Here is a 56,188-nt window from a genome sequence, read left to right on the forward strand (position 1 = left end):
ACCTCGACTCGGCCGGCCTCGGCGGCTACACGGTGGCCCAGTTCAAGGCGGACCTCGCGGCGAAGAAGGCGCCCGGTGGGACCAGTGGTGCGAACGGGGCCGCCGGGACCGGCGGTACGGGCGTGCCCGTGCCCGAGGGGGCCTCGGACGCCGGTCCCGCGCGGGCGTCGGCGAGGTCGCGGCGGTTCCCCGCCGTCACCCAGGACACGGCCCGCCCCGAGGGCGCCGGCCGGGCCATCCCCGGCGCCGTGTCCACGCCCGCCCGCCAGTGGCCGATGCTCAGCGTCCTCGCCGCCACCGCCGCCGGGCTGCTGACCACGGCGGTGGGGCACCCGCGCATCGGCTGCCTCGTCATCGGCATCGCCCTGATCGGGGCCGCCGTGCTGCGGCGCGCGCTGCCCTCGGTGGGCATGCTCGCCGTGCGCTCCCGCTTCACGGACATGGTCACGTACGGGGTGCTGGGCGTGGCGATCACGCTGCTGGCGCTGGTGATGGAGCCGAAGCCGTGGCTGCACGTCCCGTTCCTGGAGACCGCCGTCCGCTTCACCGTCCGCTGACCGGGCGACGGACGCCGGACGCCGCGCCGCCGGGACACCCCGCGGCGCGGCGCGCCCGTCCCCTCGAAGGGCCCTGGAAAGTACGGATTTCCACGCTGGAGCGCAGGTCGCGCGCGCGTTCGGACCTTCGAACCCGGGGGTCGTGTGCCGTGGACCACAGGCACCGGGGGGTTCGGGACCCCGCGGGTCGGATAGCCTGACGGGCGGATGTCTCTTCACGTCAAGATTCGCAGGACAGGGAAGCGGCGTCCTCCCCAGTACTTGGGACCCAGCACACGGGGCGGGGACGCCCCACCGCCAGCTGTCTAACGGAGAAGGCCATGACCCGCACTCCCGTGAATGTCACCGTCACCGGCGCTGCCGGCCAGATCGGTTACGCCCTGCTCTTCCGCATCGCCTCCGGCCACCTGCTCGGCGCGGACGTGCCGGTCAAGCTCCGCCTCCTGGAGATCCCGCAGGGCATGAAGGCCGCCGAGGGCACCGCCATGGAGCTCGACGACTGCGCCTTCCCGCTCCTCAAGGGCATCGACATCTTCGACGACCCGAACCAGGGCTTCGACGGCGCCAACGTCGCCCTCCTCGTGGGCGCCCGCCCGCGCACCAAGGGCATGGAGCGCGGTGACCTGCTCTCCGCCAACGGCGGCATCTTCAAGCCGCAGGGCGCCGCGATCAACGCGCACGCCGCGGACGACATCAAGGTCCTGGTCGTGGGCAACCCGGCCAACACCAACGCGCTCATCGCGCAGGCCGCCGCTCCGGACGTCCCGGCCGAGCGCTTCACCGCGATGACCCGCCTGGACCACAACCGCGCCATCTCGCAGCTCGCGAAGAAGACCGGTGCCGACCTCACCGAGATCAAGCGCCTCACCATCTGGGGCAACCACTCGGCGACCCAGTACCCGGACATCTTCCACGCGGAGATCGCCGGCAAGAACGCCGCCGAGGTCGTGGGCGACGAGCAGTGGCTCGCCGACACCTTCATCCCGACCGTCGCCAAGCGCGGCGCCGCCATCATCGAGGCCCGTGGCGCGTCCTCGGCCGCCTCCGCCGCCAACGCCGCCATCGACCACGTCCACACGTGGGTCAACGGCACCGCCGCCGGCGACTGGACCTCCATGGGCATCCCCTCGGACGGCTCCTACGGTGTCCCGGAGGGCCTGATCTCCTCCTTCCCCGTCACCTGCAAGGACGGCAAGTACGAGATCGTCCAGGGCCTGGACATCAACGAGTTCTCCCGCAAGCGCATCGACGCGTCCGTGGCGGAGCTCGTCGAGGAGCGCGACGCGGTCCGCGAGCTCGGCCTGATCTGATCCACCCGTACTGATCGGGGGGTTCACCCCTTCGCCTGATCAGTACGAACACCCTTACGCCCCGGCCAAACCAGGCCGGGGCGTTTTGGCGTGAATCGGCCTGTCGGTTCATGTAGGGGGTACATAAGGTCGCCCGGTGACCGACCCCCTGATTCCCCCTCAGTCCGGCGGCGACACCCCGGCGGACCCGCGCGACGGCCGCCCACCGGTCCATCCCTCCCTCAGCGAGGCGGGCCGCCTCCTGTGCGCGGGCACCTACCTCGACGGCACCTACCGCGACCGGGTCATCGACGAGCTGTACGTCCACGAGGAGCGGATCGCCGCCCCCTCGTACGGATTCGACGCCACCCGGGTCCTGGCCCACGCCCTGCGCGCCCGGCGCGTCGAGCTCGCCTGGGCCGGCGGGATCATCGCCGCCTGGCTGGTCGGCATCCCGCTGACCAGCGGGCTGATCACCCTGCTGCTCGTCCCGTTCCTGCTGCTGGGCTTCGCCAACTGGCTCCGCGACCGGCCGGACCCCTGGATGCGCTTCCTGTCGATGCTGCCCCGGGTGCTGGGCTGGGTGGGGCTGGCCGTCACCCTGTTCCTGTTCTGGGAGGCCTGGACCGACGGCGGCGAGCTGGGCCAGCTCCTGCGGTACGCCTTCGGCGGCTGGGTGGGGTCCGACGGTTCCGGCCGGTCCGGCGGGCCGGGCGGGTTCGGCGGCTCCGGCGGCTTCGACGACTTCGGCGGCGCGGGCGGGTTCGGCCCCGGCGGCGGCTCCGGGGCCCCCGGCGACTCCTCGCCCCTCTTCCTGTGGCTGACCCTCCTCGTGTTCGCGGGGATCGTCGTCCTGCTCGTACTCCGCCGCGTGCACATCGCCCGGATCATCTCCAGGGAGCTCGACCCGCGCGCCTACGCCGACCGCGCGGCCGACCCCGCCACGCAGAACCCCCGCTTCGCCCGGGTCCGCGAGCGCATCCTCGCCGAGCAGCACGACCCGCTGATCCTGTACGACGTCAACGGGCCCTTCACCGGGGCGGGCGGCGGGTACCGGGCCTGGCAGCTGTCCGTCGAGCTGCGCCCCCGCGAGGACCTCGGGGCCGGCCGCGAGCCGCACCCCGTCACCAACGCCGACATCGTGCGCCGCATCGTGCCGCTGCTCCAGGCCCTGCGCGTGCCCTCCCCGCACGGCTCGGCGCGTGCCCAGGCCGACGTACGGGACCGGCTGCGCGAGCTGGTCCTCGACGAGTGCGTGTTCCTCCCGCCCACCGGCCTCCCGCACCGGGACATGACCCGGCTGGCCCGCGAGCAGTTCACCGGGCACCGCCTCGGAGCCGTCGAGGAGGGCGGGGAGCGGCGCAGGCACTTCCTGCGCATCCGGGTCGGCGGCTGGGACGAGAACCTCGTCGTGACCGTGTTCGTACGGGTCCACACGCAGGGCGGGATGATGATGCTGGAGGTGGCCCCGCACGTGCTGCTGCCCGTCCGCACCCTCTTCCAGAACGCCGACGCCGACGCGCGGCGCCACCTGAACAGCGCCTGGTACGGCAAGGCGGTCGAGGGCCTCGCCGCCGCCCCGGCCTCCTTCTGGAACGCCTCGGCCGTCCTGCTGCGGGCGTTCACCACCTGGTGGCGGACGGTCACCGGGCACCACGACGGCCTCCTCCCGGAAGGGCCGCGGCTGTCGGTCCGGGAGATCGGGGCGGCGGAGGACGGTTCGCTGTTCCAGCTGATGGACCTCGACCGGTATCTGAAAACCATTCAGGACCGGGTGGTGGGCGGGGTTACCGTCGCCCTGCACGAAGCGGGCTGGCACACGGAGGAGTTCGCGCAGCGCGCGGTCCATGTGGCCGAGGGTGCCGTCTTCATCCAGTCGGTGAGCGACAGCGCGTTCAGCGTCGGCGGCACCGGCCATCAGAACACCGCCGGGGGCGGTACGAGCGACAAGGGGAGCAGCGGTGGCAAGTGACGGCGAGGAGCGCTCGGTCCGCATCGGCGACGTCAGCGGCAGCGCCTTCAGCATCGGCGGCAGCAACAACACCAACACCGTCCGGCAGGGCGGCGACGGTGCGCGGGAGCGCGTGCCGGACGCCGGGGAACTGCTGGAGGCGGTACGCGAACTGCGCGCCGCACTCGTCCGGCTGCCGCGCAGCACCGAGCGCGGTGAGCTCGACGCGGAGCTCGACGGGGCGGTGGCGGAGCTGGAGGAGACCGGGGAGATCGGGCCCGGCCTGCCCGCCCGGCTGCGCGCGGCCCTGGTCCGGTGGGCTCCGCTGGTGGAGACGGTGAGCGCGGCGACGGCACTGGGCGGCCTGCTCGCCTCGCTGGGGGGCTGAACGGTGCCCTCGTCCGACGACACCTGGTGGAACCCGGGGACGCAGCGCTGGGAATGGGGCCCGAGACCACCCCGGCCAACGGCCGACCCGGCAAGCCCGGAGGCCGACCCGGAACCGGCCGCCGAGCCGGAACGCCCGGCTGGGGCGCAGGGCCCGGCCGAGCCGGAACGCCCTGCCGAGCCGGAACGCCCGGCCGCCGAGCCGGAACGCCCGGCCGCCGAGCCGGAGGGTCCGGCCGAGCCGGAGGGTCCGGAGTACCCCGTCCGGGGGGTGGTCCCGCCCGTCCCCGCGCGGCCGCCCGCGCCCCCGGAGTGGCCGCCCGCGCCCGCAGGCCCCGGGCAGCCCGCGCCTGCGCCGGAGCACCCCGTGGAGCCGGTCGGCCCCGTGGCCCTCGGCCCGGACGCCGCCCAGGCGCCCCCGGGTCCGGACGCCGCCGGGCCCGGATCAGGCGGCGGGCCCGCCTGGTACGAGCGCCCCGTCGGGGAGGGGTGGTCCGCGACGCCCGGCCCCGAGGCGGGGCTGCCGCCGCTCCCGCCGCAGAACTGGGGCCCGCCGCCGGTGCCGCCCCCGCAGCCGCCCCCGCCCCCGCCCGGGCGGGGCCAGTGGCGTATCCCGCTGCTGGTCGGGGTGGTCGCGGCGGTCGTCGGCGGGGGCGCCGTCGCGGCGTGGGTGCTGCTCGGGGCCAAGGACGGCCCCGCCGTCGACGCCCGCCCGCCGGCCACCCGTACGGCTCCGGCCCCCACGACCCCATGGCCGTCCGCACCCGTCACGGGCACCCCGTCCGGCGCTCCCGCGCCCAGCGGCTCCCCGAGCCCCTCGGCGGACCCCGGCCACACGGTGGTGCACAACGAGGCCGGGTTCTCGGTGGCCGTCCCCGACGGCTGGGGGGCCAGCCGCGACGAACAGGGCAACGGGGCCTTCTACCGTCCGCCCGGCGGGGACCGCAGCGCCCTGCTCCAGATCTTCCGGATCACCGAGCCCGCCTCCACCGGCTCCTGCGAGCTGCTGCGGATGTCCTCCGACCGGCTGAGCGGCGGGACCCCCGCCTACCGGCAGGTGTCCATCGACCCCGTAGCGGGCTCCTCCTGCGAGCTGGTGTACGAGTACGACAGCGCGGAGTCCCACGGCCGCCGCCGGGGCATGGAGCGGATCGTCACCACCCCGGACGGCAACCGGTGGGCCCTGCTGGCCGCCGGGCCGGCCGCCGACGCCGCGACGACCCGGGCCAACCTGACGGCGGCCCTGGAGTCCTTCCGGCCGGAGTGAGGGATCAGCGCTTGAGCGACCCCGGGGTGTAGTGCCCCGGGGACAGCCGGGTGGTGACGGCGAACCGGTTCCACATGTTGATCATGGCGATGGCCGTGATCAGCTGGGCCAGCTCGGCCTCCTCGAAGTGCTCGGCCGCCTTCTCGTACACCTCGTCCGGGACGAACCCGTCCGTCAGGACGGTGATGGCCTCGGTCAGCTCGATCGCCGCCAGCTCCTTCTCCGTGTAGAAGTGCCGCGACTCCTCCCAGGCGCTGAGCTGGACGATCCGCTCGACGCTCTCGCCCGCCGCGAGGGCGTCCTTGGTGTGCATGTCCAGGCAGAACGCGCAGTGGTTGATCTGCGAGGCACGGATCTTGACCAGCTCGGCGATGACCGGGTCCAGGCCCTTCTGCGTGGCGATGTCCAGCGCGACGGCGGCCTTGTAGGCCTCCGGGGCCAGCTTGAACAGCTGCATGCGGGGCGTGTGCTCGGCGGCGAGTTCCGTGGTCTTCGTGTCGTTGCTCATGGGTCCACCGTACGGAGCGGACGGACCGCGGATATGGTCCATATCCATGACGGACTCGTGGGCCACTTACGGCGCCGACCTGCACCTGGACCTCTCGGCGGTCGCGGCCGGGGAGCGCGGTCTGCGGGCCGCCCTGACGGAGTCGCTGCGGGAGGCCGCGCGCAACGGCCGGCTGGCCCCCGGCACCCGGCTGCCGTCCTCCCGGACCTTCGCCGCCGACCTGGGGATCGCCCGCAACACCGTCGCGGAGGCGTACGCCGAACTCGTCGCCGAGGGCTGGCTGACGGCCCGCCAGGGCTCCGGCACCCGCGTCGCCGAACGGGCCCGGCCGCGCCGCGCCCCCGGCCCGGCGGCGCGGGTCCGCCGCCCGGTGCGGCGAGCCCCCGCGTACAGCCTGGTGCCCGGCTCCCCGGACGTCGGCGCCTTCCCGCGCGCCGGCTGGCTGGCGGCGGCCCGGCGGGCCCTGACCGACGCCCCGAACGAGGCCTTCGGCTACTCCGACGCACGCGGCCGGATCGAACTGCGCGAGGCGCTCGCCGGATACCTGGCGCGGGCCCGCGGGGTGTACGCGGACCCGGACCGGATCGTGCTGTGCGCCGGCTTCGTGCACGCCGTGCGGCTGCTCGCGAGGGTGCTGCGGGCGCGCCGGGTACGGGAGATGGCCGTGGAGGGCCTCAGCCTCGACCTGCACCGCGACCTGCTCACCGGGGCCGGGCTGCGGACCCGTCCGCTGTGGGTGGACGAGGCCGGGGCCCGCACCCCCGACCTGGCCGGCCTCGGGCCCCGGGCGGGCGCGGTGCTGCTGACCCCGGCGCACCAGTTCCCCACCGGAGCGGCCCTCACCCCCGAACGGCGGGCGGCGGCGGTGGACTGGGCGCGGACCACCGGCGGCCTGATCCTGGAGGACGACTACGACGGGGAGTTCCGCTACGACCGCCAGCCGGTCGGCGCGCTCCAGGGCCTGGACCCGGACCGGGTCGTCTACCTCGGCACCGCGAGCAAGTCCCTGGCCCCGGCGCTGCGGATGGGCTGGATGGTGGTCCCGCCGGACCTGCTGGAGGAGGTGCTGGCGGCGAAGGGCCCGGCCGAGTGGACGTCGAGCGGCCTGGACCAGCTGACGCTGGCGGAGTTCATCAGGTCGGGGGCGTACGACCGGCACGTACGGGCGATGCGGCTGCGGTACCGGCGGCGGCGGGACGAGCTGGTGGCCGCGCTGGGCGGCGGGTTCCCCGTCTCCGGCATCGCGGCGGGGCTGCACGTCGTGCTGGACCTGCCGGAGGGGTCGGAGCGGTCGATCGTCCAGGCCGCGGCCTGGCAGGGGCTGGCGGTGGAGGGCCTGGCGCGGTACCGGCATCCGGAGACGGAGATGCCGGTGCGGGAGGCGCTGGTGCTCGGGTACGGCACCCCGACGGACAGCGCGTGGGCGCCCACACTGGCGGCCCTGACGGCCACGCTTCCTTCTTGACGCGTCGCTCGCACGGCTCGGCGCCCGCGCCCGGTGCGCGCAAACGCCGTGCGGGCTGGATTTCGCGCAGCGAAATTCCAGCCCCGCCGGCGTTTGAGGCGCGGGGTCTGGGGCGGAGCCCCGGAGAACGGGTGAAGGGCGGGGCGGGGAGACGGCCCCGCGCAGCGGCACCGGGTCAGGCCGGCGGAGCCTTCGGTTCGCCGAAGCGGGACAGGGCGAGGGCGCCGGCCACGGCCACCGCGAAGCCGAGGACCGCCAGCCAGGTCAGCCCCTCCCGCGTACGGTCCCCGAGCCACGCCACCCCCACCGCCGCCGGGCCGACCGTCTCGCCCAGGACCAGCCCGGCCGTCGCCGCCGTCACCGAGCCCCGCTGCAACGCGGAGGTCAGCAGCAGGAACGCCGCCGCCCCGCCCAGCAGCAGCGCGTACAGCGCCGGGTTGCGCAACTCCCGCAGGGAGAAGGTGTCGATGAGGCGCACGGCCACCTCCACCACCCCGAAGCCGGTGCCGGCCGCCAGGCCGAGCACCAGCGCGCGCGAGCCGTCCGGCAGCCTCCCCGCCACCGCCCCCACCAGCAGCACCAGCCCCGCCACCGCCAGCAGCCCCAGCTTCAGCGCGAGGGTTCCGGCCTGGTCGCCCTCCTCACCGGAGGCCAGCCCCAGCATCAGCAGCCCCGCGCACACCACCGCCACCGCACCCCACTCCAGCCGCGACAGCCGCACCCCCAGCAGCCGCGCCGCGACCACCGCCGTCACCGCCAGGCTCGCGGCCAGCGCGGCCCCCACCGCGTAGATGGGGACGTGCCGCAGGGCGATGATCTGGAGCACGAAGCCGACCGCGTCCAGCCCCAGCCCCGCCACGTACCGCCACTGCCGCACCGCCCGCAGGAACAGCGCGGCGTCCACCCCCGAGCCCGCCGCCCCCGGCCGCGCCGCCGCCCGGGCGGCCACCGCCTGGAGGACCGAGGCCGTACCGAAACACACCGCCGCGCCCAGCGCGCAAACCATTCCGATCAGCACGAAACCGACTCTAGGCCCCTCACCGTGACATGGGTGTGACGGTGGCCGGATTCCCTCCCCGGAAGCCCCCGCTCTACTCTGTCGGGAACCCACGCCACCCAGGGGGAGCGGAACACCATGGACACCAGCGACACCACCCGACGACGCATGCGCTCCGGCGCGGTCGCCCTCGGCGGCATGGGCCTGCTCGCCGCCACCCTCGTGGCCTGCGGCAGCAGCGACGAGCCCGACAAGCGCTGTGCGTCCCGCTCCACGCTGGACCACCTCAACTCCAAGGAGTGCAAGAGCGGCGGCCGCGGCGCGTACTACTACGGCGGCACCGTCAGCAACGGCAAGGTGTCCGGCGGCAGCTTCGACAAGTCGGCCGTCACCCGCGGCGGCATCGGCGGCGGCAGCCACTCCGGCTCCTCCGGAGGCTGACCCGCATGGAGCGCCACACCATCGAACCCCGCCCCGACTGGCAGAAGACCGTCGAGGAGCAGGGCCTGATCTACCCCCTCACCCGCTTCCCGGACGACAGCCTGCGCCCCTACTGGGACGAGAGCGCGTACTACTCCTTCTCCCTCCCCGAGGTCGAGGCGCTGGAGAACGTCGTCGAGGAACTGCACGCCATGTGCCTGGCCGCGGCCGCCCACATCGTCGAGCACGACCGCTTCGCCGACCTCGGCATCACCGACCCGAAGGTCGCCGCGCTCATCGCCGAGTCCTGGCGGCGGCGCGCCGAACAGCCCTCCCTCTACGGCCGCTTCGACCTGCGCTACGACGGTTCCGGCAGCCCCGCCAAGCTGCTGGAGTACAACGCCGACACCCCCACCTCCCTGGTGGAGGCGGCGAGCCCGCAGTGGTTCTGGATGGAGGAGCGCTTCCCGGGCGCCGACCAGTGGAACTCCCTGCACGAGCGGCTCGTCGAGGCCTGGCGCCGGCAGGCCGAGCTGCTGCCGCCCGGGCCGCTGCACTTCGCGCACTCCGAGACGGACGAGCTGGGCGAGGACCTGATGACGGTCGCCTACCTCCAGGAGACCGCCGAGCAGGCCGGCCTGGAGACCCACGCCCTGTCCGTGGAGACCATCGGCTGGGACGGCCTCTCGGGCCGGTTCGTGGACGAGAAGCTCCGCTTCATCCGCGGCTGCTTCAAGCTCTACCCGTGGGAGTGGCTGGTCGACGACGAGTTCGGACCGCACGTCCTCGCCACCTACGACCACGGCGGCGGGACCGGCACCACCGCCTGGATCGAGCCGCTGTGGAAGATGCTGCTGGCCAACAAGGCCCTGCTGGCGATCCTGTGGGAGCTCTTCCCCGAACACCCGAACCTGCTGCCCGCCTACCTCGACGGCCCCCGCGAGCTGGCCGGCGACGGCGGGTACGCCGCCAAGCCCCTGCTGGGCCGCGAGGGCGCCGGGGTCACCCTCCACGAGCCGGGCGGCGAGCCCTTCGTACCGGCCGAGGGGGAGACGTACGTCTTCCAGGCGCTGGCCCCGCTGCCCGACTTCGACGGCAACCGCGTGGTCCTGGGCGCCTGGGTGGTCGAGGAGGAGGCGGCCGGACTCGGCATCCGCGAATCGGCGGGCCCGGTCACCGACGAGTACGCCCGCTTCCTGCCCCACGTCATCCTCTGACTCCCGGGGGTGCCCGGCCGGGCACCCCCGCCCCCGTCAGCCGGCGAGGACCGCCCGCAGCTGCTCCAGGCCCCAGTCCAGGTCCTCCTTGGAGATCACCAGCGGCGGTGCGATCCGGATCGTCGACCCGTGCGTGTCCTTCACCAGCACCCCGCGCGCCATCAGCCTCTCCGAGACCTCCCGGCCGGTGCCGCGCGCCGGGTCGACGTCGACGCCCGCCCACAGCCCGCGCCCGCGCACCGCGGTCACCGCACCGCCGCCGACGAGCAGGTTCAGCTCGCGGTGCAGGTGGTCGCCGAGTTCGGTGGCGCGCTGCTGGTACTCGCCGGTGCGCAGCATCGCGATCACCTCCAGCGCGACGGCGCAGGCGAGCGGGTTCCCGCCGAAGGTGGAGCCGTGCTCGCCGGGCCGGAACACCCCGAGCACGTCGCGGTCGGCGACCACGGCCGACACCGGCACCACACCGCCGCCGAGCGCCTTCCCCAGCACGTACACGTCCGGGACGACGCCCTCGTGCTCGCAGGCGAAGGTCTTCCCGGTGCGGCCCAGGCCCGACTGGATCTCGTCCGCCATGAACAGCACGTTCCGCTCGCGCGTCAGCTCCCGCACGCCGGCCAGGTACCCGGGCGGCGGGACCAGCACGCCCGCCTCGCCCTGGATCGGCTCCAGCAGGACGGCGACGGTGTTGGCGGTGACGGCGTGGGAGAGCGCGGTGAGGTCCCCGTACGGGACGATCTCGAAGCCCGGCGTGTAGGGGCCGAAGTGGTCGCGGGCGTCGTGGTCGGTGGAGAAGCTGACGATGGTCGTCGTCCGGCCGTGGAAGTTGTCGGCCGCGACCACGATCTTGGCCTGCCCGTCCGGGACGCCCTTGACCTCGTACCCCCACTTGCGGGCCGTCTTCACCGCCGTCTCCACGGCCTCCGCGCCCGTGTTCATGGGCAGCACCGTCTCCTTGCCGCAGAGCGCGGCGAGTTCGGTGCAGAACGCGGCGAAGCGGTCGTGGTGGAAGGCGCGGGAGGTCAGGGTGACCCGTTCCAGCTGGGCCTTGGCCGCGTCGATCAGACGCCGGTTTCCGTGGCCGAAGTTGAGGGCCGAGTAACCGGCGAGCATGTCGAGGTAGCGCCGCCCCTCCACGTCGGTCATCCACGCGCCCTCCGCCGAGGCCACGACGACCGGGAGGGGGTGGTAGTTGTGCGCGCTGTGCTCGTCGGCGGAGCGAATGGCATCAGCTGTTCTCGACACGGGGTCTCCGATCGTCCGTCTGCCGGTGACGCGGGTGACATGGGTGGCGTCCTTTGTATCGTCGCTCGGATCGCGGACGCGGAAACCTCCCGGTCGCCGCGCCCGCTAAGGTGTTCGGTACGCACGGCGACTGGCGTACGGGGAACCAACTCCGGGGGAGTCGTGCGCGGAGTACCGCACACAGGGCCGCTCGCCTGGGCCTCGCGGGGACGAGACCTGACATCGACCCCGGAGGAGCCGCGATGACCGCGCACCGCCAGCCCGCCCTGCTCGCCACCGACCCCGACCTCGCCGCGCTCGTCTCCGCCGAGGAGACCCTCCAGGCCGAGACCCTGCGCCTGATCCCCAGCGAGAACTACGTCTCCGCCGCCGTCCTGGAGGCCTCCGGGACGGTGCTCCAGAACAAGTACAGCGAGGGCTACCCGGGCCGCCGCTACTACGAGGGCCAGCAGAACATCGACCGCGTCGAGGCCCTCGCCGTCGAGCGGGCCAAGGGCCTGTTCGGGGTGGAGCACGCGAACGTCCAGCCGTACTCCGGCTCCCCGGCCAACCTGGCCGTCTACCTGGCCTTCGCCAAGCCCGGCGACACCGTGATGGGCATGGCCCTGCCGATGGGCGGGCACCTGACGCACGGCTGGGGCGTCTCGGCGACGGGCTCCTGGTTCCGCGGCGTCCAGTACGGCGTGCGCGCCGAGGACGGCCTGATCGACTACGACGCGGTGCGCGACCTCGCGCTGGCGGAGCGGCCGAAGATCCTGTTCTGCGGCGGCACGGCGCTGCCCCGCACGATCGACTTCGAGGCGTTCGCGTCGATCGCGGAGGAGGCGGGCTCGGTCCTCGTCGCGGACGTCGCGCACATCGCGGGCCTGATCGCGGGCGGGGCCCACCCCTCGCCGGTCCCGTACGCGGACGTGGTCTCCACGACCACCCACAAGACCCTGCGCGGCCCGCGCGGCGCGATGCTGATGTGCAAGGAGGAGCACGCGAAGGCCATCGACAAGGCGGTCTTCCCCGGCCTGCAGGGCGGTCCCCACAACCAGACGACGGCCGGTATCGCCGTCGCCCTGCACGAGGCGGCCCAGCCGGCCTTCACGGCGTACGCGCACGCGGTCGTCGCCAACGCGAAGGCACTGGCGGCGGCGCTGCTGGAGCGGGGCTTCGACCTCGTCTCGGGAGGCACGGACAACCACCTGATCCTGATGGACCTGACCTCGCGGGGGGTGCCGGGGAAGGTCGCGGCGAAGGCGCTGGACCGGGCGGGGATCGTCGTCAACTACAACACGGTGCCGTTCGACCCGCGCAAGCCGTTCGACCCGTCGGGGATCCGGATCGGTACGCCGTCGCTGACGTCCCGCGGCCTGTCGGCCGAGCACATGCCGGTGGTCGCCGACTGGATCTCCCGCGCGGTGGACGCCGCCGCGAAGGGTGACGAGCCGGCCCTGGCCGTCATCCGCGCGGAGGTCTCCGACCTCCTGTCCGCCTACCCGGCCCCGGGCCTCCCGGTCGCGTAGTCCCTCCCTCGAACGCCGGCGGGGCGATTCCAGCCCCGCCGGCGTTCGAGGCGCGGGGGTCCGGGGGCGGACCCTCCGGAGAACGGGTGAAGGGCGGGGCGGGGAGCCGGCCGGTACCTGAGAGAATGGCGGCATGGCTTCTGATCGTCCTCGCGCGCTCTCCGGCATCCAGCCCACCTCCGGCTCGTTCCACCTCGGGAACTACCTCGGAGCGATCCGCCAGTACGTCGCCCTCCAGGAGACGCACGACGCGTTCTACATGGTCGTCGACCTGCACGCGATCACCATGCCGCAGGATCCGAAGGACCTCCGCGCGAACACCCGCCTCTCCGCCGCGCAGCTCCTCGCCGCCGGTCTGGACCCCGAGCGCTGCACGCTCTTCATCCAGAGCCACGTCCCGGAGCACGCGCAGCTGGCCTGGGTCATGAACTGCATCACCGGCTTCGGCGAGGCCAGCCGGATGACCCAGTTCAAGGACAAGTCCGCCAAGGGCGGGGTCAACAGCGCCAGCGTCGGCCTGTTCACCTACCCGATCCTCCAGGTCGCCGACATCCTGCTCTACCAGGCGAACGCCGTCCCCGTCGGTGAGGACCAGCGCCAGCACGTGGAGCTGACCCGCGACCTCGCCGAGCGGTTCAACCACCGCTACGGCCAGACCTTCACCCTCCCCGCCGCGCACATCGTCAAGGAGGTCGCGAAGATCTACGACCTCCAGGACCCCTCGATCAAGATGTCGAAGTCCGCGTCCTCCCCGAAGGGCCTGATCAGCCTCCTCGACGAGCCGAAGGCCACCGAGAAGAAGATCAAGAGCGCGGTCACCGACACCGAGGCGGAGATCCGCTTCGACGCCGAGAACAAGCCCGGCGTCAGCAACCTGCTCACGATCTACTCCACCCTCACGGGCGAGTCGATCCCCGCGCTGGAGGCGGCGTACGAGGGCAAGGGCTACGGCGCGCTCAAGACCGACCTGGCCGGCGTGATGGTCGACTTCGTCACACCCTTCAAGCAGCGCACGCAGGAGTTCCTGGACGACCCGGAGACCCTGGACGCCGTGCTGGCCAAGGGCGCGGAGAAGGCCCGGGCGGTCGCCGCCGAGACCCTGGCGCAGGCCTACGAGCGCATCGGGTTCGTGCCCGCCAAGCACTGACCGGCCGAGGCCCCTGGCGGCCGAGGGGGTGCTGCCGCCACACTGAGGCGGCAGCACCCGATGCGAGCACACCGACCCGACCAGCCGGTGTGACCACACACCACACGCGCGGAGGAGATCACGTGGGGACCGTAACGCTCGGCGTTTCGATCGCGGTCCCGGAGCCGTACGGCAGCCAGCTCCAGCAGCTGCGCGCCGGCTTCGGGGACGCCGCCGCGCACGGCATCCCCACGCACGTCACCCTCGTACCGCCCACCGAGGTGGAAGAGGGGCGGCTGGCGGCGATCCGCGCGCACCTCACCGAGGTCGCGCGGTCCTTCCCCTCCTTCGCGATGCGGCTGGAGGGGACGGGAACCTTCCGGCCCCTCTCCCCGGTCGTCTTCGTCCGGCTCGCCGAGGGTGTCGAGGGCTGCACCAGCCTCCAGGGCCGCATCCGCGACCCCGAGGGCCCGATCAGCCGCGAGCTGGCCTTCCCGTACCACCCGCACGTCACGGTCGCCCACGGGATCTCCGAGGAGGCCATGGACCGGGCCTTCGCCGAGCTCGCCGACTACTCCGCCGGCTGGCAGTGCACGGGCTTCGCCCTCTACGAGCAGGGCTCGGACGGGGTCTGGCGCAAGCTGCGCGAGTACCCCTTCGGCACCGCCGCCACGGCCGTCCCCGCGCAGTCGGGTCCGGCCGGGGCCGACACCGCCATACGGCGCTCCTGACACACAGGCCGCAGGCCCCGGCAGGCACGGAAGGCGTGGAACCGGAGCCTCCGAAGGACCAGGGCGTGGAACGGTCGGGGCGCGGGACGAGGCGCGGGGCGAAAAGTCACAATCGACGACCGTAGTGCCCGAAAGCGGCAATCCCGACTATTTCCGGCAGCTCATTTACGGTGGCCCCCATGGACTGGCTGAAGAAACTCCCGGTGATCGGACCGCTCGTGTCGGCCGCCATGCGCACGCACGCGTGGCGTTCGTACGAGCGCCTGGACCGGGTCCACTGGTCCCGGCTGGCCGCCGCGATCACCTTCATCAGCTTCCTCGCGCTCTTCCCGCTGATCACCGTCGCCGCCGCCGTCGGCGCGGCCCTGCTCAGCCAGGACCAGCTGGACCGGCTCCAGAAGAGCCTCGGCGAGCAGGTCCCCGGCATCTCCGACCAGCTCGACCTGCCCGGCCTCGTCGCCAACGCCGGCACGGTCGGCCTCGTCGCCGGCGCGCTCCTCCTCTTCACCGGAATCGGCTGGATCGGCTCGATGCGCGACTGCCTGCGCGCCGTCTGGGAGAAGGACGACGAGGACCAGGGCAACCCCGTGGTCCGCAAGGGCAAGGACGCCCTCGTGCTGCTCGGCCTCGGGGGCGCCGCCCTCGCCTCGGCCGCCGCGTCGATCATCGGCTCCACCGCCGTCGGCAAGCTGGCCGAGCTCATCGGCATCCCCAGGGACGGCGCGGGCGGCGCCCTGCTGCGGGCCGGCGCCTTCCTCGTCGGAGTCCTGGCGGCCTTCCTGCTCCTGCTCTACCTGCTGACCCTGCTGCCCGGGGTCGAGCCGCCGCGCGCCCGCCTGCTCCAGGCCGCGCTGATCGGCGCCGCCGGCTTCGAACTCCTGAAGCTGCTGCTCAGCGGCTATATGCGCGGGGTCGCCGCCAAGAGCATGTACGGGGCCTTCGGCGTGCCGATCGCCCTGCTGCTGTGGATCAGCTTCACGGCGAAGCTGCTCCTGTTCTGCGCCGCCTGGACCGCGACCCGGGACGACGAGGAGGGGGAGGAGACGCCCGGGACGCCCCCTACGAACCCTGCCCCCGGCGGCCGCGCGGCCAGCGGCGGTTGACCGCGTAGGCCCCGCCCGCCACCACGGCCAGCGCCCCGCCCGCGACGCCGAGCGCGGTGCCGAGACCGCCGCCCGCGGCGGGCGGGCCGTCCGCCACCGGGGTGTTCTCGTGGGACTTCGCCGGGGAGCCGAAGGGCCTGGTGTCCGCGCTCTTCGGGGGCACCAGCTCACCGACCGGCTTGACCTTCCCGGCCGCCGCGAAGCCCCAGTCGAAGAGGTCGGCGGTCTCCTGGTAGACCGCGTTGAGCCCGCCGTGCTCCGGGTTCATCACCGTGACCAGCAGCTTCTTGTCCCCGCGCTGGGCCGCGCCGGTGAAGGTGGAGCCGGCCATGGTGGTGTTGCCGTTCTTCACCCCGGCGATGCCCTTGTACGGGGTGATGCCGCCGGCGCCCGTCATCAGCCGGTTGGTGTTCTGGATCTCGAAGAACTCGCGCGGCTTGCCCGCCTCCTGAAGGCCCGGGAACTTCGCCTGGGCGGTGCCGCAGTACTCGCGGAAGTCCTGCTTCTGGAGTCCGGAGCGGGCGATGAGGGTGAGGTCGTAGGCGCTCGACACCTGCTCGGGGGCGTCGTACCCGTCGGGCGAGACCACGTGCGTGTCCAGGGCCTGGAGTTCCTCGGCGTGCGCCTGCATGTCCTTGACGGTCTTCTCGACGCCGCCGTTCATGGCCGAAAGCACGTGCACCGCGTCGTTCCCGGAGCGCAGGAACACCCCGAGCCACAGGTCGTGGACGGAGTAGTCGTGGTCCTCCTTGACCCCGACCAGGCTGCTGCCGGGGCCGACGCCGTCCATGTCCTGGCCGGTGACGTGGTGCACCTGGTCCTTGGGGAGGGCGGGCAGCACGGTGTCGGCGAAGAGCATCTTCAGGGTGGACGCCGGGGGCAGCCGCCAGTGGGCGTTGTGCGCCGCGAGGACCTCGCCGGTCTCGGCGTCCGCCACGATCCAGGACCGGCCGGTGAGGTTCGCGGGCAGCGCGGGCGCCCCGGGCAGGAGGTTCACCTGGGTGCCGGGCTGGCCGAGCCGGGCACCGCCGACCGTGGACATCGACGGGGGCGGCGCGGGTGCCGCCGGGGCCTGCCGCGGCTGTCCCTTCCCGTCCGCCGGAGGGGGCGGTGCCGTCGCCGCGCGCGCGGGCGCGGTGGAGGCCTGGACGAGGATCGCCGGAACCAGCAGCGCGGCGGAAAGGACCGTCAGGGCGGTCTTCTTGGCAGACACGCAGGTGAACGTACATCCCGATGTCCTGCCCGGCGTCGCGGACCGGCCAACCGGGGCGAACCACCCCCGGTACGGCCCACCCCGCCGCGTCCGTCCTGGGGACGAATCCGATACTGGGGACATGAAACTCAGCCGCACCGCGTCCTGGTTCCTCGCAGCGTTCGGAGCTTGGTCCTGGGTGATCTGGTCCACGTTCGTAAAGAACCTCTTCAATGACGCCAGCGGTCTGGCTTTCGACGACGGTCGGCCCACGGCCTACTTCTGGGTCCACCTCCTCCTCGCGGTGACGTCCTTCCTCCTGGGGACGGCCGTCGGAGTGCTCGGGTTGCGCAGCCTGCGCGTACTGCGGCGCGCATCACGATGACCGTGTTTGTGGTGATTGTGGCGGTGGTCGCGGTCCTGGCGCTGCTGGGGCTGGTCCATCGGTGGCTGTGGGTGCGGCTGGTCCGTGACACCACCCGGGCGGGCGGGGCCGCGCGGCGGGCCGGGACGGTCCTCGCCTTCGCGCTGCCGCTGCTCTCCCTGGCGGCCCTGACGGCCGGCCGCGCGGGCGCCCCGTTCTGGTTCCAGCGGCTGGTGGCCTGGCCGGGCTTCATGTGGCTGGCGGTCCTGCTGTACCTGACGCTGGCGATGCTGGTGGGCGAACCCGTCCGCCGCCTGTGGCTCCGCCGCTCGGCGCGGCCCGCCGCCGGGCCCGAGCCGGCCCCCACCCCCGCCACCGCCCCCGCGGCGGTGCCCGGCGCGGGCGCCCCCGCGGTTCCGGCCGCGTCGACCACCACGGAGCCAGCCGGGCCGATCACGACGGAGCCAGCCGGGCCGATCACGACGGAGCCAGCCGGGCCGATCACGACGGAGCCGACCGGGCCGACGGAGGGTACGCCGGCCCGCCGTGAGGTCAGCCGCCGGGTGTTCGTCGCCCGGACCGTCGGCGGGGCCGCCGTCGCCGCCGCCGCGCTGACCGTCGGGAACGGGACGTACGGGGTGCTGCGCGGCCCGCGCGTCAAGCGGGTGCAGGTGCCCCTCGCCCGGCTGCCCCGCGCCGCGCACGGGTTCCGGATCGCCGTCGTCAGCGACGTCCACCTCGGCCCGATCCTGGGCCGCGCGCACACCCGGCGCATCGTCGACACCGTCAACCGCACCCAGCCGGACCTCATCGCCGTGGTCGGCGACCTCGTCGACGGCGACGTCCACGACCTCGGCCCCGCCGCCGAACCCCTGCGCGGCCTGCGCTCCCGCCACGGCGCCTTCTTCGTCACCGGCAACCACGAGTACTTCTCCGGCGCCCGGCAGTGGGTCGACCACGTCCGTGAACTCGGCCTGACCCCCCTGGAGAACGCCCGCCGCGAGCTGCCCCACTTCGACCTCGCCGGGGTCAACGACGTCCAGGGGGAGAAGGAGGGCGAGGGCCCCGACTTCCAGGCCGCGCTCGGTGACCGCGACCGCTCCCGCGCCTCCGTCCTCCTCGCCCACCAGCCCGTCGTGATCGACGAGGCCGTCCGCCACGGCGTCGACCTCCAGCTCTCCGGCCACACCCACGGCGGCCAGCTCTGGCCCGGCAACTACCTCGCCGAGCTCGCCAACCCGACCGTCGCGGGCCTGGAGCGGTACGGGGACACCCAGCTCTACGTCTCCAGGGGCGCCGGCGCCTGGGGGCCGCCGGTCCGGGTCGGCGCTCCGTCAGACATCACGGTCGTCGAACTCGCCTCATACCACACCTGACGTTCTACCACCGGGACAAATCGCCCCTTCCCGTGGCTGAATTTCCGTGATTGGCTGACCGGCGGTCGTCCGATAGCCGGATGGGCTGTTCGCATGACGGGGATTCGGGGGCTGGGGGATGGCGATGGGGTCTGTCCGCACGAAGGTCATCGCGGCAGGGCTGGTCCTCGCCGCGGCGGGCGGGGTGGCCGCGTGGCAGCTGCTGCCCCTGGGCGAGTCGGGCCACGGCGCGATCCGGGTCGGCACCACCGACCACGTCTCCGCCCTGGACCCGGCCGGGGCGTACGACGCCGGCTCCTGGGCCCTGTACAGCAACGTCTACCAGTCGCTGCTGACCATCAAGCCGGGCTCCGACACCCCCGTCCCGGACGCGGCCTCCTCCTGCGCGTTCGTCGGGCAGAAGCTGACCACCTACCGGTGCGAGCTGCGCTCCGACCTGACCTTCACCGGCGGCCGCCAGGTCACCGCCGAGGACGTGAAGTTCTCCTTCGACCGGATCAAGCAGATCAACTCCGACCAGGGTCCGGCCCCGCTCTTCAACACCCTGGCGTCGGTCAAGGCCGAGGGCCTCAGCGTCACCTTCAACCTCTCCGCCCCCGACGCCACCTTCCCGTTCAAGATCGCGACGGGCGCCGCCTCCATCGTGGACAAGGAGCGGTACCCGGCCAAGGCGCTGCGCGAGGACGGCAAGGCCGACGGCTCGGGCCCGTTCACCCTGACCGGCTACAAGCCCCGTACGAGCGCCGAACTCAAGCCCAACCCGGCGTACAAGGGGCAGGCCAAGCCCGCCCGGTCCGCGGTCACGGTCCGCTACTTCAAGGACTCGGCCCAGCTGGACCAGGCCTGGAAGGACCACCAGATTGAGGTGGCGCACCGCGACATGCCCCCGGCGGTGCTCGCGGCCCTGAACCCGGGGCTGAAGGACACCCGCTACCAGACCTCGGGCGGTACCGAGGCCCGGCACATCGTCTTCAACGTCCGCCCCGGCTCCGCCGTCCAGAAGCCGGCCGTCCGCCAGGCCATGGCCGCCTCACTGGACCGGTCGAAGATCGCCGCCGACGTCTACAAGGGCACGGTCACCCCGCTCTACTCCCTCGTCCCGGCCGGGATCGCCGGGCACAGCACGCCCTTCTTCGACACCTACCCCTCGCCCAGCGGCGCGACTGCCCGCAAGCTGCTCACGGACGCGGGCGTCGCCACTCCGGTGTCCCTCACCCTCGGGGTCAACGTCCGCGGGGCGAACCTGGCCGAGGCCGAGGAGATCAAGCGGCAGCTGGAGTCGACGGGCCTCTTCCAGCTCCAGATCAAGCCGGTCGACGCGTGGGAGGACTTCCAGAAGGCCTACGCGGCGGGTCAGTTCGACGCCTACACGCTCGGCTGGATCGCCGACTTCCCGGACGCGGACAACTTCCTCGCCCCGCTGGTCGGCAAGGACTCCAGCATGAACAACGGCTTCTCCGACAAGGCCGCCGAGGACCTCATCGCCCGCACCCAGTCCTTCCAGGACCGGGGCGAGGCCTCCAACGACTTCCGCGAGCTCCAGCGGGTGGTCTCCCAGCAGATCCCGCTGCTGCCGATCTGGCAGAAGAAGGACTACGTCCTCTCCCGCGAGTCCGTCACCGGCCTGCAGTACCTCTCCGACGGGACGGGCGTGTGGCGCCTGTGGGAGCTCAACTGGCTGTAGCCGGCCCGAGGGTGTCCCCGTGGGCCAGCAGCAGCGTGCGCAGGGCGCCGGCCAGCGTCTCGCACTGCGCGCGGTCCAGCGGGGCCAGCAGGCGCGCGTAGTGGTCCAGGTGGTCCTCCATGACCGAGTCGGCCAGCGCGTGGCCCTCCTCCGTCAGCCGGATGCGCACCGACCGGCGGTCGGCCTCGTCACGGACCCGCTCGACCAGGCCCTTGGCCTCCAGGCGGTCGATCCGGTTGGTGATGGCGCCCGAGGTCACCATCGCCCCGGGCAGCAGCGCCCCGGCGGTCAGCGCGTAGGGCGGCCCTGACCGGCGCAGGCTGAGCAGGACGTCGAACTCGCCGACCTCAAGGCCGTGTTCGGTGGTGAACGCCTTGAGGTACTTGTCGATGGTCCGGTTCATGCGCTGGATCCGGGCCAGGACCTCGACGGGCCACAGCGCCTCGGTGAGATCGGGGCGCTCCCTCTCCCACTGGCCGACGACGGTGGCCACCATGTCCTGGCCTTCGGCCTGATCTTCCCGGGGCTCTTCCATGCCCCGAGAATACCTCAACGTTAAGACACTTGACGTTGAGGGAGTCTGGCTGTTTTTATCTCAACGTTGAGATTGTCAAGGTTGAGATGTGAAGGGGAGTGGGTCATCCATGACGGTCGCCACCACCAGGAGCGGCAGCGACAGGGGCGTCACGGGCGCCGCCGCACCGGGCCCCGTCCCGGTGCTCTGGCTGGCCCTGCTGGCCACGCCCATCGCCGCCGGCGCCAACGCGCCGGTGCTGATCCTCCCCGACATGGCCCGCTCCCTCGGGGTCCCGAACGCCACCGCCGCCTGGCTGCTCACCGCCTTCGGCTGGGCCATGGCCGTCGGCACCCCGCTGATCGCCGCGATCCTGCGCCGCCGAGGCCTGGGCGCCGTCCTCCGGCTGGCCACCGGCCTCGTCCTGGCCGGAACCCTCCTCGTCGCCGCCTCCCCCTGGCTCCCGCTCACCCTCCTGGGCCGCTGCGCCCAGGCCGCCGGCGGCGCCGGACTGGTGGCCGCGGCCATGAGCCTGGCCGGGTCCGCCCGCCGGATGGGCGTCATCAGCGCGGGCTTCGGCATGCTCGGCGCGGCCGGACCCCTGCTCGGCCGGACCCTCGCCGACGCCGCCTCCTGGCGGGTCGCGCTCGCCGTCCAGGCGGTCTCCCTGCTGGCGGTGCCCGTCGTCCTGCGCCGCGCCGGAGCCGGGGTCCCCGCCCCCGCCGGCCGCTTCGACGCCCGGGGCGCCGCCCTGCTGACCGGGCTCGCCACCGCCCTCGTACTGCTGCCGACCCAGCCCCTGGCCGCCCTGGGCGCCGCCCTCGCCGCCGCCGTCCTGCTCGCCCTGCACGTCCGCCGCCGGCCCGACGGGTTCGTGCCCGTCGCACTGCTGCGCCGGCCCGTGTTCGTCGTCTCGGCGCTGCTCGCGCTGGCCGCGTCGGCCTCCTACTTCACCCTGCTCTTCTCGGTGCCCCGGCTGCTCGCCGACCGTGCCGGATGGGACGCCGGCACCGCCGGGGCCTGGCAGCTGCTCGCGCTGCTCACCGGCTCCGCCCTGTCCTGGCTGCTCGCCGCCGCCTCGGCGCGGATGGGCCGCGCGGCCGTCCGTACGGTGCTCGTCGCGGCCGGGACCGCCGCCGCGCTCACCGGCGTCCTCGCCTCCTCGGGTGCGCTGCTGGTGGCCGCGACCGGGGTGGGCGTGTTCACCGCCACCGCGGCCAACGGGGTCCTGTCGACCCACGCCGTGGCCGCCGCCCCCGACGAGGCCCACCGCCCCGGCGCCATCGGCCTGTTCACCCTCTGCTACCAGCTCGGCGGCGCGGTGGGCCCGGCGGTCGCCACCCTCCTCGTCCTCGGGTCCTGAGCTCAGCCCTCCTCGGGCCTCGGGTCGGACGCCCGCCTGCCGCCCCGTGACACCGCCGTCTGGGCCATGCCCGGCAGGAAGTCCGCGAACAGCTCGTGCACCTCGCGCACCAGCGGCCGCAGCACCCGGAACCGGGCCAGGACGATGCCCCGCGTGGTCAGCTGCGCGCCGCGCTCGGCGAGCCGTCGGGTCTTCTCGCTCTCCGGCGAACGGTCGAAGACCCAGTACAGGACCAGCCCCATCTGCGACAGCCACATCAACTCGGGCAGCACGTCGGCCAGTTCGTCCGGCACCTTGGTCTTCGCCCCGGCGAGCACCTCGCGGTGGATGCCGATGGCCGCCTGGCGCGCCGGCTCCGACTCGGGGGAGAAGGGGCTCAGCGGACTCTGTGGGTCCGCCGCGTTCTTGAAGAACTGGGAGGCGAACTCGTGGTACGGCGCCGCGATGTCGAGCCAGCTCGTCAGCACTCCGGCGAGCCGCTTCTGGAGATCGGCCTCCTGGTCCAGGATCGGCCGGACCGCCGCCTGGTGGGCGGCGCCGATCCGGTCGTAGAACCCCTGGACCAGGTGCTCCTTCGACTCGAAGTAGTAGTAGGCGTTGCCGACCGAGACCCCCGCCTCCTTGGCGATGGCCCGCATGGTCGTCTTGTCGAAGCCGCGTTCCTGGAACAGCCGGAGCGCGGTTTCGAGAATGAGCGTGCGGGTCTGCTCGCTCTTGGGAGCCTTCTGATCTGTCACGGTGTCCGACCTTATCGGGCACCCGGGCCGCGCTCGTCACAGGCCGGTTCCCCGGGCTCCGCTTCGGACTTGGTCCATACCGCACCCGGACGGCAGGGCCACGGTCAGCCCGGCCGGCGGAGCGTCAGCGGGTGGTCCGGGGCGAGCCGGTTGGCGAGGGCGACCAGGACGTCCGTGCTCGCGTTCTGGACCGTGCTGCCCCGGCCCTGGGTGGCCACCGTCGCGATCGCGAGCTTCTTCGCCGGCAGATAGGCCACGGTCGCGGCGTACCCGGCGAAGGAGGGGTTCTGCACGATCCAGTCGCCCTGCACCACCAGCCCCAGGGCGTACGAGGTACCCGGCTCCACCGTCGAGACCGGCGTGAGCTGCGCCTTGTGGGAACGCGGGCTCAGCAGCTTCCCCTCGCCGATCGCCGCGAAGGACTTCGCCATGTCCGCCATCGTGGACGTCATCACCGCACCCGGCGCGATCGTCCACGACGGGTCCCAGTAGGTGGAGTCCTCGAACACCTTGCGCTCGTTGTCGAAGGCGTGCAGCACCGGCGCGGGGATCTCGGCGGTGGTCGGGTTGGCGGTCCCGGTCAGCCCCAGCGGCCGGATGATCTCCTCGCGCATCACCTCGGCCAGCGGCCTGTCCCGTACCCGGGCGATGACGTCACCCAGGATCTGCCAGTTGGCGTGCGAGTACGCGAAGCCCGAGCCGGGCTCGCGCACCAGCGGCTTGTCCACGGACATCCGGACGAGCTCCTGCGGAGTCCACTGCCGGAACGGGTTCTGGTACAGGGCGGCGATGAACTTCGGGTCCCGGACGTAGTCGGCGTAGCCGGAGGTGGTGGAGGCCAGCATCCGCAGCGTGATCGCGTCCGCGTGCGGCAGGTCGGGGCGCCAGCGGGAGACGCTGTCGTCGAGCGACACCTTGCCCTCGTCGACCAGCTTGAGCAGCGAGGTCGTCAGGTACGGGATCGCGACGGCGCCGTTGCGGAACCGCATGTCGGGGGTGGCGGGGACCCCGGTCATCGACTCCCCGGCCGCGACGGAGGCGACCCGCTCGCCGCCGCTCCACACCTCGGCCATGGAGGCGGTGAGCCGGTACTTGGCCAGCGACTCCCGCACCTGCCGCCCGGCGAAGGCGGCGGCGTCCCCCGGCAGACAGGTACCGCCCCGGGACACCTGCCCGGCGGGACACCCCGCCTCCTCCCCCACGGCGGCGGGAGTCCCGCACCCGGCCAGCAACGAGGCGCCGAGGGCGATGGTGAGCAACAACGGAGCGGGCTTCACGGAACGACGTCGCACGGGACCTCCCTGCGGAACGGAACAGTCCGCCTCCCCCTCGGGACCCTAGCCCCACCCCCCACGGACGGCACGCCGAAGCGCCCGGGCGAGTGACGGCGGCGAGGCTCCGTTACTCCTCAGGGGGAGGCGTACGCACCAGGGTGTGGTCGAGGGCGTCGAGATCGGGTTCGTCGAGCGTGCCCACGCCCTTGGTCTCCTCGGCCAGGAACATGATCAGGACCGCTGCGGCGACCCCGAGGACCGAGACCGCGAGACCGAACCGCGAACGCCAGCCGGCCAGGTTGCCCCCCAGCCAGAAGTAGAGACCGGCCGACCCTACGCCCGGCAGGACGAACACGAGCCAACGGACCTTGTCCAGCGTGTAGGCGAAGGGATGGCCACCACGGGCCCGGCTGCCCTTGTAGACCTCCCACTGCCACACATGCATGGACACCAGCGAGGCGAGCTTGCGGCGCAGATGGTTGTTGATGTAGCCGGCCAGTCGCAGGATGCGGATGGTGCGGTCCGAGTACAGACCGGCGAGCATCGCGAACAGCGGAGGGAAGTACAGCAGTACCGAGCGGATGTTCTCCGCCTTCGGACCGGAGTCGTTGAACAGAGGCTGAGCCAGAGCGGCCATCGCCGCCGACACCATGAAGGCGAAGTTCATGATCTGCTTCTGGTGGTCCTGATAGCGACCTATCTCCTCGCGCAGCACCTCGTACTCGGCTATCAGCGCGGCGCCGATGAGCTCCAGCTCAGCGCCACTGCGGACGGTGGCACCCGGACGCGTCGGCGCGTTCGGCTGACGGCTCTGCGGGACTCCCTGGCTCAACCCTTCCCCCTGTGGTCGATGTGCCGCCTGCGGCGGCGATCGCGATATCCGGTTCGGCCATGACACTGTCGGCACCCGAGGCCAGCGCTTCCTCCCACCGCTTCTGTGTGGACGCTGAGAAGGTCATCGTCCGAATGCCCCGGGAGCGCAGTTCCGCGCACAATCCCGGCTCCAGGAAGCGGCTCTGCATGACCACCCAGCCGGATCCTGCCTCCGTGGCCATGGCCGCGACGTCCATCGGCAAACCGGCGAACAGGACCCCGCACGCGGCCATTCCCCACTGGGCCGAGACCAGCCGCACCACGCGGTGGTTGAAGCCGATGACCCGTGTGTTCCCAGGCCGAGGCACCTGCGCGAGGACGGCGGTCGCAGCGCGCGCTTCCTCGCCGGGCCCCGCCTTCAGGTCCAGGACGACGGGCAGGCCGAGCGCCCCGAACGCGGCCAGAGCCGCCTCGACGGGCGGGAACACGGCCGGATCCAGGGCCTTGGCCGGGGTGTCGGCGACGGTCCGCAAGGCTGTCTCCTTGGCGAGGTGCGCCGCGCACGGCAGGACCACGGCGACCCCGTCCCGGGTGCACGCGACGTCCACCTCGGCCGCGCAGCCCGTGCCGCCGAGCACCACTGCATCGTCGAGGCACACGTCGTGGACGACGATTTCCCGCACGAGACCCGTCACGGACGCACCGTGACGGCGCGCGCGCCGAATGCCGGGGACTTCCCGGCGGCCAGACCCAGGTGACCGGCCCCCACCAGCCCGGCGCGGTCACCGAGCCGGGCGGTCACCACATGCGGAACGGACAGCCCCGTCGTCTGTCCGCTGAGCACCTCGTGCAGCCGGGCCTTGACGCCCTCCCGGAACCACGCGTTGTGCAGCCACACGCCGCCACCGACCGCCACGGAGTGTGGATCACACAGGCCAGCGACGAAGCCGATCACCAGCGCAGCCGCTTCCACCGCGTCCTGACAGGCCGCGTCGCACTCCGGGCCTTCCACACGGTCCTCGCCGACGAAGGGAGCGAGGCTCTTGCCACCCGCCCGCTGGTTGACGGTACGGCCGTCGGGCGGCAGCGGAAGTGCCGAGATCAGTCCGAGGGATCCGTGCGCCCCGAGGTCCAGCCGTCGCCCTTGGACCAGGGCGACACCCACACCGGTACCGAAGTTGACGAACGCGACGCGGTCCTCCTCGCCGTGGCCGCCGTATACGGCTTCGCCGAGGCCCTGAGCACTCACGTCGTTGACCACGCTGACAGGCAGCCCCAGCCGGTCGGACAACTGCGCTGCCATGTCGTAGTCCCGTAGGTAGGGAAGACTGCCGCTGCTGAGGACCGTGCCCGTTGCCGGGTCCACCGATCCGGTCGAACCGACCCCGATCCCAATGATCGGGCTCGGCTCCTCAAACCCGGACCGCAGGTGTTCGACTCCCTTCACGACGGCCTCGGTGATGTCCGCGGACGAAGTGAAGTCTCTGGAGTCCACCTCCTGTACGTGGGAGGTCCTTCCCTGCCCGTCGGCCAAGGCCACACGCAGACGCGTCTTGCCGAAGTCCACGGCCACGGCGTACTCGCTCATGTTCATCCCTCCACTCGGGCCACGGGCGTGATTCCGTGGCTGACGCACCACTCGCCGAGCCAGCGGGTGAACTCCTCCCCGGCCGACAGCAGGAAGCCGGTCCGACCGCCGCTGATGTCGTGGAGCTCCGTCACTCGGCCGCCCGCCTCGCACGCGAACAGCATGGCGGCCGAACGGGTCCAGCCGCCACTGCTCTCCAGACTGACGACGGCGTCCAGTTGGCCCTGCGCCAGCATCACGGCCTCCAGTGCCTGACTGACGACGATCCGCACGCCCTGGGTGTGGTCCAGCAGGTGGTCGATCAGGCGCAGGGTGGCGGCGCGGGCTCCCTTGCTCATCTTCGGGGTCAGCATGACCGAGACCAGCGATGCGTCGACCGGCCGGGAAACGGTGTGGACCGGTTCGGCGAGGCCGGTATCCGCGGCGAAGCCGCCCGGTGTGACGGTGTGACGGACTGCGCCCCCGCCGGCGACCGCCGTCACCAGCCGACCGTGTTCGGCATCAAGGACGACGGCGAGTTCGGCGCGGTCCTCCTGTTCGAGGGTCACGCACACGGAGTACCAGGGAAGCCCCCTCGCGAAGTTGACGGTGCCGTCGACGGGGTCGAGCCGCCAGCGCCACCGCGGGCCGTCAGCGAGCATGGGTGACGAGGCGGCACGGTGGAGGGCGCCGACCGGCAGGTCTTCGGCGTACACGGGCGCGTCACCGCGCACGGTGGTGAGACGGTCGGCCAGGAAGCGGCCGATTGCCCGGTCGGTTTCGGTCACCAGGTCCCGGACGCCCTTGATCTCGGCGGTCCGGTCCGGGCTGCGCAGGTACCGGTCTGCGGCCTCCAGCAGTACACGGCGTACGTTCTCGGCTTCGCTCATGCGGGCCGCTCCTCTGCGGGGCCGTAGAACTTCATGATTCCCCGCGGTGGGAGCGCGGCACGCCCCCGGACCATCGCCGTCACGGTCAACTCCAGGGAGCGAGCGAGGTGGCGGGACTTTCGGCTGGCGAAGTCACGGGCCTCGCGGTCAGCCGCGTACTCCTGTTTAAGGAGCAGGATGCAGATCCGGTCGGTGAGCTCACCGACGGTCTCGGAGAGATGGAGGGAGGGAGAATCGCCCGACGGAGCCCGATCCGGCTGCAGTTGGTGGGCCAACTGATCGATCCGGTTGATCTGGGCCGTGCGGATCGCGTTCGACCGGTCGATCATCCGCTTGGTCCTGGCCAGCTGCGCCGTACCGGTTGCCGGGTCGTGGGAGACGTCTTCCAGTCTCCACTGCTCCCGGTTCTGCCGGAGCAGGGCCTCCGCGGCATTGAGCAGTTCGCCCAGGATGCGGCCTGCCTCGCCGGGCGCGTGGCGTCCTGCCTCTGCCAGCGCGCTGCTGAGCAGTGCTCGCAGGCGTAACGCGCCCGCCCCCGTCGTGCCGTGCTCGTGTAAGGAGTCAGTCACAAAGCGCAAGAATAGGGGCCGGCCAGTTCGGCGAACAGCCCAAGGAGACCGCCCGGGAACGGGCGAGGCCCCGTACCCGGACTGTCTCCGGGTACGGGGCCTCGCGGTGTCAGGAGGACGGGATCAGAAGCGGCGCGTGATCAGGGCGCGCTTGACTTCCTGGATCGCCTTCGTGACCTCGATGCCACGGGGGCACGCGTCGGTGCAGTTGAAGGTCGTGCGGCAGCGCCACACGCCGTCCTTGTCGTTGAGGATCTCCAGCCGCTGCTCGCCGGCCTCGTCACGCGAGTCGAAGATGAAGCGGTGGGCGTTGACGATCGCCGCCGGGCCGAAGTACTGGCCGTCGTTCCAGAACACCGGGCACGAGGACGTGCACGCGGCGCACAGGATGCACTTGGTGGTGTCGTCGAAGCGCTCGCGGTCCTCGGCGGACTGCAGGCGCTCGCGCGTCGGCTCGTTGCCCTTGGTGACCAGGAACGGCATGACGTCCCGGTACGCCTGGAAGAAGGGCTCCATGTCGACCACGAGGTCCTTCATCACCGTGAGGCCCTTGATGGCCTCGACCGTGATGGGCTTCTCCGGGTTGATGTCCTTGATCAGCGTCTTGCAGGCGAGCCTGTTCTTGCCGTTGATCCGCATCGCGTCGGAGCCGCAGATGCCGTGCGCGCACGAGCGGCGGAAGGTCAGCGTGCCGTCGAGGTCCCACTTGATCTTGTGGAGACCGTCGAGCACGCGCTCCTTCGGGTCGATCTCGATCTGGAAGTCCTGCCACTCCGCCTCGGCCGAGACCTCGGGGTTGTAGCGGCGGATCCGGAAGGTGACCGTGATGTACGGCGAGGCGGCGGCCGCCGCCTCCATCTTGTCCAGGGTCGGGGTGGCCATCAGTACTTACGCTCCATCGGCTGGTAGCGGGTGACGACGACGGGCTTGTAGTCCAGGCGGACGGAGTCCTTGCCGTCGGCGCCGACCTCGCGGTACGCCATGGTGTGGCGCATGAAGTTGACGTCGTCGCGGTTCGGGTAGTCCTCGCGGTAGTGACCGCCGCGGGACTCCTTGCGCGCGAGGGCGGACACGGCCATGACCTCGGCCAGGTCGAGCAGGTTGCCCAGCTCGATGGCCTCCAGCAGGTCCGTGTTGAAGCGCTTGCCCTTGTCCTGGACGGACACGTTCTTGTAGCGCTCGCGCAGCTCCGCGATCTTCTCGACCGCGGTCTTGATGGTCTGCTCCGTACGGAACACCATCACGCACGCGTCCATCGTCTCCTGGAGCTCCAGGCGCAGGTCGGCGACCCGCTCGGTGCCCGTGGAGTTGCGCAGGTGCTCGACCAGGTCGGCGACCTGCTGCGCCGGGTTCTCCGGCAGCTCGACGTAGTCGTTCTCGGCGGCGTACTCGGCCGCGGCGATGCCGGAGCGCTTGCCGAAGACGTTGATGTCGAGCAGCGAGTTGGTGCCCAGGCGGTTGGCGCCGTGCACCGACACGCACGCGACCTCGCCGGCCGCGTACAGGCCGGGGACGACGGTGGTGTTGTCCGCCAGGACCTCACCCTCGACGTTGGTCGGGATGCCGCCCATGGCGTAGTGCGCGGTGGGCTGGATCGGGATCGGGTCCGTGTACGGCTCGATACCGAGGTAGGTGCGCGCGAACTCCGTGATGTCCGGGAGCTTCGCGTCGAGCTGCTCCGGCGGGAGGTGCGTCAGGTCCAGGTACACGTGGTCACCGGCCGGACCGCAGCCGCGGCCCTCGCGGATCTCGGTGTAGATGGAGCGCGAGACGACGTCACGGGACGCGAGGTCCTTCATGACCGGCGCGTACTTCTCCATGAAGCGCTCGCCGTCCTTGTTGCGGAGGATGCCGCCCTCACCGCGGGCGCCCTCCGTCAGCAGGATGCCCATGCGCCAGATGCCCGTCGGGTGGAACTGGAAGAACTCCATGTCCTCCAGCGGCAGGCCGCGGCGGTAGCAGGCCGCCTGGCCGTCACCCGTCAGGGTGTGCGCGTTGGAGGTCACCTTGAAGAACTTGCCGGTGCCGCCGGAGGCGTAGATGACCGCCTTGGCCTGGAAGACGTGGATCTCGCCGGTGGCGAGCTCGTACGCGACCACACCCGCGGACTTCTTCACACCGTCGACCTCGACCAGGAGCTGGTCCAGGACGTAGAACTCGTTGAAGAACTCCACGCCCTCCTTGACGCAGTTCTGGTACAGCGTCTGGAGGATCATGTGGCCGGTGCGGTCCGCGGCGTAGCAGGACCGGCGGACCGGCGCCTCGCCGTGGTTGCGGGAGTGACCGCCGAAGCGGCGCTGGTCGATGGTGCCGTCCGGGGTGCGGTTGAACGGCAGGCCCATCTTCTCGAGGTCGAGGACCGCGTCGATGGCCTCCTTCGCCAGGATCTCGGCGGCGTCCTGGTCGACCAGGTAGTCACCGCCCTTGACCGTGTCGAAGGTGTGCCACTCCCAGTTGTCGTCCTCCACGTTGGCCAGCGCGGCGGCCATGCCGCCCTGCGCGGCGCCCGTGTGGGAGCGGGTGGGGTAGAGCTTCGTCAGCACGGCGGTGCGGCTGCGCTTCGTCGCCTCGATGGCGGCGCGCATGCCCGCGCCACCGGCGCCGACGATGACGGTGTCGTACTTGTGGATCTTCATTGGATTTCGCCTCAGCCCCGTTGCCTAGCGGATGTTCGGGTCGAAGGTGAAGATCACCAGCGTGCCCAGAAGGATGGTGAACACCGTGGCGGTGTAGAGCAGGCCCTTCAGCCACAGCCGCGTGTTGGCGCGCTCCGCGTAGTCGTTGATGACGGTACGCAGACCGTTCGCGCCGTGCAGCATGGCCAGCCACAGCATCAGCAGGTCCCAGACCTGCCAGAACGGGGAAGCCCAGCGGCCGGCCACGAAGGCGAAGCCGATCTTCGAGACGCCGCCGTCCAGCACGAGCTGGATCAGCAGGTGGCCGATGACCAGGACGACCAGCACGATGCCCGAGAGGCGCATGAAGAGCCACGCGGCCATCTCGAAGTTGCCGCGGGTCGAGCGCGGGGTCTTGCCGGTCCGCTTGCGCGGGGCCTCGATGTAGGGCGCCGGGTTGTCGGCGTCGTAGAGGGACACGCCCTCGACGTCGCCGATCGCCTGGGCGGAAGAAGTGTCAGAAGACATGCGTGTCACTCCCCGAACAGAACGCGGTAGGCGTGGCCGAGGACGGGGTAGAGGGCCCCGACCATCAGCACGATCCAGACACCCACGACGCTCCAGAGCATCTGCTTCTGGTAGCGGGGGCCCTTGGACCAGAAGTCCACGGCGATGACACGGAGACCGTTGAGCGCGTGGAACAGGATTGCGGCGACGAGGCCGTACTCCAGCAGCGCGACGATCGGAGTCTTGTAGGTAGCCACGACATCGTCGTACGCCTCAGGGGAGACGCGGACGAGTGCGGTGTCGAGGACGTGTACGAACAGGAAGAAGAAAATGAGGACGCCGGTGACTCGATGAGCCACCCAGGACCACATTCCTTCCCGGCCGCGGTACAACGTTCCAGCCGGCACGGAAAACCCTCCGGAAGCGGGGCGGGGGCCAGCCGGCTTCTTTGTCGGTCGGGCCCGGCCGGGTACGGTCCACCGGCCCCGGACATCGTAGCGACGCTTCGTCGGTTCCCTCGCGCGGGGTCCACTGGTGTGATCAAACAGGCACGGACGGCCTATCCCACAGGGGCAAATAGCCCGAAATCGGCCGATGGCCGACCGTCGCCGGGGTTCTCACGAGGAGAACCCGCCAGCCGGCCGAGCAGGCACAGCAGCCGGGAGCGGGCGACCAGCCGCAGCTCGTCGGCCGCGATCGAGCGCTCCTCGTCGATCTCGTGACCCATCCTCCGGCGGATCGCGGCCAGCAGCTGGCTTATCTGCTCCTCCGGCGGGTGCCCGTCCAGGCAGACCACGAAGGCGTGCCCGAAGGTGCGCTCGTACTCCGCCCGGGCCGCGTCCAGCGCGACCAGCGCGGCGTAGGGGGCCCCGTGGCCCAGCTCGGCCGAGGACTCCCGGGCGAGCGCCTCGGTGAGGTCGCCCTGGGACATGTCGTACGCGGCCTCGTCGGCCGCCGCCAGCAGGGAGGCGGTGTCCGGGTAGGGGCGGTGGTCGGCCACCCGCTGGGCCCAGCGGCCGCTGCCGCAGCAGTGCAGCAGGGCGGTCCGGGCGTGCTCGGGCGGCAGCGAGTTGAACCGCGCCAGCCCGGCGGCCGGGGTGGAGACCGGGCCGCGGACCTGTGCCGGAAGGGGGCTGGACAGCGGAGTTCTCCTCGGGGCGCGGCGGGGGTGTACCGCCACGCTAGCGATCCCGGAGAGGGGGTGTCGTACACATAAGGGGATTTCACCCGGAAGTGAGCCGAAAGGATGACACCCGGACCGGATTGAACCGGCCGAAGAGAGGGGAGGGCGACCGAGGCCGCCACCCCCCACAGGAGAGGCCCCGGTCGCCGTCCGTCACGGGCTCGTGCGACAAGCCCGTATCTGTGTCAGCGTCAGCAGTGCGTTTTCTGTCACACCTCGCTCCGCGCAGGCTTGGTCGCTGGTTGTACAACGCGTGGACGAGAGGTGCGTGAAAGCCGTAACGTGCGGATTTGCGCCACACGTACAGGACGTCGAACGGGTTGGGGACTTTGCTGGGGGACGACGCGGAGCTGACCGCCGCGGTGCTCGCGGCACAGGACGGCGACGAAAGCGCGTTCCGGACTGTGTACCGCGCCGTGCACCCGCGCCTGCTCGGATACGTACGCACGCTCGTCGGCGACGGCGACGCGGAGGACGTGACCTCCGAGGCATGGCTGCAGATAGCCCGCGACCTCGCCTCCTTCACCGGGGACGCCGACCGCTTCCGCGGCTGGGCGGCCCGGATCGCCCGCAACCGGGCCCTGGACCACATCCGCATGCGCGGCCGCCGGCCCGCCGTCGGCGGGGACGAGACCGAGCTGACCGGCCGGGCCGCGGACTCCGACACCTACGGCGAGGCCATGGAGGCCCTGTCCACGGGCCGCACCATGGCGCTCATAGCCCAGCTCCCGCAGGACCAGGCCGAGGCCGTCGTGCTGCGGGTGGTCGTCGGCCTCGACGCGAAGAGCGCGGCCGAGACCCTGGGCAAGCGGCCCGGCGCGGTCCGCACGGCGGCGCACCGGGGGCTGAAGAAGCTCGCCGAGCTGCTCGGCGCCGAGTCCGGCCCGGCGGGGGAGCCGGAGGCGCGCGGGCGGGTCGGCCATAATGCCGGAGACCCGGCGCGGGACCGGGACCTCGACGCCGTACCGGCGCAGCGGGCACGGGCCAAGGACCTCGTCGAACAAACCGGTGTGACGCATTCACGTTGGCGGACGCAGAAGGACATGTGATGGCCGACGAGCACAAGGCGTGGCTGGACGGAGCCACGGCGGAAGAGCTGCTGCGCGGACGGGCCGCCGGCCCGGTCGGACCCGACGAGGACCCGCGCGCCCGGGCCGAGGCAGCCCGGCTGCGCGCCGCCCTCGACGCCCTGGTCCCGCAGACCGCGGACCGGGGGGAGCTGCCCGGCGAGGCCGCGGCGCTGGCCGCGTTCCGCGCCGCGCACGCGCACCGGGCCCCGGCCGCGGCGCCCCCGGCGACGGCGTCCGCCGCCCCGGCGCACGGCGCGGGCGGCTCCGGCGCGCCCGAGGAGCCCCTCGTCGACCTGGCCCCGATACCCGTCGTACGGATCCCCGCGCAGCGCCGCTACGGCGCCCCCGCCCGCTTCGGCCTGGCGGCCGCACTGGCCGGGGTCGCGGTCGGCGGGATCGCCGCCGTCGCCGGCACCGGCCTGCTGGACCGGGCCGTGCACCTCACCGCGGGTCCCGCGCCGGCCGTCTCGGTCAGCGCCGACTCCGACCCGTCCCCGGCCGGGGAGACGTCCGGCCCCACCCCCGGACCGCAGCTGCGGCCCACCCCGGAGGGCGGCGGCTTCGCCTCGCCCGGCCCGGGCTTCACGCTGCCGCCGGACGGGCGGGCCCGTACGCCCATGGACGCGGCCCCCAGCCTGCCGCAGCCGCCCGGCGGGCTGACGACGCCGGGCACGGGAGGCGGCGGCGCGGGGGGCACGGACGGCACCCGCAACACCTTCACCGACAAGAACGGCCACGGCGCGAGCGGCGGCGGGGACGGCAAGGACCGCGACGTACAGGGCAAGGACCGCCCCGAGGACCTGTGCCGCGACCACGCCGCGAACAAGCTGGGCGCCGACCGCAAGCAGGACCTCGTCCGGATCGCCGGCGGCCTCGCGAAGATCTCGCGCTTCTGCGCGACCCTGCTGGACGCGCCCCGCTCGGGCGTCCCGCAGAGCGGTACCACCGACCAGGGCGGCGCCGTCGTCCCCTCGCCGACGCTGAACCCGAGCGGCCCGCTCGGCTTCCGCATGCACTGACGGGCGCCGAAGGCCAGCGCCGGAGCGCCTGAAAGCAGCGCCTGAAACACCCTGCCGAAACGGTTCAGCAGAGGCCCGTACGCACGGCAGTAACACTTTTCGAACCGGTGACGCAGTACAGAACGAGCCGACTGGTCATCGGCGGCGCGAGAGCCGGGGTTCCCCCCGTACCCCTGGGCTCTGCGCACCCGGCGCGGGCGGGGCACGTTCCCCCGGCCCTGCCCGCGCCCTCACTCCTCCACACCCCCGGCCGGTCGGCCGACCGAATGGCCGTCACCAGTAGACGACGACCTTGTCGCCGACCTTCACCTGGTCGAACAGCGCCGACAGCTTCACCTTGTCCCGGACGTTCACGCAGCCGTGCGAGGCGCCGGCGTAGCCGCGGGCCGCGAAGTCGGCCGAGTAGTGCACGGCCTGGCCCTGACTGAAGAACATCGAGTACGGCATCGGCGTGTGGTAGATCGTCGACGTCCAGTCCTTCGCCTTCCACTCCACCTGGAACAGGCCCTCACGGGTCGGTGTGTTCTCCGAGCCGAAGCGCACGTCCATGGACGAGACCACCTTGCCGTCGATCATCCAGGCGAGGGTGCGGCTCTCCTTGCTGATGCACAGCACCCGGCCCTGCATGCAGCGCGGGTCCGGGGCGGCCACCTCGTTGGTGGTCGGCGGGCGCAGCTCCTCGTCCGTGGGCTTGCGGCTCAGCTCCTGGATCTTCCGCCAGGTGGCCTCGTCCACCGTGCCGGTCGCGCCGAGCCCGTGCTGGGACTGGAAGGTCTTCACGGCGGCCGTGGTCTTCGAGCCGTAGAACCCGGTGGGCGCCGAGGTCATCAGCTTCAGCTGGCGCAGCCGCGCCTGGAGCTCGCGGACCAGGTCGGTCTCGTCGCCGTTGGCCATGACCGGCTTCGCGGCGGGCGCGGCGGACTCCGACGGCGAGGCCGGGGCGGAGGGGGAGGCGGACGGGGAGGCCGGCTCCGAGGGCGACGGCGCGGGCGAGGAGGCGCCCGGCTTGTCGTCCTGCCCGGAGGCGGAGGCCGAGGGCGGGGCGACCGGCGCGGAGGGCGCCGCCGGAGCGGAGCCGGGATGCTGGGGACCGCAGGCGGTCGCCGCGAACGCGACCGCCGTGGCGAGGCCGAGCGTGCGGATGATGGCTCTCTGTCGGTGCATCGCGGTTCCCCCGGATTCATCGTCGTGTATCTAGGTGATGCCTCACGGGCGTGGACAGTTGCGGACGAACCCCGGATGTTGCCCCATTGTGACCAGCGGCCGTCGCGGGCACGGTTGTACCAGCCCCGGGCCGGTCGGATCCACGGACACGGAGGTCCCACGACATGGTCCGTCCCACGGCCCGCACCGAGAGCGGGCTCCCGATCGAACCGGTCTACGGGCCGGGAGCCCTGACGGGCTGGGACCCGGGGGCCGCCCTCGGCGCGCCGGGGGAGTACCCGTACACCCGCGGCATCCACCCCGCGATGTACACGGCCCGTCCCTGGACCATGCGCCAGTACGCCGGCTTCGGCACGGCCGCCGAGTCCAACGCCCGCTACCGGCGGCTCATCGAGGGCGGCGGTACCGGTCTGTCCGTCGCCTTCGACCTGCCCACCCAGATGGGCCACGACTCCGACGCCCCCCTCGCCGCCGGGGAGGTCGGCAAGGTCGGCGTCGCCGTCGACTCCGTCGAGGACGTGCGGGCGCTCTTCGAGGGCATCCCCCTCGACCGGGTCTCCACCTCGATGACGATCAACGCCCCCGCCGCCCTGCTGCTCCTGATGTACCAGCTGGTCGCGGAGGAACAGGGGATCCCCGGCTGCCGGCTGACGGGCACGATCCAGAACGACGTCCTGAAGGAGTACATCGCGCGCGGGACGTACATCTTCCCGCCCGGCCCCTCCCTGCGGCTGACCGCCGACACCTTCCGCTACTGCCGCGCCGAGATGCCCAAGTGGAACACCATCTCCGTCTCCGGCTACCACATGGCCGAGGCGGGGGCCTCGCCCGTGCAGGAGATCGCCTTCACCCTCGCCGACGCGCTCGCGTACGTCCGTGCCGCGATCGCCGCCGGGATGGCCGTCGACGAGTTCGCCCCCCGGCTGTCCTTCTTCTTCGTCGCCCGCACCACCCTCCTGGAGGAGGTGGCCAAGTTCCGGGCGGCCCGGCGGATCTGGGCCCGCGTCATGCGGGAGGAGTTCGGGGCCAGGGACCCCAAGTCGATGATGCTGCGCTTCCACACCCAGACCGCCGGGGTGCAGCTGACGGCTCAGCAGCCCGAGCTGAACCTGGTACGGGTGGGCGTGCAGGCGCTGGCCGCGGTCCTCGGCGGGACGCAGTCCCTGCACACCAACTCCTTCGACGAGGCCATCGCGCTGCCCACGGAGAAGGCGGCCCGGCTCGCCCTGCGCACCCAGCAGGTGCTGGCGTACGAGACGGACGTGCCGCACACCGCCGACCCCTTCGCCGGGTCCTACGCGGTGGAGCGGATGACGGACGAGGTGGAGGAGGCGGCCCTCGCCCTGATGCGGCGGGTCGAGGACCTCGGCGGGGCGGTCGCGGCGATCGAGGCCGGGTTCCAGAAGGGGGAGATCGAGGCCAACGCCTACCGGATCGCGCGGGAGCAGGAGGCCGGGGCGCGGGTCGTGGTCGGGGTCAACCGGTTCGCGCTGGAGCGGGAGGAGCCGTACGAGCCGCTGCGCGTCGACCCGGCGGTGGAGGCCCGCCAGTGCGAGGCGCTGGCCCGGCTGCGGGCCGGGCGGGACGCGGAGGTGGTGCGGGCCACGCTGGACGAGCTGCGGGAGGTGGCCGCCGGGGCGGAGGAGAACGTGCTGCACCCGATGAAGGAGGCGCTGCGGGCGCGGGCCACCGTGGGCGAGGTGTGCGGGGTGCTGCGGGAGGTCTGGGGGACGTACGAGCCGGCCGGTCTCGCTGGGTGAAACCCACTGGCGTGACAGGTGCGTACCTGTGGGACACTCCTGCCCATGCTGGGTGTGACAGATCTTCCTACTTATCTCGCCGCGGTGGCGCTGATCGTCCTGCTGCCGGGGCCGAACTCGCTCTACGTCCTGTCCGTCGCCTCGCGGCGCGGGGTGGGGCAGGGCTACCGGGCGGCCTTCGGCGTGTTCACCGGCGACACCGTGCTGATGGTGCTCACGGCCGTCGGCGCGGGGGCCCTGCTCAAGGCGAGCCCGGTGCTGTTCGGCGTGGTCAAGGTGCTCGGTGCCGGTTACCTGGGCTGGCTGGCCGTGGGCATGCTGCGCGCCGCGTGGGGGATGTGGCGGGCGCGCCTGACGCGGGACGCGGAGCCGGAGGCGGCCGGGGCGGAGGCCGCGGGCGCGGCCGAGCGGCCGTACCGGCGGGCGCTGCTGGTCAGCCTGCTCAACCCGAAGGCCATCCTGTTCCTGCTGTCGTTCTTCGTGCAGTTCGTCGACCCCGGGTACGCCCACCCGGCGCTGTCGTTCCTGCTGCTCGGGACGGTCTCCCAGCTGGTCAGCCTGGTCTACCTGTCCACCCTGATATTCACCGGCACCCGCCTGTCGGCCGCCTTCCGGCGCCGCAAGCGGCTGTCGGCCGGGGCGACCTCGGCGGCGGGCGTGATCTTCCTCGGCTTCGCCGCCAAGCTCGCCACCAGCTGACACCCGCGCCCCCGGGGCCGCGCCCCCGGCCCGCGCCCCGGCCCGCCGTCGCCGCCCCGGCCGTGTCAGAGCCCGGCGGACAGCCGGCCCAGCCGCCTGCGGAGCCGGTGCGCCGCCCGCCGCACCGCGCGGCTGCGCGGCAGGAACGCCAGCCGGCGCGGGACCCCGCCCGGCAGCCCCAGCGCGGTCAGCCGGCGGCGCCCGAAGTAGCGCCGGGTGTACGGGTCCAGGTGCCGGGCCAGGTACGCCTCGGCCGCCGGGCGGCGCTCCGGCAGGATCCGGGGCTGCATGGTGAAGCCCACCGCCGCGACCAGCCCCGGCAGATCGGCGGGCGGATCCCGGGGCGGCCCGTCCAGGTCCGGGACCAGCGCGTCCACCAGCGTCAGCGGGATCCGGTTGCTGTTCTGGTACGGGGTCAGCCGGCCCAGCAGGGCCCCGGTGCCGGTCCGCGCCACCGGGATCCCGTACAGCGCCCGGGCCGTCAGCAGCCCGGTCGAGAAGCAGCCCACCACCAGCGCCGGGCGCAGCCGCCGGTAGAGGGTCTCGGCCGGCACCGGCGCGTCCAGCACCGTCAGGCGCACCCCGAGCCGGGCGGCCTCCGCCTCCGCCCGCCGCCAGTACGCCGCCGGAGCGCTCGGATGCGGTTTGAAGACCAGGTCCCGGTGCCCCCACTCGCAGGCCCCGCGCACCATCGCGGCGTGCAGCTCCTCCTCCTCGTCGGCCGGCATCAGCTCCAGCGCGGACAGGTACTGGCCCAGCAGCAGGGCACAGGGCTCCTCCCCGTCCCCGCCCCCGGGCAGCGGCCCGGGCGGCTCCGCCGCGTCGGCCAGCTCGGCGAAGACCCGCACGGCGGCCGGCGCCGGGATCAGCTCACCCCGCACCCCGAACTCGGTCAGCAGCAGCGGCTCCAGCCCCGGGACCAGGTCCAGGTGCAGCACCCGCCGCACCCGCATCCCGATCTGCGGGTCGAGCCGGAAGCGGGTGGGCCCGTACGACATGAGCCCGTCGGCGTAGACGTCGATCGCGGCCCCCGGGAACAGCCGGCACAGGCTCTGCGCGGGCGGCACCTGGAGGGACTCCACGATCAGCTCGACCCGGTCCCGGCCCAGCCCCCACGAGTGGCGCAGCTGCCGCTCCCACAGCGGGACGTCCTCCGGGCGCGGCGCCCAGGTGCTGGGGTGCTGCGGGGCGACGACCGCGTTCCAGTCGAGCACCTCGTCGAAGCGCGAGCGCAGCACGGCGAAGCCGGGCATGGCGTCGAGGCCCGGGGTGACCTCGGGGGCGGGGGAGTGGTTGCTGGTCAGCAGGATCCGCCGGCCGGCCGGCGGGAGGCAGCCGGCGTCGAGGGCGGCGGCGAGGGTGGCCGCGCCGTAGAGGGTGGAGGCGAGGAAGACCTGCGTCACGTTCACGCCGCGGCCCCGGAGGCGGAGGCGGCCGGGGTCCGGCGGCGCAGCCTGCGCAGCAGGGCGGAGCGTTCGGCGTCCATCGAGTCCAGGGCCCGGTCCAGCGCCGCGCCGGGCATGCGGCCGAGCGCGTCCGCGCTCATCGAACGGAGTTTTTTCGCCACGGCCGGTTCGAACCTTCTCATCGAGCCGATATGGTGCGCGATAATCGCGCAATACGTTCGGACGGCTTTGGGGATCAGGAGTTCGGATTCCCGGTCGGCCGCCGTGTCCGCGAGGACCTGGTCGAATGCCCGAATGAAATCGAGCTGGCGCTCGTCACCGATCTGCGTCAACGAGGTGGGAATACCCCGCCGGTAGAAGACCCCCGGCAGGCCGACCGCCGCGAACGACTCCGCCTCCCGGTGCAGCCGCCAGATCCACGGCCGGTCCTCCGCCGTCCGCAGCCCGTCGGTGAAGTGCAGCAGCCCCCGCTCCAGCAGCCGCCGGTGGTACATCCCGGCCCAGGCGTACGGGTAGTCCACCGCGGTGGCCCGCGAGGCGGGCAGGATCCCGGCGCGCGGATCGGCCACCACCGACTCCGGCCCGAACGGCACCCGCTGCACGACCCGCTCCCGGCCCGTCACCCGCACATGGTCGGTCCGGACGAAATCGCAGTTCAGGGCCTCGATGGCGGCCAGCGTGCGGGCCAGGTGGCCCGGCGCCAGCCAGTCGTCGCCGTCCAGGAAGGCGATATAGCGCCCGCGCGCCGCGTCCAGCCCGGTGTTGCGGGCGGTCGCCAGCCCCCCGTTGCGCTCCCGTCTCAGCAGCACCGCCCCCGGCAGGGTCGCGGCGGCCCGCTCCAGCAGCGCGGGCGTCCCGTCCGAGGAACGGTCGTCGACGAGCAGGAACTCGAAATCCTCGCGGGCGTTGAGTTCGAGGCTCCGCAGGGCATCCGGCGCGTATGTCTGCACGTTGTAGAACGGCACGACCACAGAGAGCTTGAGCACCCGCGAGACCCTAGGGGCGCGGCCCGGCATTCACCGTGGCCCCGATGCGTATTCCATGTGAACGACGCGGGGCGGTCGCGTTAACCAGGGCGCTTTCGCATTTCGTCGACGGGTTGTTAACCCACCGTTGTGCGCTCGTTGGGCCGACCACCGGAAATGCGGAATAGCTTCTGCCGGGTGCCAGTGCCACTCAGCAGAAGCCGGGCCGATCAACGGATCGCCGTACTCGCCGATTCCGACACACGCTGGAAATGGGGCGCCCACACGGCCCGCCGCCTCGCCCCCCGCGAAGACTCCCCGGGCCACCGCGTCACCGGATACCTCCTGCGCGGCCGCGCCACCCCCACCGCCCGCCAGCTCGGCGAGGCGGGGATCGGGGCCGACGCCGCGCCGGTGGAGGTGACCTGCGCGGAGTTCCTCGCGGAACTCGGCCGCGAACGCTACGACGTGGTCGTCCTCGCCCTCGTCGGCGGCGCCGTCCAGGCCGTCCTGCACGGGGCCCGCGCCCTGTGGCCGGAGGCCGCCCGGCGGCCCGTGTTCGTCACCGGGTACGTGGGCGTGGTCTACGAGAAGCTCGCCGACGGGCTGCTGCTGCGCCACGGCGCCGACCTGGTCCTCGCCAACTCCCGCCACGACGCCGAGCGCTTCCGCGCCGTCTACGAGGGGGTGGGCGCCGACCCGGACGCCGTCACCGAGACCGCCCTGCCCTTCCTGGCCGGGGCCCCGTACGAGCCCGCCGGGAGCCGCGCCCACCGGGTGGTCTTCGCCGTGCAGCCCTCCGTACCCGAGGGCCGCGCCGACCGCGCCTACCTGCTGGGCCGGGCGGCCGGACACGCGCGGCTGCACCCGGACCGGGAGGTCCTGGTCAAACTCCGCAGCCGGCCGGGGGAGCACACCACCCACCTGGAGGAACACCCCTACCAGCGGCTGGCCGAACGCCTCCCCGGCGGCCTGCCGCCCAACTGCCGGCTGGTCTACGGCCACATGGGCGAGGTGCTGGACGGCACCGACCTGCTCGTCACGGTCTCCTCCACGGCCGCCCTGGAGTCCCTGCACCGGGGCATCCCGACGGCCGTCCTGACCGACCTCGGCATCCGCGAGGCCCTCGGCAACCAGCACTTCCTCGGCTCGGGCTGCCTCGCCTCCTGGGACCAGCTGGACGCCGGCCTGCTGCCCCGGGCGGACCCGGCCTGGCTCGGCACCCACGGCGTCCCGGGCGCCCGGGACGCCGACGCGACGCCCGACCGCTACGCCGCCGCCCGGGAGCGGCTCGCCCGGCTGCTCGCGCGGGAGCGGCTCGCGCCCGTGGCGCCGTACTACACCCTGGAGACCGCCCCCGGTTACCTGCCCGGGATCCTGGCCCGCCAGCACCTCGCCCCCGACGGGACCCCGCTCCCGGGGGCCGTGCGGCGGGAGGAGGCGGCGGCCCGGCGGTGGCTGCGGGCGCACCTGCGCGAGGCGGCCCGGGGCGCCTACCGGCACGGGGTCCAGCGCGTGGCCCCGGCGATCCGCCGCCTGGGCGAGCTGTGAACGCCCGGGCCCCCAGGGTGCTCGCGGTCATCCCCGCCCGCGGCGGCTCCAAGGGGGTGCCCGGCAAGAACACCGCGCGCGTCGGCGGGATCCCCCTCGTCGCCCGCGCCGTCCGCGCCTGCCGGGGCGCGCCCACCGTCACCGACGTGGTCGTCTCCACCGACTCGGGGGCCGTCGCCGCCGCCGCCCGCGCCGCCGGCGCCCACGTCATCGCCCGCCCCGCCGCCCTCTGCGGGGACACCGCGAGCAGTGAGGCGGCCGTCCTCCACGCCCTGGACGCCTTCGAGGAACTGAACTCCCTCACGGTGGACGTGGTCCTCCTCGTCCAGTGCACCAGCCCCTTCCTCACCCCCTCCGACGTCGAGTCCGTCGCCGCCGCCGTGGCCGCGGCGCCGCCGACTCCGCCCTGACCGCCGCCCCCTTCCACGGCTTCCTCTGGCGCCGGGGACCCGACGGCTCCGGCACCGGGGTCAACCACGTCCCCGCGTACCGCCCCCGCCGCCAGGACCGCCCCGAGGAACTCCTGGAGACCGGCGCCGCCTACGCCATGACCGCGGCAGGCCTGCGCGCCGCCCGCCACCGCTTCTTCGGGCGGGTCCTGCCCGTCCCCGCCGACCCGGCGCGGGTCCTGGAGGTCGACGACCCGCACGACCTCGCCCGCGCCCGGCTCCTCGCCCCCCTCCTCGACCCGGCTCCCGCACCCCGCACGCCCCCGACACCCCAGCGAAGGACACCCGACGCCATGACCGTCGCCCCCCTCAACCCCCGTCTGCGCACCCTCGGCACGCGCATCGCCGGCCCCGGCCGCCCCGTCTACGTCGTCGGCGAGATCGGCATCAACCACAACGGCGACCTCGGCACCGCCTTCGCCCTCGTCGACGCCGCCGCCGAAGCCGGCTGCGACGCCGTCAAGTTCCAGAAGCGCACCCCCGAGCTCTGCACCCCCCGCGACCAGTGGGACGTCGAACGCGACACCCCCTGGGGCCGGATGCGCTACATCGACTACCGCCACCGCGTCGAGTTCGGCGAGGCCGACTACCTCGCCATCGACGAGCACTGCGCCAAGCGCGGCATCGACTGGTTCGCCTCCCCCTGGGACACCGAGGCCGTCGCCTTCCTGGAGAAGTTCGACCCGCCCGCCCACAAGGTGGCCTCCGCCTGCCTCACCGACGACGAACTGCTGCGCGCCCTGCGCGCCACCGGCCGCACCGTCGTCCTCTCCACCGGCATGTCCACCCCGAAGCAGATCCGGCACGCCGTCGAGGTGCTCGGCAGCGACAACATCCTCCTGTGCCACGCCACTTCGACGTACCCGGCCAAGGCCGGGGAACTCAACCTCCGGGTGATCAACACCCTCCAGGAGGAGTACCCGAACGTCCCCGTCGGCTACTCCGGACACGAGACCGGCCTCCAGACCACCCTGGCCGCCGTCGCCCTCGGCGCCGTCCTCGTCGAACGGCACATCACCCTCGACCGCGCCATGTGGGGCTCCGACCAGGCCGCCTCCGTCGAACCCGGCGGCCTCACCCGCCTCGTCCGCGACATCCGCACCATCGAGACCGCCCTCGGCGACGGGGTCAAGAAGGTCTACGACTCCGAGCTCGCCCCCATGAGGAAGCTCCGCCGCGTCCAGGGCACCCTCCCGGCCCCGGCCCCCGCTCCCGCCGCCTCCTGACCCACCCCGGCCCTCCTCCCCAGAGCGGAGTACGTCGTGAACCCCTCAGCCCCCACCCTGGCCCTCGTGGAGAGCCCGGTCCAGCTCCTCAACGTGCTGGAGTGGGCCCACACCCGGCGCGGGGACGGCGGCCCGCTGCTCACCGCCGTCCCCCGCCAGCCCGGCCCCGCCGCCGTCCCCCGCCAGCCCGGACCCGGCCGGCCTGCCCCCGGCCCGGCCGCCGGCGGGCTGCGGATCGTCGTCCTGCCCCCGACCGACCCCATGTCCCGGGGCCAGCTGCGCCGGGTCGCCGGGATCGCCCGCGACGAGGGGCACGCCGTCCAGTGGCAGGAGGCCCGGGGCGGCTCGGGGTCCCCGGCCGGGGCCCTGACGGCCCTCGCCCCCGCCGTGCGCCGGGCGGAGCGGATCGTGGTCGGCGACCCCTTCTCCCGCTTCCTCCAACTGCTGCTGGTCCCGGCCCGGGCGGCCGAGACCGTCGTCGTGGACGACGGCACCGCCACCATGGAGTTCGTCGCGCAGCTCGGCCGGGGCGAGCGGCTGCGCCGCTGGCACCGCACCGGCGGCGGGGCCGCCGCCCGGGTGCGGGAGCTCGTCTACGCCCCGGTGTCGGGCACCGCGCGGCGCAGGCTGACCCCGCGCGCCGGGCACGACGTCGAACTGTTCACCTCGATGCCCGTCACCCCGCCGCCCGGGGCCCGGCTGCGCGTCAACGACTTCGCCTGGACCCGGGCCCGCTTCGGGCCGCCCCGGCTGACCAAGGGCACCGACCTGGTCGGCACCTCCCTGGTGGAGACCGGCGTGGTCGACCCCTTCCGCTACCTGGACGCCGTCCGCGCCCTGGCCCGGGAGCACGGCGTCACCCGCTACTTCGCCCACCGCCGGGAGACGCCGGAGAAGCTGCGCGCGCTGAGCGAGGCGACCGGGCTGGAGATCGTACGGCCGGACCTCCCGCTGGAGCTGATCGCCCGGCGCGGCCCCATCGGCCGTACCGTCGTCAGCTTTCCGTCCACGGTCGTCCACACGCTGCCGTACGCGCTCACCGGCACCGGCGTGACGGTCGCGGTATGCGATATCGACCCCGCCTGGCTCACCGCCACCGCCTCGCCCAGGGCCCGCGGCTTCCTCGCCGGAGTCACCGGCACCGCCCGTGATGTGCGCAGACTCCCCCTCGGGGCGGCCCCGGCGGCCGGATGAGCGCGCGAGTTTACCCCCGGGCGCATCCGGTCATGCGTCCAGAGGCCGCTTTTCTTTCCCCTAACGGCATGAATTTCTGGTGATCTCCAGACAGTTGACCCATCCGTGCGCCTACCCTTAAACGGGTGAACCAGTTGATGTCCCGCGAGTCCCTGCCCGCCCTGCCCGGCAAGCCCGACCGGCCCGAGCTGCCCGGCAAGCTTCCGGATCACCTGCGTGCCGAACTGATCGCCTTCCGCCGCGACTTGCACATGCACCCCGAACTAGGACACCAGGAGTTCCGGACCACGGCGGCGATCAAGGCGCGGCTGGAGAAGGCGGGCCTGCGACCACGGGTCCTGAAGTCCGGCACCGGCCTCGTCTGTGACGTCGGCACCTGGGACCGGGGCCGGCCGATGCTGGCCCTGCGCGCGGACATCGACGCCCTGCCCATCCCGGACGCCAAGACGCACGTCCCCTACCGTTCGACCGTCCCGGACCGCGCCCACGCCTGCGGCCACGACGTGCACACCTCGGTGGTGCTCGGCGCCGGCCTGGTGCTCGCCGAGCTCGACCGCCAGGGCCTGCTGCCGCGCCCGGTGCGGCTGCTGTTCCAGCCCGCCGAGGAGGTGCTGCCGGGCGGGGCCACCGAAGCCCTGGAATCCGGGGTGCTGGAGGGCGTCGGCCGGATCATCGCGGTGCACTGCGACCCGCGCGTGGACGCGGGCCGGATCGGGCTGCGGGCCGGCCCGATCACCTCGGCCTGCGACCGGCTGGAGGTCACCCTGTCGGGCCCCGGCGGTCACACCGCCCGCCCGCACCTGACCACCGACATGGTGACGGCCGCCGCCCGGGTCGCCGTGGACGTGCCGGCCCTGCTGGCCCGCCGGATGGACGCCCGCTCGGGCATGTCGGTCACCTGGGGCCGGATCGAGGCCGGGCACGCCTGCAACGTCATCCCGATGCACGCGGAGCTCTCCGGCACGGTCCGCTGCCTGGACCTGAACGCCTGGTACGAGGCCCCGGACATGATCCACGCGGCCATCGACGAGGTCGCGACGATGCACGGCGCGAAGTTCGAGATCAACCACGTGCGCGGGGTGCCGCCCGTGGTGAACGACCCGGTGGTCGCCGAACTGCTCCGGGAGGCCATGGCGGCCCGGTGCGGCGCCGAGTCCGTCGAGGACACCGAGCAGAGCCTCGGCGGCGAGGACTTCTCCTGGTACCTGGAGCACGTCCCGGGCGCCATGGCCCGCCTCGGCGTCCGCAAGCCCGGCGACACCGCCAAGCGCGACCTGCACCGGGGCGATTTCGACGTCGACGAGGACGCGATCGGGTACGGCGTGGAGTTCTTCACGGCCGCCGCCCTGCTGGACGGGCGCCGCACAAGGCCCTCTTCGTAAAAAATCAAGTAAATCTCTGTACAACATCCGCGGGTCCCCTGTCGGACCTGTCCAGCCCTTGGTACACAAGGGCTGGACGCTCCCGCGGTTACCAACCGGTCACTGTCCGGTTCGCGACGATCCGATAACGACTCATGAACGGGCCTTTAACTGACATCTACGCGCGTTACGATCGCCGCGAAACCAGCGCCGGTCGTGGCGCTTCGGTCAGGTTTTGAAGGAGCCTCCCCTTGCGCCGGATCACCAGGATCGCCACCGTGGGCATCGCGTCCGCGGCGCTGGCCCTCTCGGCCACCGCCTGTGGCGGAAAGAAGTCCTCGGACGCTTCGTCCTCCTCGTCCTCCTCGGAGTCGAAGAGCGCCAGCGCCGCCATCGCGTACGACGTCGGCGGCCGTGGCGACCAGTCGTTCAACGACGCCGCCTACGCGGGCCTGGAGAAGGCCGAGAAGGAGCTCAAGGTCAAGACCGCCGAGGCGGAGCCGACCGAGGGCGAGAGCGAGGCCGACAAGGTCCAGCGCCTCACCGAGCTGGCGCGCAAGGGCAACAACCCGGTCATCGGCGTCGGCTTCTCCTACGCCCCGGCCATCGAGAAGGTCGCGAAGAAGTTCCCGAACACCACGTTCGGCATCATCGACGACACCTCCAAGACCGGCCCGAACATCGCCAACCTGGTCTTCAACGAGGAGCAGGGCTCCTACCTGGCCGGCGTCGCCGCCGCCAAGGCGTCGAAGTCCGGCACGGTCGGCTTCATCGGCGGTGTCGAGGTTCCGCTGATCAAGAAGTTCCAGGCGGGCTTCGAGCAGGGCGTCAAGGACACCAACCCGAACGCCAAGGTGCTGTCGGCCTACCTGACCCAGCCGCCGGACTTCTCGGGCTTCGCCAAGCCCGACCTCGGCAAGGCCGCCGCCAAGGGCCAGCTCGACGGTGGCGCCGACGTGATCTACGCCGCCGCCGGTCTCGCGGGCTCGGGCGCCATCGAGGCCGCCTCCACCGCCGGCAAGTGGGCCATCGGTGTCGACTCGGACCAGTACAACCAGCCGGGTCTGGCGAAGTACAAGGACCACATCCTGACCTCGGTCACCAAGGACGTCTCCCTCGCGGTGTTCGACCTGATCAAGTCGGTCAAGGACGGCAAGCCGGAGTCCGGCGAGGTCCGCTACGGCCTGGACAAGAACGGTGTCGCGCTGGCGGACTCCAACCCGCAGTACAAGGCGATGGCCGACGTCACCGCCGCGGTGGAGAAGGCCAAGGCCGACATCATCGCCAAGAAGATCACCGTCAAGACCGCGCCGTAAGGTTCCTGTCTGACGCTTGAGTCGTGGTCTCCGGGGTCCGGAAGCGGTCAACCCGCTCCCGGACCCCGAGCCGCGTCTCCACCCCCAGTCCGTGCGGACTTGTGGCCACTTGGCCGCAAGTTTTCACTTCCGACAGTGCTACGCGCGTAGAGGCATCGTGGACGCGATACCTTCTCTCCCCGCCCTGTCCTCCTGCCACTTGGCTTATTTCGGCTTATTTTCCGGCTCCTTCCGCGCCAAGGAGAGTGCGTCATCAACGCGTCCAGCCCCCCTCTCGCCGTAGAACTGCACGGCATCACCAAGCGTTTCCCCGGCGTCGTCGCCAACAAGGACATCGCCATCTCCGTCCGCAAGGGCACGGTCCACGCCCTCATCGGTGAGAACGGTGCCGGCAAGTCGACCCTGATGAAGATCCTCTACGGCATGCAGAAGCCGGACGAGGGCACCATCGCCATCGACGGGGAGCAGGTCTCCTTCAACAACCCCGGCGAGGCCATCGCCCGCGGCATCGGCATGGTCCACCAGCACTTCATGCTGGCCGACAACCTCACGGTCCTGGAGAACGTCGTCCTCGGCGGCGAGAAGCTCTACGGCATCGGCGGCAGGGCCCGCAAGAAGATCATGGAGATCTCGGACGCGTACGGCCTCGGCGTGCGTCCCGACGCCCTGGTCGAGGACCTCGGTGTCGCCGACCGCCAGCGCGTGGAGATCCTCAAGGTCCTCTACCGAGGCGCCAAGACCCTCATCCTCGACGAGCCCACCGCCGTGCTCGTGCCGCAGGAAGTGGACGCGCTCTTCGACAACCTGCGCGAGCTCAAGGCCGAGGGCCTGACCGTCATCTTCATCTCGCACAAGCTGGGCGAGGTGCTGAAGGTCGCCGACGACATCACCGTCATCCGCCGCGGCACCACGGTCGGCACCGCCGACCCGAAGACGGCCACGACCAAGCAGCTCGCCGAGCTCATGGTCGGTACCGAGCTGCCCTCGCCGGAGACCCGCGAGTCCACGGTGACCACGACCCCGATGCTGCAGGTCGAGGGCCTGCGCCTCGGTGCGACCGACCCGGACGGCGTCGTGCGCGAGGTCCTGGCCGGCATCGACTTCACCATCCACAAGGGCGAGGTCCTCGGCCTCGCCGGCGTCGAGGGCAACGGCCAGACCGAGCTGATCGAGGCCCTCATGGGCATGGTCGGCCCGGACGGCGGCACGATCACCCTGGACGGGAAGGACATCACCGCCCTCCCGACCCGCAAGCGCCGCGAGGGCGGCATCGGCTACATCCCCGAGGACCGCCACCGGCACGGTCTGCTGCTGGAGGCCCCCCTCTGGGAGAACCGCATCCTCGGCCACGTCACCGAGAAGCCCAACTCCAAGGGCGGCATCCTCGACCCGAAGGCCGCCCGCAAGGACACCGAGCGGATCGTGCGCGAGTACGACGTCCGCACGCCCGGCATCGACGTCACCGCGGCCTCCCTCTCCGGCGGCAACCAGCAGAAGCTGATCGTCGGCCGCGAGATGAGCCACGACCCGAAGTTCCTGATCGCCGCCCACCCCACCCGTGGTGTGGACGTCGGCGCGCAGGCGCAGATCTGGGACGCCATCCGCGAGGCCCGCCGCGAGGGCCTGGCCGTGCTCCTGATCTCCGCCGACCTGGACGAGCTGATCGGCCTGTCCGACACCCTGCGCGTCATCTACCGCGGCCGCCTGGTCGCCGACGCCGACCCGGCGACCATCACCCCCGAGGAGCTCGGCACCGCCATGACCGGCGCGGCCAGCGGCCACCTCGAAGCCCATGACGACCACTCCGCCGGGGTCGACGGCGACACCACGGAGGACGAGGCCCGATGAAGAAATTCGACAAGGACCGGCTGCTCCTGGCAGCCGCCGGACCGGTGCTCGCGCTGGTCAGCGCCCTCGTGCTGACCATGCTCGTGCTGGCCGCTTCGGGCGTGGACCCGATCGACCCGCTGCGGATCATGATCGAGCAGGCGGGTTACGAGGACATCCAGGTCCTGATCATCAACCAGGCGGGCATCTACTTCCTGGCGGCCCTGGCCGTGGCCGTCGGCTTCCGGATGAACCTCTTCAACATCGGCGTCGACGGCCAGTACCGCCTCGCGGCGATGGTCTCGGCCGTGGTCGGCGCGGCGGTCTCGCTGCCCGCCCCGCTGCACATCCTGCTGATCGTGCTCATCGCCATGGCGACGGGTGCCTTCTGGTCCGGCATCGCGGGCATCCTCAAGGCCCGCCGCGGGGTGAGCGAGGTCGTCTCCACGATCATGCTCAACGCCATCGCGACCTCCCTGATCGCCTGGCTGATCCTGCCGAAGAACCTCGGCGTGCAGCCCCCCGGCTCCAACGACCTGACCACCGGTGACATCCCGGAGTCCGGCTGGTTCCCGGCCGTGTCCCTGCCCGGCGGCGACATCTACGGCTTCACCTTCGTGGCCTTCGCCCTCGGCGTCGTCTACTGGTTCGTCCTCAACCGGACCCGCTTCGGCTTCGACCTGCGCGCCTCCGGCGCCAGCGAGTCCGCCGCGCAGGCCTCCGGTGTCGAGCCCAAGAAGATGATCATGACGGCGATGCTCATCTCGGGTGCGGTCGCCGGTCTGACCGGTATGCCGCTGCTGCTCGGCGAGTCGCACACGTACAACCTGTCCTTCCCCCTGGGTGTCGGCTTCACCGGCATCACCGTCGCTCTGCTCGGCCGCAACAACCCGATCGGCATCTTCTTCTCGGCCTTCCTGATCGCCTTCATCGACAAGGCGTCCGCCGGTCTCGACACCGAGGGGTACGCCAAGGAGATCGGCACGATCATGCAGGGCCTGATCGTGATCGCGGTCGTCGTCAGCTACGAGCTCGTCCGCCGCTACGGCATCCGCCGCCAGCAGCAGAAGGTCGGCGAAGAGCTGGCCGCCGGCCACGCCCTCAAGACCGACAACAAGGAGGTCGCGGCGTGAGCACCAGCACCGTTTCCGCGACGAGCGCCGCGCCCGCGAAGGGCGGCGGCCGCCGCAAGCTCACCCTGCCCTGGATCCTGCTGATCATCGCGGCCGGCCTCGCGCTGGTCTCCGTGGTCCGCCTGATCTCCGGCGCCAACGACCTGACCTCCGTCGGCCAGTTCTCCGGCGCCCTCCAGCTCGCCGTGCCGATCGCCCTCGCGGGCCTCGGCGGCCTGTGGGCCGAGCGCGCGGGCGTGGTCAACATCGGCCTCGAAGGCATGATGATCCTCGGCACCTGGTTCGGCGCCTGGGCCGGCTACCAGTGGGGCCCGTGGACCGGTGTCGTCCTCGGCATCATCGGCGGCGCCCTCGGCGGCCTGCTGCACGCGATCATCACCGTGACCTTCAACGTGAACCACATCGTCTCCGGTGTGGCGATCAACATCCTGGCCGTCGGCTTCACCCAGTACCTGTCGAACTTCACCTTCGACAAGACCCCGGGCGGCTCCTCCAAGCAGTCCCCGCGCATCGACCCGATCACCGAGATCACCATCCCAGGGCTCTCGGACTGGCTGGCGACGCTCCAGGGCAAGCACTGGTTCCTGATCTCGGACGCCGCCGGCGCCCTCGGCGGCCTGGTCACCAACCTCTCGCTGCTGACCGTCGTCGCCGTGCTGCTGGTCCCGGTCACCTGGTGGGTGCTGTGGCGCACCGCCTTCGGCCTGCGCCTGCGCTCCTGCGGTGAGAACCCGGTCGCCGCCGAGTCCCTCGGCGTCAACGTCTACAAGTACAAGTACATCGCCGTGATCGTCTCCGGTGCGATGGCCGGCCTCGGCGGCGCGTTCCTCGCGATCGTCTCCACCGGCATCTACCAGGAGGGCCAGACCGGCGGCCGCGGCTACATCGGTCTCGCCGCGATGATCTTCGGTAACTGGATGCCGGGCGGCATGGCCCTCGGCTCGGGCCTCTTCGGCTTCACCTACAGCCTCCGCCTGCGCGGCGGTGCCGAGAACGTGCACGCGATGCTCCTGCTGATCGCGATCCTGCTCGTCCTCGCCGTCGCCTGGCAGCTGTACAAGAAGAAGTACGTCCAGGCTGGCATCGCCGCGGTCTGCGCCGCCGGGCTCTTCATCTGGTACGCGCTCACCGACCAGGTGCCCAGCCAGTTCGTGGACGCCGCCCCGTACGTCACGACGCTGCTCGTGCTCGCCCTGTCGGCGCAGCGCCTGCGGATGCCGAAGGCGGACGGTATGCCGTACCGCAAGGGCCAGGGCAAGTGACCCCGGCCCCCACGGTGGACTGGGAAGCCCTGCGGACGGCCGCCAGGGACGCGATGACCCGCGCGTACGCCCCGTACTCGGGCTTCCCGGTCGGGGTGGCCGCGCTGGTCGACGACGGCCGGACCATCACCGGCTGCAACGTCGAGAACGCGAGCTACGGACTCGGCCTGTGCGCCGAGTGCGGCCTGGTCTCCTCCCTCCAGGCCACCGGCGGCGGCCGCCTCACCCACTTCACGTGCGTGGACGGAAAGGGCGACATCCTCGTCCCGTGCGGGCGCTGCCGCCAGCTGCTCTACGAGTTCGGCGGTCCGGAGCTGCTGGTGGAGACACCGGACGGGATCCTCCCGCTGAGCGCGATGCTGCCGCAGGCCTTCGGGCCCGACCACCTCAGATAGCCGTGACGACGGCCCTCCGCCCAGCCGGGCGGAGGGCCGTCGGCCGTCTTCGAGCCGGGCTCGACCCCCTCCTGAACTCCTTGAACCTCCCTGTAACCCCCTGAACTCCCTCCCTCATCTCTATGCGCGTAGAAGGAAGTCACCTCATGGACGTCATCTCCGTCATCCGGACCAAGCGGGACCGCGGTGAGCTGAGCCCCGAGCAGATCGACTGGGTCATCGACGCCTACACCCGCGGTGTCGTCGCGGACGAGCAGATGTCGGCCCTCGCCATGGCCATCCTGCTCAACGGCATGAACCGGGCCGAGATCGCCCGCTGGACCGCCGCGATGATCGCCTCCGGCGAGCGGATGAACTTCGACTCCCTCTCCCGCCCCACCGCCGACAAGCACTCCACCGGCGGCGTCGGCGACAAGATCACCCTCCCGCTCGCCCCGCTCGTCGCCGCCTGCGGCGCGGCCGTCCCGCAGCTCTCGGGCCGCGGCCTCGGCCACACCGGCGGCACCCTCGACAAGCTGGAGTCCATCCCGGGCTGGCGCGCGCTCCTGTCCAACGAGGAGATGCTGCACGTCCTCGACACCACCGGCGCCGTGATCTGCGCCGCCGGCGACGGCCTGGCCCCGGCGGACAAGAAGCTCTACGCCCTGCGCGACGTCACCGGCACCGTCGAGGCCATCCCGCTGATCGCCTCCTCGATCATGTCGAAGAAGATCGCCGAGGGCACCGGCTCCCTCGTCCTCGACGTGAAGGTCGGCTCCGGCGCCTTCATGAAGAACATCGAGGACGCCCGCGAGCTGGCCTCCACCATGGTGGCCCTGGGCACCGACAGCGGCGTCAAGACGATCGCCCTGCTCACCGACATGTCCACCCCGCTCGGCCTCACCGCCGGCAACGCGCTCGAGGTCCGCGAGTCCGTCGAGGTCCTGGCGGGCGGCGGCCCGGCCGACGTCGTCGAGCTGACCATCGCCCTCGCCCAGGAGATGCTGGCGGCCGCCGGCATCAAGGACGCCGACCCGGCGAAGGCCCTCGCCGACGGCTCCGCCATGGACGTGTGGCGCCGGATGATCTCCGCGCAGGGCGGCGACCCGGACGCGGCCCTGCCGGTCGCCCGCGAGCAGCACGTGGTCACCGCCTCCGCCTCGGGCGTCCTGACCCGCCTCGACGCGTACGCGGTCGGCGTCGGCGCCTGGCGCCTGGGCGCGGGCCGCGCCCGCAAGGAGGACCCGGTGCAGGCGGGCGCGGGCATCGAGCTCCACGCCAAGCCGGGCGACACCGTCACCGCCGGCCAGCCGCTGATGACCCTCCACACGGACACCCCGGAGAAGTTCGACTACGCCCTGGCCTCCCTGGAGGGCTGCTACGACGTGGCCCCGGCCGGCACGGACTTCACCGCCACGCCGATCGTCCTGGACCGCATCGCCTGACCTGCGGCTTCCCTTTCGTGTGAACGGGACCGGTGGACCCCCGCCGGTCCCGTTCGGCATGCTGGGATCGGTGCCAACAGCATGAGGAGCACACCATGAGCGCACTCGCAGTCGAGCACCTTCCAGAGGGCGATGACTGGGACCGTGCCGTCCGCCTCTGGAAGGAGATGGAATGGCCGGAAGGCAGCAGGGTGGAGATCATCGAGGGGCTCATCACCGTGACGCCGGCACCAGCGAACAGGCACAACTACATCGCGGCGAAGCTCAATCGGGCGTTGTACGCCGTCGTGCCCGAGGAGTGGGGCGTCCACCAGACACTGGCGGTCGCCATCCCGGCCAAAACCGGCATGTACATCCCCGACCTGGTGGTCGTGCCCAACGACCTCGTCCTTGAGGCGGAGGACGAATGCTTCGTTCCGGCGGCAGCGGCGGAGCTCGTCATCGAGATCGCGTCGAGGTCGAGCCTGAGGCATGACCGCCTGGTCAAACCTGCGGGCTACGCCCAGGCCGGCGTCCCCCTGTATCTCCTCGTCGATGCGTTCGCCCCCGGGGGCCCTACGATCACCCTTTACGGGGAGCCCAAGGGCGACGTGTACCGAGTCCTACGGGTCGGGAAGTTCGGGGACCCGTTCACGTTGCCCGAACCCTTTGCCGTGGAGCTGGACACCTCCACCTTCCCCACCCCCTGACACCCCCGCCCGGAGGCGATGAGTTCCGGGCCGCGGCCGAGTCACCCCCTCGTGGAGATCAGACGACTCGCGCTGCCCGGGCCCAGCCCCACCGAACAGGACACCGCGCGCCTGTGCGCCCGCCTGGCGCGGCTGTACGACGACGGAGCCGACGCCGTGGTGTGCGAGGCGGGGGCCGTCACCGCGCCCGGGCTGGGGGCCGTGGCGGTGCTCGCGCGGCTGCGGCTGGCCGCGCGGGGACGCGGGGCCCTCACCGTCACCGGTGCGACCCCCGCCCTCCGGGCCCTACTGGACCTCGTGGGCCTCGTCGAGCTCCTCGGGGAGGCCGAACAGGGGGAACCAGCGGGCGGTGTCCAGGAAGGCGTTGAGGCCGACGATGCGGCCCTCTGACACCTCCAGCACCTGGAGCGCCCACGGCACGTGCCCCGGCCGTCCGTCCTCGCGCGGACGGTACTGGCCGAAGGCCGGCAGCCCGTTCGCCGTGGTCGGTATCAGGCGCGAGCCCTTGCACCCGATGCCCTGGTTCAGATGCCACGCCGCGATGTCCTGCGGGCCCCGCAGCCACAGGTCGAACGGCGGCATCGACAGCACCGCGTCCTCGTGCAGCAGGGTGGTCAGCCGCGTGATGTCGTAGGCCTCGAAGGCGGACAGGTACCGCTCCAGCAGCTTCGCCTGCTCCGCGTCCAGCGGGTCCGCCGGCTCGCTCGGCCGCAGCGCCTGCCCCGACAGCGTCGCCCGCGCCCGCTGGAGCGCGCTGTTCACCGAGGCCACGGTGGTCTCCAGCAGCTGCGCGACCTCGTCCGCCTTCCAGGCCAGCACCTCCCGCAGGATCAGCACGGCCCGCTGCTTCGCCGGCAGGTGCTGGAGCGCCGCCACGAACGCCAGCCGCACGGACTCCTTCGCCAGCGCCATCTCCGCCGGGTCGGCGGTCTGCGGCAGCACCCGCCCGTCCGGCACCGGCTCCAGCCAGGTCACCTCCGGCCGCTCGTTGAGCACGGCGGACGCCTGGTGCTGCGGGGCGGTGAGGTCCATCGGCCGGGCCCGCTTCTTCCCGGCGTTCAGCAGGTCCAGGCAGACGTTCGTGGCGATCCGGTACAGCCACGACCGCAGCGAGGAGCGCCCCTCGAACTTCGCGTACGCCCGCCAGGCGCGCACGTACGTGTCCTGCACCGCGTCCTCGGCGTCGAAGGCCGAGCCGAGCATCCGGTAGCAGTAGCCGGTCAGCTCGACCCGGTAGCGGTCCATCGCCGCGTCGAGCTCCGGGTCGAGCTCCGGTGAGGTGGTCGCGAGGTCGCTCATGGCTGCCGTCCCCCAGGGTGTCGTCCGTCACTTCGGAAACTACCGGAGGGGTCTGACAACGGCAGCCGGAGCGCCGCGAGGTCCGTCAGGTCAGGTGCCGGGCTTGCGCCCGTACACGAACACGTCCTCGCCGTTGCCCAGCATGTTCCAGTACGCCTTGGCGTCGGCCGTCGTCATGTTGACGCAGCCGCCCGAGCCCGGCGGGTTCCACATGCTCTTCTCCACCGAGTGGAAGGCGATGCCCCCGTCGAAGAACTGCGCGTACGGCATCGCCACGTTGTAGATCGTCGACCAGTGGTTGATGTTGCGGTAGTAGATCTTCTTCAGCCCGGTCCGCGTCGGCGTCTCCGCCTTGCCGGTGCGCACCGCCACCGGCCCGTACTTCAGCGTCGCCCCGTCCTGGATCCAGCTCAGCTGCCGGGTCAGGTCGACGCAGGCGATCCGCCCCAGGTCGGTGGGGCACTGCCCCGCCGCGTTCGGGTTCTTCCCGGCCGCCCGCTGCGCCAGCATGATGCTCATCGTCTGCCAGGTCAGCGGCCCGGCGTACCCCATCGTCGGGG

The 56,188-nt window shown here is 72.4% G+C and carries 54 protein-coding genes, 1 pseudogene and 1 riboswitch (1 of these 56 cut by a window edge); of the genes and pseudogenes, 33 read left to right on the forward strand and 22 right to left on the reverse strand.

What is annotated here, in order from left to right:
- The 5 genes from ABT403_RS07670 to ABT403_RS07690 form a co-directional block, all read left to right on the forward strand.
- Positions 1-557, forward strand: a 557-nt coding sequence (locus ABT403_RS07670; RefSeq protein WP_351648320.1) for a DUF3017 domain-containing protein, incomplete at its 5' end; no start/stop codon positions are given.
- Between the two features lie 320 nt (positions 558-877).
- Positions 878-1,867, forward strand: coding sequence for a malate dehydrogenase (locus tag ABT403_RS07675; protein ID WP_344163752.1), 990 nt, complete (start codon positions 878-880; stop codon positions 1,865-1,867).
- Between the two features lie 136 nt (positions 1,868-2,003).
- Entirely contained in the window at positions 2,004-3,818 is a 1,815-nt protein-coding gene (locus tag ABT403_RS07680; protein ID WP_344163755.1) for an AbeC-like domain-containing protein, read from the forward strand.
- Positions 3,808-4,185, forward strand: a complete 378-nt coding sequence (locus ABT403_RS07685) for a hypothetical protein (protein WP_344163757.1) — start codon at positions 3,808-3,810, stop codon at positions 4,183-4,185. The genes ABT403_RS07680 and ABT403_RS07685 overlap by 11 nt, the downstream gene beginning before the upstream one ends.
- Before the next feature lie 366 nt (positions 4,186-4,551).
- A complete protein-coding gene (locus ABT403_RS07690; RefSeq protein WP_344163760.1) occupies positions 4,552-5,451 on the forward strand; it encodes a serine/threonine kinase C-terminal domain-containing protein in 900 nt (299 codons plus the stop codon).
- A 4-nt stretch (positions 5,452-5,455) separates the two neighbouring features.
- On the opposite strand, the gene ABT403_RS07695 is transcribed toward ABT403_RS07690, so the two are convergent.
- Positions 5,456-5,959: a carboxymuconolactone decarboxylase family protein gene (locus tag ABT403_RS07695; protein WP_344163763.1), complete on the reverse strand. Its 504-nt coding sequence runs from the start codon at positions 5,957-5,959 to the stop codon at positions 5,456-5,458.
- A 46-nt stretch (positions 5,960-6,005) separates the two neighbouring features.
- On the opposite strand from ABT403_RS07695, the gene pdxR reads away from it, so the two are divergent.
- Positions 6,006-7,424 (forward strand): MocR-like pyridoxine biosynthesis transcription factor PdxR, encoded by a 1,419-nt coding sequence (pdxR, locus tag ABT403_RS07700; protein WP_344163766.1) that lies wholly within the window; start codon positions 6,006-6,008, stop codon positions 7,422-7,424.
- 175 nt (positions 7,425-7,599) lie between these two features.
- On the opposite strand, the gene ABT403_RS07705 is transcribed toward pdxR, so the two are convergent.
- Positions 7,600-8,430, reverse strand: a complete 831-nt coding sequence (locus tag ABT403_RS07705; RefSeq protein ID WP_344165788.1) for a DMT family protein — start codon at positions 8,428-8,430, stop codon at positions 7,600-7,602.
- A 129-nt stretch (positions 8,431-8,559) separates the two neighbouring features.
- On the opposite strand from ABT403_RS07705, the gene ABT403_RS07710 reads away from it, so the two are divergent.
- A complete protein-coding gene (locus ABT403_RS07710; protein WP_344163769.1) occupies positions 8,560-8,862 on the forward strand; it encodes a hypothetical protein in 303 nt (100 codons plus the stop codon).
- Between the two features lie 5 nt (positions 8,863-8,867).
- A complete protein-coding gene (locus tag ABT403_RS07715; protein WP_344163772.1) occupies positions 8,868-10,058 on the forward strand; it encodes a glutathionylspermidine synthase family protein in 1,191 nt (396 codons plus the stop codon).
- Between the two features lie 36 nt (positions 10,059-10,094).
- Here the strand turns inward: ABT403_RS07715 and rocD are convergent, their stop codons facing one another.
- Positions 10,095-11,300 (reverse strand): ornithine--oxo-acid transaminase, encoded by a 1,206-nt coding sequence (gene rocD / locus ABT403_RS07720; protein ID WP_344163775.1) that lies wholly within the window; start codon positions 11,298-11,300, stop codon positions 10,095-10,097.
- 116 nt (positions 11,301-11,416) lie between these two features.
- Positions 11,417-11,507: riboswitch (ZMP/ZTP riboswitch) on the forward strand.
- A 35-nt stretch (positions 11,508-11,542) separates the two neighbouring features.
- On the opposite strand from rocD, the gene glyA reads away from it, so the two are divergent.
- The 4 genes from glyA to ABT403_RS07740 all read left to right on the forward strand — a co-directional run bounded on the left by glyA (position 11,543) and on the right by ABT403_RS07740 (position 15,771).
- A complete protein-coding gene (gene glyA / locus ABT403_RS07725; protein ID WP_344163779.1) occupies positions 11,543-12,811 on the forward strand; it encodes a serine hydroxymethyltransferase in 1,269 nt (422 codons plus the stop codon).
- A 133-nt stretch (positions 12,812-12,944) separates the two neighbouring features.
- A complete protein-coding gene (gene trpS / locus ABT403_RS07730) occupies positions 12,945-13,958 on the forward strand; it encodes a tryptophan--tRNA ligase (RefSeq protein WP_344163782.1) in 1,014 nt (337 codons plus the stop codon).
- A gap of 122 nt (positions 13,959-14,080) precedes the next feature.
- The gene (locus ABT403_RS07735) at positions 14,081-14,668 is read left to right on the forward strand and encodes a 2'-5' RNA ligase family protein (RefSeq protein WP_344163785.1); all 588 of its coding nucleotides are present in this window, start codon (positions 14,081-14,083) and stop codon (positions 14,666-14,668) included.
- Positions 14,669-14,847: 179 nt separating this feature from the next.
- Positions 14,848-15,771, forward strand: a complete 924-nt coding sequence (locus ABT403_RS07740; RefSeq protein ID WP_344163788.1) for a YihY/virulence factor BrkB family protein — start codon at positions 14,848-14,850, stop codon at positions 15,769-15,771.
- Here ABT403_RS07740 and ABT403_RS07745 read toward each other — a convergent pair.
- Positions 15,728-16,984, reverse strand: coding sequence for a D-alanyl-D-alanine carboxypeptidase family protein (locus tag ABT403_RS07745; RefSeq protein ID WP_344163791.1), 1,257 nt, complete (start codon positions 16,982-16,984; stop codon positions 15,728-15,730). The two genes, ABT403_RS07740 and ABT403_RS07745, sit on opposite strands and share 44 nt — an antisense overlap.
- 121 nt (positions 16,985-17,105) lie before the next feature.
- Here ABT403_RS07745 and ABT403_RS07750 point away from each other — a divergent pair, with 121 nt between their 5' ends.
- The 3 genes from ABT403_RS07750 to ABT403_RS07760 all read left to right on the forward strand — a co-directional run bounded on the left by ABT403_RS07750 (position 17,106) and on the right by ABT403_RS07760 (position 20,387).
- On the forward strand, positions 17,106-17,348 hold the full coding sequence (locus tag ABT403_RS07750) for an SCO4848 family membrane protein (RefSeq protein ID WP_344163794.1): 243 nt from the start codon (positions 17,106-17,108) through the stop codon (positions 17,346-17,348).
- A complete protein-coding gene (locus ABT403_RS07755; protein ID WP_344163797.1) occupies positions 17,345-18,703 on the forward strand; it encodes a metallophosphoesterase in 1,359 nt (452 codons plus the stop codon). The genes ABT403_RS07750 and ABT403_RS07755 overlap by 4 nt, the downstream gene beginning before the upstream one ends.
- A gap of 124 nt (positions 18,704-18,827) precedes the next feature.
- A complete protein-coding gene (locus tag ABT403_RS07760; protein WP_344163800.1) occupies positions 18,828-20,387 on the forward strand; it encodes an ABC transporter substrate-binding protein in 1,560 nt (519 codons plus the stop codon).
- Here the strand turns inward: ABT403_RS07760 and ABT403_RS07765 are convergent.
- On the reverse strand, positions 20,374-20,922 hold the full coding sequence (locus ABT403_RS07765; RefSeq protein WP_344163803.1) for a MarR family winged helix-turn-helix transcriptional regulator: 549 nt from the start codon (positions 20,920-20,922) through the stop codon (positions 20,374-20,376). The two genes, ABT403_RS07760 and ABT403_RS07765, sit on opposite strands and share 14 nt — an antisense overlap.
- Before the next feature lie 109 nt (positions 20,923-21,031).
- Between ABT403_RS07765 and ABT403_RS07770 the strand changes: the two genes are divergently transcribed.
- On the forward strand, positions 21,032-22,264 hold the full coding sequence (locus ABT403_RS07770) for an MFS transporter (RefSeq protein ID WP_344163806.1): 1,233 nt from the start codon (positions 21,032-21,034) through the stop codon (positions 22,262-22,264).
- 2 nt (positions 22,265-22,266) lie between these two features.
- On the opposite strand, the gene ABT403_RS07775 is transcribed toward ABT403_RS07770, so the two are convergent.
- The 12 genes from ABT403_RS07775 to ABT403_RS07830 form a co-directional block, all read right to left on the reverse strand.
- Positions 22,267-23,001: a TetR/AcrR family transcriptional regulator gene (locus tag ABT403_RS07775; protein ID WP_344163809.1), complete on the reverse strand. Its 735-nt coding sequence runs from the start codon at positions 22,999-23,001 to the stop codon at positions 22,267-22,269.
- A 104-nt stretch (positions 23,002-23,105) separates the two neighbouring features.
- A complete protein-coding gene (locus ABT403_RS07780; protein WP_344163812.1) occupies positions 23,106-24,293 on the reverse strand; it encodes a serine hydrolase domain-containing protein in 1,188 nt (395 codons plus the stop codon).
- A gap of 109 nt (positions 24,294-24,402) precedes the next feature.
- Positions 24,403-25,107 (reverse strand): hypothetical protein, encoded by a 705-nt coding sequence (locus ABT403_RS07785; protein WP_344163815.1) that lies wholly within the window; start codon positions 25,105-25,107, stop codon positions 24,403-24,405.
- Positions 25,031-25,783 (reverse strand): glycerophosphodiester phosphodiesterase, encoded by a 753-nt coding sequence (locus ABT403_RS07790; RefSeq protein WP_344163818.1) that lies wholly within the window; start codon positions 25,781-25,783, stop codon positions 25,031-25,033. The genes ABT403_RS07785 and ABT403_RS07790 overlap by 77 nt, the downstream gene beginning before the upstream one ends.
- A complete protein-coding gene (locus tag ABT403_RS07795) occupies positions 25,780-26,676 on the reverse strand; it encodes an ROK family protein (RefSeq protein ID WP_344163820.1) in 897 nt (298 codons plus the stop codon). Before ABT403_RS07795 ends, ABT403_RS07790 begins: the two co-directional genes overlap by 4 nt.
- A 2-nt stretch (positions 26,677-26,678) precedes the next feature.
- A complete protein-coding gene (locus ABT403_RS07800; protein WP_344163823.1) occupies positions 26,679-27,545 on the reverse strand; it encodes an inositol monophosphatase family protein in 867 nt (288 codons plus the stop codon).
- A complete protein-coding gene (locus ABT403_RS07805; protein WP_344163826.1) occupies positions 27,542-28,114 on the reverse strand; it encodes a DUF4254 domain-containing protein in 573 nt (190 codons plus the stop codon). The genes ABT403_RS07800 and ABT403_RS07805 overlap by 4 nt, the downstream gene beginning before the upstream one ends.
- A gap of 123 nt (positions 28,115-28,237) precedes the next feature.
- Positions 28,238-28,996, reverse strand: a complete 759-nt coding sequence (locus ABT403_RS07810; RefSeq protein WP_007266035.1) for a succinate dehydrogenase iron-sulfur subunit — start codon at positions 28,994-28,996, stop codon at positions 28,238-28,240.
- Entirely contained in the window at positions 28,996-30,750 is a 1,755-nt protein-coding gene (gene sdhA / locus ABT403_RS07815) for a succinate dehydrogenase flavoprotein subunit (RefSeq protein ID WP_344163832.1), read from the reverse strand. The genes ABT403_RS07810 and sdhA overlap by 1 nt, the downstream gene beginning before the upstream one ends.
- 24 nt (positions 30,751-30,774) lie before the next feature.
- On the reverse strand, positions 30,775-31,257 hold the full coding sequence (locus ABT403_RS07820) for a succinate dehydrogenase hydrophobic membrane anchor subunit (protein ID WP_344163835.1): 483 nt from the start codon (positions 31,255-31,257) through the stop codon (positions 30,775-30,777).
- A 5-nt stretch (positions 31,258-31,262) separates the two neighbouring features.
- Positions 31,263-31,643, reverse strand: a complete 381-nt coding sequence (gene sdhC / locus ABT403_RS07825) for a succinate dehydrogenase, cytochrome b556 subunit (protein WP_344163839.1) — start codon at positions 31,641-31,643, stop codon at positions 31,263-31,265.
- 152 nt (positions 31,644-31,795) lie between these two features.
- Positions 31,796-32,416, reverse strand: a complete 621-nt coding sequence (locus ABT403_RS07830; protein ID WP_344163842.1) for a 2-oxo-4-hydroxy-4-carboxy-5-ureidoimidazoline decarboxylase — start codon at positions 32,414-32,416, stop codon at positions 31,796-31,798.
- A gap of 332 nt (positions 32,417-32,748) precedes the next feature.
- On the opposite strand from ABT403_RS07830, the gene ABT403_RS07835 reads away from it, so the two are divergent.
- The gene (locus tag ABT403_RS07835; protein WP_344165791.1) at positions 32,749-33,468 is read left to right on the forward strand and encodes an RNA polymerase sigma factor; all 720 of its coding nucleotides are present in this window, start codon (positions 32,749-32,751) and stop codon (positions 33,466-33,468) included.
- Positions 33,468-34,508, forward strand: coding sequence for a hypothetical protein (locus ABT403_RS07840; protein ID WP_344163844.1), 1,041 nt, complete (start codon positions 33,468-33,470; stop codon positions 34,506-34,508). Before ABT403_RS07835 ends, ABT403_RS07840 begins: the two co-directional genes overlap by 1 nt.
- 273 nt (positions 34,509-34,781) lie before the next feature.
- Here ABT403_RS07840 and ABT403_RS07845 read toward each other — a convergent pair whose 3' ends face one another.
- On the reverse strand, positions 34,782-35,672 hold the full coding sequence (locus tag ABT403_RS07845; protein WP_344163847.1) for a L,D-transpeptidase family protein: 891 nt from the start codon (positions 35,670-35,672) through the stop codon (positions 34,782-34,784).
- Positions 35,673-35,836: 164 nt separating this feature from the next.
- Here ABT403_RS07845 and ABT403_RS07850 point away from each other — a divergent pair, with 164 nt between their 5' ends.
- Together ABT403_RS07850 and leuE are read left to right on the forward strand one after the other, a co-directional pair.
- Positions 35,837-37,432: an acyl-CoA mutase large subunit family protein gene (locus tag ABT403_RS07850; protein ID WP_344163850.1), complete on the forward strand. Its 1,596-nt coding sequence runs from the start codon at positions 35,837-35,839 to the stop codon at positions 37,430-37,432.
- Between the two features lie 45 nt (positions 37,433-37,477).
- The gene (leuE, locus tag ABT403_RS07855; protein ID WP_344163853.1) at positions 37,478-38,131 is read left to right on the forward strand and encodes a leucine efflux protein LeuE; all 654 of its coding nucleotides are present in this window, start codon (positions 37,478-37,480) and stop codon (positions 38,129-38,131) included.
- Positions 38,132-38,196: 65 nt separating this feature from the next.
- Here leuE and ABT403_RS07860 read toward each other — a convergent pair whose 3' ends face one another.
- On the reverse strand, positions 38,197-39,540 hold the full coding sequence (locus tag ABT403_RS07860) for a polysialyltransferase family glycosyltransferase (protein WP_344163856.1): 1,344 nt from the start codon (positions 39,538-39,540) through the stop codon (positions 38,197-38,199).
- Positions 39,537-40,523 carry a glycosyltransferase family 2 protein gene (locus ABT403_RS07865; RefSeq protein ID WP_344163859.1) on the reverse strand — a complete coding sequence of 329 codons (987 nt, stop codon included), beginning with the start codon at positions 40,521-40,523 and terminating at the stop codon, positions 39,537-39,539. The genes ABT403_RS07860 and ABT403_RS07865 overlap by 4 nt, the downstream gene beginning before the upstream one ends.
- Before the next feature lie 156 nt (positions 40,524-40,679).
- Between ABT403_RS07865 and ABT403_RS07870 the strand changes: the two genes are divergently transcribed.
- The 13 genes and pseudogenes from ABT403_RS07870 (at position 40,680) to ABT403_RS07930 (ending at position 54,719) form a co-directional block, all read left to right on the forward strand.
- Positions 40,680-42,053, forward strand: a complete 1,374-nt coding sequence (locus ABT403_RS07870; RefSeq protein ID WP_425580244.1) for a DUF6716 putative glycosyltransferase — start codon at positions 40,680-40,682, stop codon at positions 42,051-42,053.
- A pseudogene (locus tag ABT403_RS07875) lies at positions 42,050-42,771 on the forward strand (acylneuraminate cytidylyltransferase family protein); the annotation flags it as partial. The gene ABT403_RS07870 and the pseudogene ABT403_RS07875, both read left to right, overlap by 4 nt.
- A gap of 24 nt (positions 42,772-42,795) precedes the next feature.
- Positions 42,796-43,728, forward strand: a complete 933-nt coding sequence (locus ABT403_RS07880; RefSeq protein WP_344165797.1) for an N-acetylneuraminate synthase family protein — start codon at positions 42,796-42,798, stop codon at positions 43,726-43,728.
- A 36-nt stretch (positions 43,729-43,764) separates the two neighbouring features.
- Complete coding sequence (locus ABT403_RS07885; RefSeq protein WP_344163863.1) at positions 43,765-44,922, forward strand: hypothetical protein; 1,158 nt, start codon at positions 43,765-43,767, stop codon at positions 44,920-44,922.
- A gap of 137 nt (positions 44,923-45,059) precedes the next feature.
- On the forward strand, positions 45,060-46,304 hold the full coding sequence (locus ABT403_RS07890; protein WP_344165800.1) for an amidohydrolase: 1,245 nt from the start codon (positions 45,060-45,062) through the stop codon (positions 46,302-46,304).
- 230 nt (positions 46,305-46,534) lie between these two features.
- Entirely contained in the window at positions 46,535-47,599 is a 1,065-nt protein-coding gene (locus ABT403_RS07895; RefSeq protein WP_344163866.1) for a BMP family lipoprotein, read from the forward strand.
- A 252-nt stretch (positions 47,600-47,851) separates the two neighbouring features.
- Complete coding sequence (locus tag ABT403_RS07900) at positions 47,852-49,447, forward strand: ABC transporter ATP-binding protein (protein WP_344165803.1); 1,596 nt, start codon at positions 47,852-47,854, stop codon at positions 49,445-49,447.
- On the forward strand, positions 49,444-50,559 hold the full coding sequence (locus tag ABT403_RS07905; RefSeq protein WP_344163869.1) for an ABC transporter permease: 1,116 nt from the start codon (positions 49,444-49,446) through the stop codon (positions 50,557-50,559). Before ABT403_RS07900 ends, ABT403_RS07905 begins: the two co-directional genes overlap by 4 nt.
- Positions 50,556-51,821 carry an ABC transporter permease gene (locus ABT403_RS07910; protein WP_344163872.1) on the forward strand — a complete coding sequence of 422 codons (1,266 nt, stop codon included), beginning with the start codon at positions 50,556-50,558 and terminating at the stop codon, positions 51,819-51,821. Before ABT403_RS07905 ends, ABT403_RS07910 begins: the two co-directional genes overlap by 4 nt.
- Positions 51,818-52,216: a cytidine deaminase gene (locus ABT403_RS07915; protein ID WP_344163874.1), complete on the forward strand. Its 399-nt coding sequence runs from the start codon at positions 51,818-51,820 to the stop codon at positions 52,214-52,216. Before ABT403_RS07910 ends, ABT403_RS07915 begins: the two co-directional genes overlap by 4 nt.
- A gap of 146 nt (positions 52,217-52,362) precedes the next feature.
- Positions 52,363-53,640 carry a thymidine phosphorylase gene (locus ABT403_RS07920; protein ID WP_344163877.1) on the forward strand — a complete coding sequence of 426 codons (1,278 nt, stop codon included), beginning with the start codon at positions 52,363-52,365 and terminating at the stop codon, positions 53,638-53,640.
- A 95-nt stretch (positions 53,641-53,735) separates the two neighbouring features.
- Positions 53,736-54,329, forward strand: coding sequence for a Uma2 family endonuclease (locus ABT403_RS07925; RefSeq protein ID WP_344163880.1), 594 nt, complete (start codon positions 53,736-53,738; stop codon positions 54,327-54,329).
- A 51-nt stretch (positions 54,330-54,380) separates the two neighbouring features.
- Positions 54,381-54,719, forward strand: a complete 339-nt coding sequence (locus ABT403_RS07930) for an STAS domain-containing protein (RefSeq protein WP_344163883.1) — start codon at positions 54,381-54,383, stop codon at positions 54,717-54,719.
- Here ABT403_RS07930 and ABT403_RS07935 read toward each other — a convergent pair.
- Together ABT403_RS07935 and ABT403_RS07940 are read right to left on the reverse strand one after the other, a co-directional pair.
- Positions 54,615-55,628: a sigma-70 family RNA polymerase sigma factor gene (locus ABT403_RS07935; RefSeq protein WP_344163886.1), complete on the reverse strand. Its 1,014-nt coding sequence runs from the start codon at positions 55,626-55,628 to the stop codon at positions 54,615-54,617. The genes ABT403_RS07930 and ABT403_RS07935 overlap by 105 nt on opposite strands.
- Positions 55,629-55,718: 90 nt before the next feature.
- Positions 55,719-56,188: the 3' portion of a L,D-transpeptidase family protein gene (locus ABT403_RS07940; RefSeq protein WP_344165806.1), read on the reverse strand. Its footprint extends 175 nt past the window's final position; only the last 470 of its 645 coding nucleotides appear in the window; its start codon lies beyond the right edge, outside the window; the stop codon is at positions 55,719-55,721.

This window comes from Streptomyces sp. NPDC000075 (assembly GCF_040301925.1).
Taxonomy (GTDB): Bacteria; Actinomycetota; Actinomycetes; order Streptomycetales; family Streptomycetaceae; genus Streptomyces; species Streptomyces polychromogenes.

What these genes read in the sequence shown, in the direction of transcription:
- sdhA (WP_344163832.1), bottom strand. Translation starts at nt 30,750, where the DNA reads ATGAAGATCCACAAGTACGACACCGTCATCGTCGGCGCCGGTGGCGCG.
- ABT403_RS07750 (WP_344163794.1), top strand. Translation starts at nt 17,106, where the DNA reads ATGAAACTCAGCCGCACCGCGTCCTGGTTCCTCGCAGCGTTCGGAGCT.
- ABT403_RS07920 (WP_344163877.1), top strand. Translation starts at nt 52,363, where the DNA reads ATGGACGTCATCTCCGTCATCCGGACCAAGCGGGACCGCGGTGAGCTG.
- ABT403_RS07880 (WP_344165797.1), top strand. Translation starts at nt 42,796, where the DNA reads ATGACCGTCGCCCCCCTCAACCCCCGTCTGCGCACCCTCGGCACGCGC.
- ABT403_RS07935 (WP_344163886.1), bottom strand. Translation starts at nt 55,628, where the DNA reads ATGAGCGACCTCGCGACCACCTCACCGGAGCTCGACCCGGAGCTCGAC.
- ABT403_RS07795 (WP_344163820.1), bottom strand. Translation starts at nt 26,676, where the DNA reads ATGAGCGAGTACGCCGTGGCCGTGGACTTCGGCAAGACGCGTCTGCGT.
- ABT403_RS07925 (WP_344163880.1), top strand. Translation starts at nt 53,736, where the DNA reads ATGAGCGCACTCGCAGTCGAGCACCTTCCAGAGGGCGATGACTGGGAC.
- ABT403_RS07890 (WP_344165800.1), top strand. Translation starts at nt 45,060, where the DNA reads ATGTCCCGCGAGTCCCTGCCCGCCCTGCCCGGCAAGCCCGACCGGCCC.
- ABT403_RS07820 (WP_344163835.1), bottom strand. Translation starts at nt 31,257, where the DNA reads ATGTCTTCTGACACTTCTTCCGCCCAGGCGATCGGCGACGTCGAGGGC.
- pdxR (WP_344163766.1), top strand. Translation starts at nt 6,006, where the DNA reads ATGACGGACTCGTGGGCCACTTACGGCGCCGACCTGCACCTGGACCTC.
- leuE (WP_344163853.1), top strand. Translation starts at nt 37,478, where the DNA reads ATGCTGGGTGTGACAGATCTTCCTACTTATCTCGCCGCGGTGGCGCTG.
- ABT403_RS07840 (WP_344163844.1), top strand. Translation starts at nt 33,468, where the DNA reads ATGGCCGACGAGCACAAGGCGTGGCTGGACGGAGCCACGGCGGAAGAG.
- ABT403_RS07695 (WP_344163763.1), bottom strand. Translation starts at nt 5,959, where the DNA reads ATGAGCAACGACACGAAGACCACGGAACTCGCCGCCGAGCACACGCCC.
- ABT403_RS07760 (WP_344163800.1), top strand. Translation starts at nt 18,828, where the DNA reads ATGGGGTCTGTCCGCACGAAGGTCATCGCGGCAGGGCTGGTCCTCGCC.
- ABT403_RS07845 (WP_344163847.1), bottom strand. Translation starts at nt 35,672, where the DNA reads ATGCACCGACAGAGAGCCATCATCCGCACGCTCGGCCTCGCCACGGCG.
- glyA (WP_344163779.1), top strand. Translation starts at nt 11,543, where the DNA reads ATGACCGCGCACCGCCAGCCCGCCCTGCTCGCCACCGACCCCGACCTC.
- ABT403_RS07715 (WP_344163772.1), top strand. Translation starts at nt 8,868, where the DNA reads ATGGAGCGCCACACCATCGAACCCCGCCCCGACTGGCAGAAGACCGTC.
- ABT403_RS07705 (WP_344165788.1), bottom strand. Translation starts at nt 8,430, where the DNA reads ATGGTTTGCGCGCTGGGCGCGGCGGTGTGTTTCGGTACGGCCTCGGTC.
- ABT403_RS07870 (WP_425580244.1), top strand. Translation starts at nt 40,680, where the DNA reads ATGCGGAATAGCTTCTGCCGGGTGCCAGTGCCACTCAGCAGAAGCCGG.
- ABT403_RS07710 (WP_344163769.1), top strand. Translation starts at nt 8,560, where the DNA reads ATGGACACCAGCGACACCACCCGACGACGCATGCGCTCCGGCGCGGTC.
- ABT403_RS07675 (WP_344163752.1), top strand. Translation starts at nt 878, where the DNA reads ATGACCCGCACTCCCGTGAATGTCACCGTCACCGGCGCTGCCGGCCAG.
- ABT403_RS07810 (WP_007266035.1), bottom strand. Translation starts at nt 28,996, where the DNA reads ATGGCCACCCCGACCCTGGACAAGATGGAGGCGGCGGCCGCCGCCTCG.
- ABT403_RS07800 (WP_344163823.1), bottom strand. Translation starts at nt 27,545, where the DNA reads ATGAGCGAAGCCGAGAACGTACGCCGTGTACTGCTGGAGGCCGCAGAC.
- ABT403_RS07765 (WP_344163803.1), bottom strand. Translation starts at nt 20,922, where the DNA reads ATGGAAGAGCCCCGGGAAGATCAGGCCGAAGGCCAGGACATGGTGGCC.
- ABT403_RS07740 (WP_344163788.1), top strand. Translation starts at nt 14,848, where the DNA reads ATGGACTGGCTGAAGAAACTCCCGGTGATCGGACCGCTCGTGTCGGCC.
- trpS (WP_344163782.1), top strand. Translation starts at nt 12,945, where the DNA reads ATGGCTTCTGATCGTCCTCGCGCGCTCTCCGGCATCCAGCCCACCTCC.
- ABT403_RS07850 (WP_344163850.1), top strand. Translation starts at nt 35,837, where the DNA reads ATGGTCCGTCCCACGGCCCGCACCGAGAGCGGGCTCCCGATCGAACCG.
- ABT403_RS07755 (WP_344163797.1), top strand. Translation starts at nt 17,345, where the DNA reads ATGACCGTGTTTGTGGTGATTGTGGCGGTGGTCGCGGTCCTGGCGCTG.
- ABT403_RS07905 (WP_344163869.1), top strand. Translation starts at nt 49,444, where the DNA reads ATGAAGAAATTCGACAAGGACCGGCTGCTCCTGGCAGCCGCCGGACCG.
- ABT403_RS07770 (WP_344163806.1), top strand. Translation starts at nt 21,032, where the DNA reads ATGACGGTCGCCACCACCAGGAGCGGCAGCGACAGGGGCGTCACGGGC.